This is a genomic window from Dongia sp., assembly GCF_041918875.1.
Lineage (GTDB): Bacteria > Pseudomonadota > Alphaproteobacteria > Dongiales > Dongiaceae > Dongia.
This window is the reverse complement of sequence record NZ_JAYRUV010000016.1, coordinates 57672-114562: the sequence shown is the minus strand read 5'-3', so window position 1 is coordinate 114562 and position 56891 is coordinate 57672. Positions and strand designations below refer to the sequence as shown.

Annotated in this window: 52 protein-coding genes (2 of these 52 cut by a window edge); 31 read left to right on the top strand and 21 right to left on the bottom strand. The window is 62.2% G+C overall.

The features are described from left to right. The 3 genes from ACE3TY_RS16915 to ACE3TY_RS16905 form a co-directional block, all read left to right on the top strand. Nucleotides 1-329, top strand: the 3' portion of a protein-coding gene (locus tag ACE3TY_RS16915) for a DNA polymerase III subunit chi (RefSeq protein ID WP_374655096.1). Its footprint begins 142 nt before the window's first position; the window shows 329 of its 471 coding nt (coding positions 143-471); the start codon falls outside the window, past its left edge; its stop codon occupies nucleotides 327-329. Nucleotides 330-412: 83 nt separating this feature from the next. Further along, a complete protein-coding gene (locus ACE3TY_RS16910; protein ID WP_374655094.1) occupies nucleotides 413-1168 on the top strand; it encodes a TadE/TadG family type IV pilus assembly protein in 756 nt (251 codons plus the stop codon). 2 nt (nucleotides 1169-1170) lie between these two features. After that, nucleotides 1171-1749, top strand: a complete 579-nt coding sequence (locus ACE3TY_RS16905) for a hypothetical protein (RefSeq protein WP_374655092.1) — start codon at nucleotides 1171-1173, stop codon at nucleotides 1747-1749. A gap of 76 nt (nucleotides 1750-1825) precedes the next feature. Here the strand turns inward: ACE3TY_RS16905 and ACE3TY_RS16900 are convergent, their stop codons facing one another. Together ACE3TY_RS16900 and ACE3TY_RS16895 are read right to left on the bottom strand one after the other, a co-directional pair. Next, the gene (locus ACE3TY_RS16900) at nucleotides 1826-3589 is read right to left on the bottom strand and encodes a pilus assembly protein TadG-related protein (protein WP_374655090.1); all 1764 of its coding nucleotides are present in this window, start codon (nucleotides 3587-3589) and stop codon (nucleotides 1826-1828) included. A 111-nt stretch (nucleotides 3590-3700) separates the two neighbouring features. Further along, nucleotides 3701-4309 carry a pilus assembly protein N-terminal domain-containing protein gene (locus tag ACE3TY_RS16895; protein WP_374655088.1) on the bottom strand — a complete coding sequence of 203 codons (609 nt, stop codon included), beginning with the start codon at nucleotides 4307-4309 and terminating at the stop codon, nucleotides 3701-3703. Nucleotides 4310-4493: 184 nt separating this feature from the next. Between ACE3TY_RS16895 and ACE3TY_RS16890 the strand changes: the two genes are divergently transcribed. Further along, nucleotides 4494-5336, top strand: coding sequence for a tetratricopeptide repeat protein (locus ACE3TY_RS16890; protein ID WP_374655086.1), 843 nt, complete (start codon nucleotides 4494-4496; stop codon nucleotides 5334-5336). A 20-nt stretch (nucleotides 5337-5356) separates the two neighbouring features. Here the strand turns inward: ACE3TY_RS16890 and ACE3TY_RS16885 are convergent, their stop codons facing one another. The 9 genes from ACE3TY_RS16885 to ACE3TY_RS16845 form a co-directional block, all read right to left on the bottom strand. After that, entirely contained in the window at nucleotides 5357-6322 is a 966-nt protein-coding gene (locus ACE3TY_RS16885; RefSeq protein WP_374655084.1) for a type II secretion system F family protein, read from the bottom strand. A gap of 7 nt (nucleotides 6323-6329) precedes the next feature. Beyond that, on the bottom strand, nucleotides 6330-7340 hold the full coding sequence (locus ACE3TY_RS16880) for a type II secretion system F family protein (protein ID WP_374655082.1): 1011 nt from the start codon (nucleotides 7338-7340) through the stop codon (nucleotides 6330-6332). Next, nucleotides 7333-8760 carry a CpaF family protein gene (locus tag ACE3TY_RS16875; protein WP_374655080.1) on the bottom strand — a complete coding sequence of 476 codons (1428 nt, stop codon included), beginning with the start codon at nucleotides 8758-8760 and terminating at the stop codon, nucleotides 7333-7335. Before ACE3TY_RS16875 ends, ACE3TY_RS16880 begins: the two co-directional genes overlap by 8 nt. Nucleotides 8761-8804: 44 nt before the next feature. Beyond that, nucleotides 8805-10007 (bottom strand): AAA family ATPase, encoded by a 1203-nt coding sequence (locus ACE3TY_RS16870; RefSeq protein ID WP_374655078.1) that lies wholly within the window; start codon nucleotides 10005-10007, stop codon nucleotides 8805-8807. Then, nucleotides 10008-10688 (bottom strand): CpaD family pilus assembly protein, encoded by a 681-nt coding sequence (locus ACE3TY_RS16865; protein ID WP_374655076.1) that lies wholly within the window; start codon nucleotides 10686-10688, stop codon nucleotides 10008-10010. A gap of 14 nt (nucleotides 10689-10702) precedes the next feature. After that, entirely contained in the window at nucleotides 10703-12151 is a 1449-nt protein-coding gene (locus ACE3TY_RS16860; RefSeq protein WP_374655074.1) for a type II and III secretion system protein family protein, read from the bottom strand. Between the two features lie 53 nt (nucleotides 12152-12204). Continuing rightward, on the bottom strand, nucleotides 12205-13158 hold the full coding sequence (cpaB, locus tag ACE3TY_RS16855; RefSeq protein WP_374655072.1) for a Flp pilus assembly protein CpaB: 954 nt from the start codon (nucleotides 13156-13158) through the stop codon (nucleotides 12205-12207). Between the two features lie 257 nt (nucleotides 13159-13415). Beyond that, nucleotides 13416-13916, bottom strand: a complete 501-nt coding sequence (locus tag ACE3TY_RS16850; protein WP_374655070.1) for a prepilin peptidase — start codon at nucleotides 13914-13916, stop codon at nucleotides 13416-13418. 184 nt (nucleotides 13917-14100) lie between these two features. Continuing rightward, nucleotides 14101-14295 carry a Flp family type IVb pilin gene (locus tag ACE3TY_RS16845; RefSeq protein ID WP_374655068.1) on the bottom strand — a complete coding sequence of 65 codons (195 nt, stop codon included), beginning with the start codon at nucleotides 14293-14295 and terminating at the stop codon, nucleotides 14101-14103. A 301-nt stretch (nucleotides 14296-14596) separates the two neighbouring features. Here ACE3TY_RS16845 and ACE3TY_RS16840 point away from each other — a divergent pair, with 301 nt between their 5' ends. Both ACE3TY_RS16840 and ACE3TY_RS16835 read left to right on the top strand, forming a co-directional pair. After that, nucleotides 14597-16450 carry a hypothetical protein gene (locus tag ACE3TY_RS16840; RefSeq protein WP_374655066.1) on the top strand — a complete coding sequence of 618 codons (1854 nt, stop codon included), beginning with the start codon at nucleotides 14597-14599 and terminating at the stop codon, nucleotides 16448-16450. A gap of 88 nt (nucleotides 16451-16538) precedes the next feature. Then, on the top strand, nucleotides 16539-17489 hold the full coding sequence (locus ACE3TY_RS16835; protein ID WP_374655064.1) for a diguanylate cyclase domain-containing protein: 951 nt from the start codon (nucleotides 16539-16541) through the stop codon (nucleotides 17487-17489). Nucleotides 17490-17517: 28 nt separating this feature from the next. Here ACE3TY_RS16835 and ACE3TY_RS16830 read toward each other — a convergent pair whose 3' ends face one another. Then, nucleotides 17518-18459, bottom strand: a complete 942-nt coding sequence (locus tag ACE3TY_RS16830) for a LysR substrate-binding domain-containing protein (RefSeq protein ID WP_374655062.1) — start codon at nucleotides 18457-18459, stop codon at nucleotides 17518-17520. A gap of 104 nt (nucleotides 18460-18563) precedes the next feature. On the opposite strand from ACE3TY_RS16830, the gene ACE3TY_RS16825 reads away from it, so the two are divergent. Genes ACE3TY_RS16825 through ACE3TY_RS16815 form a run of 3 tightly spaced genes read left to right on the top strand, consistent with a single transcriptional unit; the run spans nucleotide 18564 to nucleotide 24625 of the window. Next, nucleotides 18564-20117 carry a trimethylamine methyltransferase family protein gene (locus ACE3TY_RS16825; RefSeq protein ID WP_374655060.1) on the top strand — a complete coding sequence of 518 codons (1554 nt, stop codon included), beginning with the start codon at nucleotides 18564-18566 and terminating at the stop codon, nucleotides 20115-20117. A 14-nt stretch (nucleotides 20118-20131) separates the two neighbouring features. After that, on the top strand, nucleotides 20132-22546 hold the full coding sequence (locus tag ACE3TY_RS16820) for an FAD-dependent oxidoreductase (RefSeq protein ID WP_374655058.1): 2415 nt from the start codon (nucleotides 20132-20134) through the stop codon (nucleotides 22544-22546). Between the two features lie 39 nt (nucleotides 22547-22585). Then, nucleotides 22586-24625, top strand: coding sequence for an FAD-dependent oxidoreductase (locus tag ACE3TY_RS16815; RefSeq protein WP_374655056.1), 2040 nt, complete (start codon nucleotides 22586-22588; stop codon nucleotides 24623-24625). A 118-nt stretch (nucleotides 24626-24743) separates the two neighbouring features. On the opposite strand, the gene ACE3TY_RS16810 is transcribed toward ACE3TY_RS16815, so the two are convergent. Then, nucleotides 24744-25013 carry a hypothetical protein gene (locus ACE3TY_RS16810; RefSeq protein ID WP_374655054.1) on the bottom strand — a complete coding sequence of 90 codons (270 nt, stop codon included), beginning with the start codon at nucleotides 25011-25013 and terminating at the stop codon, nucleotides 24744-24746. Nucleotides 25014-25198: 185 nt separating this feature from the next. Next, a complete protein-coding gene (locus tag ACE3TY_RS16805) occupies nucleotides 25199-27601 on the bottom strand; it encodes an FAD-dependent oxidoreductase (protein WP_374655052.1) in 2403 nt (800 codons plus the stop codon). A gap of 208 nt (nucleotides 27602-27809) precedes the next feature. On the opposite strand from ACE3TY_RS16805, the gene ACE3TY_RS16800 reads away from it, so the two are divergent. Next, on the top strand, nucleotides 27810-28232 hold the full coding sequence (locus tag ACE3TY_RS16800; RefSeq protein ID WP_374655050.1) for a hypothetical protein: 423 nt from the start codon (nucleotides 27810-27812) through the stop codon (nucleotides 28230-28232). 63 nt (nucleotides 28233-28295) lie between these two features. Here the strand turns inward: ACE3TY_RS16800 and ACE3TY_RS16795 are convergent, their stop codons facing one another. Beyond that, complete coding sequence (locus ACE3TY_RS16795; protein ID WP_374655048.1) at nucleotides 28296-29366, bottom strand: alkene reductase; 1071 nt, start codon at nucleotides 29364-29366, stop codon at nucleotides 28296-28298. 189 nt (nucleotides 29367-29555) lie between these two features. Continuing rightward, entirely contained in the window at nucleotides 29556-30017 is a 462-nt protein-coding gene (locus ACE3TY_RS16790) for a hypothetical protein (protein ID WP_374655046.1), read from the bottom strand. A gap of 128 nt (nucleotides 30018-30145) precedes the next feature. On the opposite strand from ACE3TY_RS16790, the gene ACE3TY_RS16785 reads away from it, so the two are divergent. The 9 genes from ACE3TY_RS16785 (at nucleotide 30146) to ACE3TY_RS16745 (ending at nucleotide 37730) form a co-directional block, all read left to right on the top strand. Beyond that, a complete protein-coding gene (locus ACE3TY_RS16785) occupies nucleotides 30146-30499 on the top strand; it encodes a DMT family protein (protein WP_374655044.1) in 354 nt (117 codons plus the stop codon). Between the two features lie 65 nt (nucleotides 30500-30564). Beyond that, nucleotides 30565-30984 carry a cytidine deaminase gene (locus ACE3TY_RS16780; protein WP_374655042.1) on the top strand — a complete coding sequence of 140 codons (420 nt, stop codon included), beginning with the start codon at nucleotides 30565-30567 and terminating at the stop codon, nucleotides 30982-30984. Between the two features lie 94 nt (nucleotides 30985-31078). Beyond that, nucleotides 31079-32173 carry a COX15/CtaA family protein gene (locus ACE3TY_RS16775; RefSeq protein ID WP_374655040.1) on the top strand — a complete coding sequence of 365 codons (1095 nt, stop codon included), beginning with the start codon at nucleotides 31079-31081 and terminating at the stop codon, nucleotides 32171-32173. A gap of 4 nt (nucleotides 32174-32177) precedes the next feature. Next, the gene (locus ACE3TY_RS16770) at nucleotides 32178-33299 is read left to right on the top strand and encodes a GTP-binding protein (protein ID WP_374655038.1); all 1122 of its coding nucleotides are present in this window, start codon (nucleotides 32178-32180) and stop codon (nucleotides 33297-33299) included. A gap of 190 nt (nucleotides 33300-33489) precedes the next feature. Further along, on the top strand, nucleotides 33490-34653 hold the full coding sequence (locus ACE3TY_RS16765; RefSeq protein ID WP_374655037.1) for an ABC transporter substrate-binding protein: 1164 nt from the start codon (nucleotides 33490-33492) through the stop codon (nucleotides 34651-34653). Nucleotides 34654-34727: 74 nt separating this feature from the next. Then, the gene (locus tag ACE3TY_RS16760; protein ID WP_374655036.1) at nucleotides 34728-35753 is read left to right on the top strand and encodes an ABC transporter ATP-binding protein; all 1026 of its coding nucleotides are present in this window, start codon (nucleotides 34728-34730) and stop codon (nucleotides 35751-35753) included. A 13-nt stretch (nucleotides 35754-35766) separates the two neighbouring features. After that, nucleotides 35767-36699, top strand: coding sequence for an ABC transporter permease (locus ACE3TY_RS16755; protein ID WP_374655034.1), 933 nt, complete (start codon nucleotides 35767-35769; stop codon nucleotides 36697-36699). Next, nucleotides 36689-37519, top strand: a complete 831-nt coding sequence (locus tag ACE3TY_RS16750; protein ID WP_374655032.1) for an ABC transporter permease — start codon at nucleotides 36689-36691, stop codon at nucleotides 37517-37519. The genes ACE3TY_RS16755 and ACE3TY_RS16750 overlap by 11 nt, the downstream gene beginning before the upstream one ends. Then, a complete protein-coding gene (locus ACE3TY_RS16745; protein ID WP_374655030.1) occupies nucleotides 37494-37730 on the top strand; it encodes a cold-shock protein in 237 nt (78 codons plus the stop codon). The genes ACE3TY_RS16750 and ACE3TY_RS16745 overlap by 26 nt, the downstream gene beginning before the upstream one ends. Nucleotides 37731-37938: 208 nt before the next feature. On the opposite strand, the gene ACE3TY_RS16740 is transcribed toward ACE3TY_RS16745, so the two are convergent. Further along, nucleotides 37939-39633 (bottom strand): ABC transporter substrate-binding protein, encoded by a 1695-nt coding sequence (locus tag ACE3TY_RS16740; protein WP_374655028.1) that lies wholly within the window; start codon nucleotides 39631-39633, stop codon nucleotides 37939-37941. 347 nt (nucleotides 39634-39980) lie between these two features. Between ACE3TY_RS16740 and ribB the strand changes: the two genes are divergently transcribed. The 9 genes from ribB (at nucleotide 39981) to ACE3TY_RS16695 (ending at nucleotide 48946) form a co-directional block, all read left to right on the top strand. Continuing rightward, nucleotides 39981-41060: a 3,4-dihydroxy-2-butanone-4-phosphate synthase gene (gene ribB / locus ACE3TY_RS16735; RefSeq protein ID WP_374655026.1), complete on the top strand. Its 1080-nt coding sequence runs from the start codon at nucleotides 39981-39983 to the stop codon at nucleotides 41058-41060. A 2-nt stretch (nucleotides 41061-41062) separates the two neighbouring features. Next, a complete protein-coding gene (locus tag ACE3TY_RS16730) occupies nucleotides 41063-41839 on the top strand; it encodes an SDR family oxidoreductase (protein WP_374655024.1) in 777 nt (258 codons plus the stop codon). A gap of 133 nt (nucleotides 41840-41972) precedes the next feature. Then, nucleotides 41973-42380: a dihydroneopterin aldolase gene (locus ACE3TY_RS16725; RefSeq protein ID WP_374655022.1), complete on the top strand. Its 408-nt coding sequence runs from the start codon at nucleotides 41973-41975 to the stop codon at nucleotides 42378-42380. A 551-nt stretch (nucleotides 42381-42931) separates the two neighbouring features. Next, complete coding sequence (uvrC, locus tag ACE3TY_RS16720) at nucleotides 42932-44803, top strand: excinuclease ABC subunit UvrC (protein WP_374655139.1); 1872 nt, start codon at nucleotides 42932-42934, stop codon at nucleotides 44801-44803. A gap of 131 nt (nucleotides 44804-44934) precedes the next feature. After that, nucleotides 44935-45498, top strand: a complete 564-nt coding sequence (pgsA, locus tag ACE3TY_RS16715) for a CDP-diacylglycerol--glycerol-3-phosphate 3-phosphatidyltransferase (RefSeq protein WP_374655020.1) — start codon at nucleotides 44935-44937, stop codon at nucleotides 45496-45498. Continuing rightward, nucleotides 45499-46005 carry a molybdopterin-guanine dinucleotide biosynthesis protein B gene (gene mobB / locus ACE3TY_RS16710; RefSeq protein ID WP_374655018.1) on the top strand — a complete coding sequence of 169 codons (507 nt, stop codon included), beginning with the start codon at nucleotides 45499-45501 and terminating at the stop codon, nucleotides 46003-46005. After that, nucleotides 46002-47189, top strand: coding sequence for an MFS transporter (locus ACE3TY_RS16705; RefSeq protein WP_374655016.1), 1188 nt, complete (start codon nucleotides 46002-46004; stop codon nucleotides 47187-47189). The genes mobB and ACE3TY_RS16705 overlap by 4 nt, the downstream gene beginning before the upstream one ends. Nucleotides 47190-47244: 55 nt before the next feature. Continuing rightward, nucleotides 47245-48645, top strand: coding sequence for a class II fumarate hydratase (gene fumC, locus ACE3TY_RS16700; RefSeq protein ID WP_374655014.1), 1401 nt, complete (start codon nucleotides 47245-47247; stop codon nucleotides 48643-48645). 67 nt (nucleotides 48646-48712) lie between these two features. After that, nucleotides 48713-48946, top strand: coding sequence for a ribbon-helix-helix domain-containing protein (locus ACE3TY_RS16695; protein WP_374655012.1), 234 nt, complete (start codon nucleotides 48713-48715; stop codon nucleotides 48944-48946). Between the two features lie 7 nt (nucleotides 48947-48953). On the opposite strand, the gene ACE3TY_RS16690 is transcribed toward ACE3TY_RS16695, so the two are convergent. Next, the gene (locus ACE3TY_RS16690; RefSeq protein WP_374655010.1) at nucleotides 48954-53105 is read right to left on the bottom strand and encodes an AsmA family protein; all 4152 of its coding nucleotides are present in this window, start codon (nucleotides 53103-53105) and stop codon (nucleotides 48954-48956) included. Between the two features lie 129 nt (nucleotides 53106-53234). Between ACE3TY_RS16690 and ACE3TY_RS16685 the strand changes: the two genes are divergently transcribed. Beyond that, entirely contained in the window at nucleotides 53235-53438 is a 204-nt protein-coding gene (locus tag ACE3TY_RS16685) for a DUF4169 family protein (protein WP_374655008.1), read from the top strand. Here ACE3TY_RS16685 and ACE3TY_RS16680 read toward each other — a convergent pair. The 3 genes from ACE3TY_RS16680 to ACE3TY_RS16670 form a co-directional block, all read right to left on the bottom strand. Then, nucleotides 53429-54769, bottom strand: a complete 1341-nt coding sequence (locus tag ACE3TY_RS16680) for an MgtC/SapB family protein (RefSeq protein ID WP_374655006.1) — start codon at nucleotides 54767-54769, stop codon at nucleotides 53429-53431. The genes ACE3TY_RS16685 and ACE3TY_RS16680 overlap by 10 nt on opposite strands. Before the next feature lie 12 nt (nucleotides 54770-54781). Further along, nucleotides 54782-55501, bottom strand: a complete 720-nt coding sequence (locus tag ACE3TY_RS16675) for a COQ9 family protein (RefSeq protein ID WP_374655004.1) — start codon at nucleotides 55499-55501, stop codon at nucleotides 54782-54784. A gap of 110 nt (nucleotides 55502-55611) precedes the next feature. Then, on the bottom strand, nucleotides 55612-56169 hold the full coding sequence (locus ACE3TY_RS16670; protein ID WP_374655002.1) for a peptide deformylase: 558 nt from the start codon (nucleotides 56167-56169) through the stop codon (nucleotides 55612-55614). Between the two features lie 207 nt (nucleotides 56170-56376). Here ACE3TY_RS16670 and rpsU point away from each other — a divergent pair, with 207 nt between their 5' ends. Together rpsU and ACE3TY_RS16660 are read left to right on the top strand one after the other, a co-directional pair. Beyond that, nucleotides 56377-56580 (top strand): 30S ribosomal protein S21, encoded by a 204-nt coding sequence (gene rpsU, locus ACE3TY_RS16665; RefSeq protein ID WP_320499157.1) that lies wholly within the window; start codon nucleotides 56377-56379, stop codon nucleotides 56578-56580. A 304-nt stretch (nucleotides 56581-56884) separates the two neighbouring features. Next, nucleotides 56885-56891, top strand: partial view of a PAS domain-containing protein gene (locus ACE3TY_RS16660; RefSeq protein ID WP_374655000.1) — the beginning only. It continues 473 nt past the right edge of the window; 7 of the gene's 480 nt are visible here — the first part of the coding sequence; the start codon lies at nucleotides 56885-56887; its stop codon lies off the right edge, out of view.

The window sequence follows — 56891 nt, the reverse complement described above, 5'->3', positions numbered from 1 at the left end:
ATTTGTGGACATTCGATCCGGCAAGCTTCCTGCCTCATGGCTCGGCCCGCGACGGCAATGCGTCCGAGCAGCCGGTCTATCTGACGACCAGCCTGGAAAACCCGAACCGCGCGAAGTTCCTTCTGCTTTGCGACGGCGCGCCTGCCCCCACCTGCGATGACCTGGCCGCTCAGGGCTTCGACCTCGTATGCATCCTGTTCAATGGACAGGATGAGGAGGCGCTGACGGCGGCCCGCGCCACATGGCGCGACTACAAATCGGCACAGCAGCAGCTTGTTTACTACCAGCAAGACGAAGATGGCGGCTGGATCGAAAAAGCGCGGCAATAAGCGCGCAGTCAGCCGTTAAATTCTTACATTATCGTGCAGGGCGATGCGATCTGATGCCGTCGCCCCCTGGACTTCCGAGCCCGTTGGAATATCTTTATTTAACGAATGCGGGGCTATGCTCGCGCAGGCAATGTTGCCGCGTCGCCCGCTGGAAATTGCAATGCGCAGAGCAGTGGACTTTTGCGGAAAAAATGAAACGAATTAAATCTATTCGTCAGCGATTGACCGGCGGCCGGCGCCTCGATGATCGAGGCGTCGCCATCGTGGAATTCGCCATCATTGCCCCGGTCCTGTTTCTCATCACATTCGGTATCGTCGAGATCGGCCTGATGATGGCCACGCTGACGACGATCGAAGGCGGCCTCAAGCAAGCTTCGCGCTATGGCATAACGGGGCAGACTCCTTCCGATGCCACGCGCCAGGAAAAGATCAGGGCCATCCTCGAGCAACATACGATCGGCCTCGTCGATTTCAGCGAGGCCACGTTCACTGTAAAGACCTATCCCAGTTTTTCCGGTGTCGGCCAGCCGGAGCCGTTCGTCGACAGTGCCCCTGGCGATCCTGACGACCCGAATCCATGCCACAATGATCGGTATGACGATCCCTCTACCGGCTGCTTCGAGACGTTCACTGACCTCGATGCCGACGGAACATGGGACGAAGATATCGGCGAGGACGGCGCCGGCATGGGTGGCGAGGTCGTGTCCTATACGGTCGATATTCCATGGCGCATCATGACGCCGGTCTTCGATCGATTGTTCGGCGAGGGAGAGGACCGCGTTCTTCCGCTCCACGCGACGATCGTCGTGCGCAACGAACCGAATCTGTATCAGGAGTAGTTATGGGCGCAACTTCTTCTGCACCTCGCGCTCTTGCGCCGTTTCAATTTGACCGGGGTTCGATGGCTGTCGAGATGGCCTTGTTCCTGTTTTTCTTCTCGACCCTGTTTCTTGGCACTTTCGAGGTTCCTCGCTTCTTGTTGATCGGCCAGAAGATGGAACGAGCTTCGGCTTCGATGGCGGATTTGATCGCTCAGATAGATCCGTCTCTGGGCAACGAGCAGGCGAAAATCGACGATCTGTTCGAAGCTGCCAATGGGCTGATGGAGCCGTACGACCTCACCACCGAGGGTCGCGTTATCATCACTTCTCTATCCAATCCAACTGGAGACGCCGAGGAAATTGCTTGGCAACAAATGAGTCCGGGGGCGTTTTCCGCCGCTAGCAAGATTGGCGAACCGGGCGGTACTCCGGTCCTGCCGGGTGGCCTCGTTGTCCGAGAAGGAGAGAATATCATCGCCGCAGAAATTGTGTTTAAGTACACGCCCTTGTTCGGCTCGATGATATTCGAAGAGCGCACACTTTATTCACGCTCCTTCACGCGGCCTCGCTTCACAAATCTCACGGATATACCGGACTGAGCGATCTCTGGCCTCCCAAGCGAAGATGCGGCGCCGAACATAAGCTTGAACGGTGCCCATAAGGCACCCGTGAAGCTTATTTCGACAGCCTCAAGACTGACAGGCTCGCGGCAATCTTCTTGAATGCACTCTGCAATGCCGCGGCGTCGTTTGCCTGATAGTAGTAGGGAGCGTTCGGCTCGGTTGCGACCGACTGCAATAGGGTCTTCAGCGAGGCGCTTGGCTCATCATATTGGACAACATAGATTTTTACTCCTTTGGCCGGATCGAGTCCTTTGATATTTGCAGCCAGCTGCTTGAGACGATTATTCAGATTGTTATTCTCCGTGCCACTTATCTTGCCATGCTTGTTAGTCGTACCGGCGCCAGTGCCAGGCCCGAAGACGCCCTTGTAGGCATCGCCGTTTTCACCGGTAATTTCACCGTCGGTGAGAAACACAATGGCTTGAGTTCTCGTGAATGGTACCGACGCCTTGGCTTCGTTAAATGGCTCCCCCGACATCAAGACTTCCCAAGCCCAATAGAGACCTTGGGGAGCGTTGGTATTACCCTCTGGCTTTGAGCTGGGGGGGGCATAGAGGCCATCAATCGCGTTGATGACGAGTTGTTTTGACGTCGCATCTCGAACGCCCTGCAACGGCAGGATTCCGTGCGTAATGAGTCTGGTGCAATCGTTGTAGTTGGCGTCGCCCTGATTGGGATTGGCATTGACCCAATAGGATGGCGCCGGCCCGACGGACGTAGGCGGAGTCGGATCCGAGGGAGGATCATTCCAATAGGCCTGATAGCAGTTCTTGCTCCGGCTATTCCAGTTCGAGCCCTCTCCACTGCTGGGCCAGCTACCGCTTACCGGCTCCCCTTCCAGGGGTGGGATGGCTTCGAATGCCCGCCAATCCTTACCACCGAAATTGCCATAGCCCAGCTTTAGATCGCCGTCGTTGCTCTCATTGTTCGGAACCGCGGCGGCCGGGGGACTGGAAGTCGCCGCCCGATAATCATCGATATAGCGAGCATAAACGCCACCCGTCCATCCCGTCGGCGGCTTATCGAAGAAGCGCACCGGAGAGATATTGGTGACCCAAACGTGGTCTTGGGCAATCCCAGTCCTTGGATGAATGACATCTGTTGTCACCATGAGCTTTGTGGCCGCCGCCGGGTCGTAGACTGCGTTGTTGACGGCCGTGTTGTACCGAACATTGACCTTCGCGCTCCATGGCACCATACCGATGTTGAGCAACGAATAGTCGATACCGTTGATGATAACCGACTTTGGATTGGGATCTGCATAGAGGGTTTCGATGAGCGTCTTTGCGGCCGTTTCGGCAGCCTCGATCTTCGTACAAGGGCTGCACATCGAACCCGACATGTCGATCGAAATAACAACGTCGAGGCCATTGAGACCGCGCACTGCCGATGCTGCGGCGCCAACGGTGATCGTCTTGAAACCAAGGACAGACATCAGCGTCGAATCAATCGACGCCTTTGCATCGACGCTAACGGTATTGGTCGTCGCATCCTGCACGACATGAGGACCATCGAGAACTGCATCGAGTTGTTGGGCGGGGAAGTTCGCATTGAAGAACATGGTTATGTCGGCATCGACATTGTCGGTGCCCAGCGACTTGGCGCCGGCGAGCGCTGCGGCATCGAGGGCTTGCGAGAGGCGCGCTTTCAGCATGTAGCCGCGTGCCGTATCGACAGCCATGCCGGCACAGCCGATGAAGACGGTGAGCGCGATGCCAACCCAGATGGCAACCGACCCACGCTCATCGGCGCCGAACCGGCTCAGCATCGACTTCTGCGGCGCGACACCCGAGAGATCAAGAGACCGATACGTCATGGCTTCCTCTCACATTCCCGAAACCGGGTCTTCATCTGCGGACATGCACAAACACTTGCCCGAAAAGGCCTGCATTTTATCAATCCGAACTTTTAGAGACCTGGCGCGCCGTCAATAGGGCGCGACGATCGTCCCCGTCTGGCCGGCAACACCGCCAGCACCCTGCCCTGTCGCCCTGTTGGCGTCGCTGACGCCCTGTGCAGTCTGGCCCGCCGCGGCAGCCGCCGCTGCAGCCGGATCTCCGCTTCCTCCGTCCGCGCCGGCTCCGGCCGCCGCCGCGCTGCCGCCGCCACCGATCCCGCGCACGGAGGCATAGCGGATACCGCCGGGGCCAAGGACCTGGACGCAGCGCGTCAAGCAGTTCCAGGCGCGCTCCGTGATGACGTCGGCACCCGGCGAGATGATCGAGACATGGCGATCGTCTTCCGGCATGACCACGACCGGAGAATTGAACAGGACGGAATTGTCGGCACCCAGGATCATCATGTTGGTCTCGCCCGGCACCTTGCCGAAGACCACGATCTGGCCGGACCCTTCAAGCGTGACATCGATGACGCTGGGATCGCCGATCACGATGCTGCTGACGCCGGAGCCGAAGGACATGATCTGCGCCTTGCGCCAGGTGACCTGTACGGCATCTTCCGCCAGTGCCGATGAAACGGGTGCGCCAAGCACCGTCAATGACAGCGATGCATAAGTGGCCAAGACGATCGCGCGCATGGTGATCCCCGATCCATTGTCCGCACAAGCATTGTCCGCACAGGCCCGATCCGCTGAGCCTCGATCAAGTTGGCATCTTATCTCCAATCTTCTTAACGCTCAATTAAATTTCCTATGTAATACTATGATTTAGCTTGGATTTGTGCGAAACTGCGTGAAAGCGAAGAGCTTGCGGGGAACTCGTATGATGCAATTGAAAGCCGCCTCGGCGAAGCCGCTGCGGATTTGCGGCCGGCATTCGGCAATGTTGACCGCAACGTTAACCATTGTCGTCGGATTGGCCGGCGGCCTGGCAGCGTGCTCAGGCCTTCCCGGAACCGCCAGCGGCACCCCCGCCGAGACAGCCGCAAAAGCCGGTACGGCGGCGCAGCTGGACCCGCAGATAAAACTGGCGGCGTTGCGTGCCGAATCCCAGAACAACTATCTTGAGGCGGCCCAGCATTACCAATCCCTGCTGACGCGGGATCCCGAAAACCTCGACCTTGCCGTTTCCCTGGCGCGCAATCTGCGATTTGCCGGCAGTTCGCCTCAGGACATCGACATCTTGAACCAGCTGATTTTAAAACATGGCCGGTCGCCGAAATTGCTGACCGAACTGGGAAAGTCCTATATCGCCGGCGACAAGATGAACCTCGCCATCCCTTTGCTTCAGGAGGCGGCCGCGGTTCCCGGCGCCACGTGGGATACGTTCTCGGCACTGGGCGTCGCCTATGACTATCAGAACGATTTTCTCCGCGCGCGCGAGGCCTACACGCAGGCTCTCCTGCTCTCGCCGAGCAACCCTGAAATCCTCAACAATCTCGCGCTATCGCAAGCCCAGTCGGGCGATCTCGAAGGCGCTATCCAGACATTGGACATGGCCGTCGATCAGGCCAGCGCTTCACCCCAGGTGCGCCAGAATCTGGCGCTGATGCTGGCACTCAAGGGCGACACGGCCGGTGCGGAGCGCATGGCACGCAAGGATCTGCCGAAGGAACTGGCCGACGAAAACGCCGAGTATTATCGCTATCTCGCCAGCGGCGACTGATAGGCGCGATCGACCGGCTTCTATTTGAAAGTCGACGTCACCTTGATGACGATCGGCACGATGATGACGATGAACAAGACCGGCAGGAAGAACATGATCATTGGCACCGTCAGTTTTGCTGGCAGCGCCGCCGCCTTCTTCTCCGCCGCCATCATGCGTTCCTCGCGATTCTCCTGCGCGATGGTGCGCAGGCCCACGGCAATGGGCGTACCATACTTCTCCGCCTGAACCAGTGTCGTCGACAGCGATTTGAAATTCCGCATGCCCGTCCGCGTGGCCAGGTTCTCAAATGCCAGGCGTCGGTCACCCAGGAACGCGAGCTCGGCGGCCGTGATCCCGATTTCCTCCGCCAGCTCCGGTGCCGATTCAGCCATCTCTTCGGTGACCTTCTGGAACGCCGCCTCGATCGACATGCCCGCTTCGACGCAGATCACCATCAGGTCGAGCGTATCCGGAAAGGCACGGCGCAGCGCCGCCTGCCGCTTCTGGATCGAATTCCGCAGCCACAGATTTGGAAAGATATAGCCGAAGGCCGCGGCGGCGATGGCGATGGCCATATGCAGCTCCGTCGAACTCTTGGGCATTGCGAACGAGACATAGATGTAGCCGCCAACCAAAAGCATGATCGGCGCCGCGATGCGCGCGAAGATGAAACGAACCGGTGTCGACGGATGGCGCCAGCCCGCCTGCTGCAGTCTCAACCGCAGATCCTTGGCCTGAAGTAGATTCTCCATCTTGAAAAGGTTGATGATGACCCGCATCCAGCCTTCATGGCGTGCCGGCATCAGGCGCTTGCGCTGCTGGAACTGCTCCTGCTGCCTGATGCGAAGCTCCTCGCGCCTCACCGCGACCGATTTCAGGCGGTCGTTGAAGCTATCCCTCGTGATAAAGGGCAGAGCTACCGCCATCACCGATGCGAAGGCCGCAACGAAAGAAATCACAATGATGAGAGAGGGAAGATTAAGTCCCCATTCGATCTCCTGCATAGCGGCCTCAGATATCGAAATGGATCATCTGGCGCATCACCAGAGACCCGATGATCATCATGACGATGCCTATCCCGATCCAAAGATTGCCGGTCGAAGTCGTAAAAAGCAGGCTGATGATATGTGGCTGCAACACCGCCAGGGCGCCGCTGAGGATGAATGGCAGCGAACCGATGATGGCGGCCGAGGCCTTGGCTTCGCTCGACATCGCCGTCACCTTGTCGCGCATGCGTTTGCGCGAGCGCAGCACGTCGGAAAGCTTGGCCAGGGTCTCCGCCAGATTGCCGCCTGTCGATTGCTGGGTGATCAGAACGATCGTGAAGAAGCGTACTTCCGGGGTCGGCACGCGGTCGGACATGCGCTGCAGCACCTCCGCCATGGTCATGCCGAGCTTGATTCCTTCGTTGACCAACGTGAATTCGGGTCCGATCGGTGACGGCATTTCGCGGGCCACGATGTTCAAGCATTCGCCAACCGTAAGGCCGGAACGCACACCGCGCACGATGATGTCGATGGCATCGGCGAAATAGGCAGTGAACTTGTTCTTGCGCCGTTTCTTCAGGAAGTTCAGCACCAGTTTTGGCACCCCGAACATGCCGATCGGCAAGGCGACCAACCACAATATGGGCGGCGCGCCAAACAACCATGTAAGGAACACCAGGAAGAGACCGCTGCCGGCGGACATCATCATGAAGCGCTGCGGCGACATGGTAAGACCGGCATGGACAAGCGCCTCGCGCAGGCGTGCGCCGCGCCGCCGCTGGCTCAGTTCCTCGGCCTCCTTCAGCTTGGTGGCCACTTGTTTTTTGCGTCCGGCAAGCTGCTGGTCCTTGCTGCTCTTCGCCTCGCTGGTCGCATGCGATCCCGTGCCAATCACGGCGGCAATGCGTTTTTCCACGCGCACCCGGGGGGCGCGGACGACGGCAACGACGGCGACGACGATCAGGGTGACGGCGACGCCGGCCGCCAATGCAAGCAACAGGATCTGCGGCAGCATGCCGGCCATCTGGCTAGACACTGCTTTCCTCCATCACGTCCGCCAGTTCGCGTTCTTTGCCGAAATAGCGCACGCGCTCGTAAAAAGCCGGCCGCAAACCGGTGGAACGATGGCGCCCGATGATCCTCCCTTGCGCATCCTCACCCTGGATCTCGTAGATGAAAAGATCCTGCAAGGTCACCACGTCGCCTTCCATGCCCACGATCTCGCTGACATGGGTGATCTTGCGCGAACCGTCGCGCAGGCGCGACGCCTGAACGATGACATTGACGGCACCCGCGATCTGCTCGCGCACCGTCTTGGCCGGCAGGGTATAGCCGCCCATCGCAATCATGTTCTCGATACGCGAGATGCACTCTCGCGGATTGTTGGCGTGGATGGTACCCATCGACCCGTCATGGCCGGTGTTCATGGCCTGCAGCAGATCGAAAGCCTCGGGTCCGCGAACTTCGCCGACGATAATGCGCTCAGGGCGCATACGCAGGCAGTTGCGCACCAGGTCCCGCATGGTGACCTGGCCGACACCTTCAAGGTTCGGCGGCCTGGTTTCCAGGCGCACGACATGCGGCTGCTGCAGCTGAAGCTCGGCGGCATCTTCGCAGGTGATGATGCGCTCGTTGCGATCGATATAGTTGGTAAGGCAGTTCAGCAACGTCGTCTTGCCCGAACCGGTGCCGCCCGAGATGATTACGTTGAGCCGGCAATGACCGATAATCTCCAACAGCCTGCCGCCGGCCGGCGTGATGGTGCCGAACTTCACGAGCTTGTCGAGAGTCAGCCGGTCGCGCTTGAATTTCCGGATGGTGAGAGCCGGACCGTCGATGGCCAGCGGCGGCGCGATGACGTTCACGCGCGAGCCGTCTTGCAGACGGGCGTCGCAGATCGGGCTCGATTCGTCGACGCGGCGTCCAACCGCCTGCACGATGCGCTGACAGATATTCATCAGCTGCTGATTGTCGCGAAATTTGACATCGGTCAGTTGGATGATGCCGTTGGTTTCGATGTAGACCTTGTCATGGCCATTGACCATGATGTCGGCGATGTCGTCGCGCGCCAGCAGCGGTTCCAGCGGGCCTAGCCCGAGGATATCGTTGCAGATATCCGTGATCAGCGTCTGCTGCTCGACAGCCGAGAGCATCAGATTGCGCATGTTGATGATTTCGCCGACGATCTCACTGATCGCCTCGCGCACCGATTTGTGATCGAGCTTGGCAAATTCACCGAGATCGACGGTCGCCATCAGGTCATTGAAGACGCTGACTTTGACTTCGCTCAGCCGATTATCCATCTCGGCCGAGCGCGTGGTCGGCGCCATGTTGACGGCGCCGGCGGCCGGCGCCGACGTTGCGACGGGCAGGGCGGACGGTTTTTCGGCAGAGTCGAGCCGCGGCGAAGATTTGTCGCCCGACACTCCGATTGGCGTATTGCGCTTGCCGAACATGCCAGCTTCCCGGCCCAAAAAGTTACGTCAATATCGTCGCCGGCTCACTTCTGTTTTGCCGGCCGCTTCAGCCAACTCAAAAACTTCGGTGCCGACTGCGGCTGGGCGAGACCGCTCTTCCGACCGCCGAGTTGCTGCGCCAGATGCCGCAGCTGCTCATTGAGCTTGTGCGCCTTGGCACCCTCGCCCACCATCTGGCCGTTATTGGCAAGCTGCGCAAAGAGCGTCGGGTCGAAGCCCACGGTCAGGACAGGCGGCATTCCTAAAGTATCCTGGAAGTCCTTGCCCGACAATTGGTTCCGCTTGGCCACGTCGGCCTTGTTCAGGATGAAGCGATTGAGGGAATTGCCCCGTCGCCCTTTGAGCCAATCGAACAGCATCTTGGCATCGCGCAGGTTGGCCAGGTCGGGATTGGCCACCACGACGGTCTCGTCCGAAAGCAGCAGCACGCTGCTCACCCAACTGCTCCAATGGCGCGGCAAGTCGATGATGACGTATTGTGCCATGGACCGGCAGATGTCGATCAGGCGCTCCACCGCTTCCGGCGAAGGCTCGGACATATCCTTGAGCGAGCCGGCGGTGGACAGGATCGAGAAATGCGGGCTGTGTTCGGTAAGAAAGCGCTCGATCAGGACCGCGTCGATGCGATCGGCATCAACCAGGGCATCGGCAATCGCCTGCTTCGGGTCGAGGTTCAAGGCCAGCGCCATCGTGCCGAAATTGAAGTCGAGATCTATGCCGATGATTTCTTCCTGCGTCGCCTGAGCCATCGTCCAAGCGGCATTCACCGCCAGTGTCGAGCTGCCGACGCCGCCACGACTGCCGATGAACGAGATCACCTTCCCCTTGGGCGTGGCGCTGGCGTCCTTGACGCAGCTTGTGATCGCGGCGGCGATATCCGCGGTCGTTACTGGCCCGACCAGATATTCGCTCACACCCTGATTGATAAGCTGGCGGTAGGCCTGAACATCGTTGACGGTGCCGATGACAATGACCTTGCGCCCTGGCTCAACCACTTCAGCCAAGGCTTCCAGGCCTTTATGGATGTCCTCGGAGCTGCCGTTTTCCTCAACGAGGATGAATTGCGGGCTGGGATTGTCGACATAGTGCTTTGCCGCGCGCGACATGCCGCCGAAATGGATCGTAAGTTTCGACTTGGCGAACTCACGCTCGGCGGTCAGTCCCTGCAGTGCCGCTTCGGTATCCTTGGTTTGCGGAAACGCCTCGATGCTGAAGCGGTGAATCACTTAGAGGCCTCCGGTGGTCGTCAACGGCGAAATGGCCGGCGATTCTCCGGCTGCACCAACCTTCGCCCCGACAATATATTTGCCGACCACATTGTCCGCACGGGCGGCAAGCCGACCACTCGGCGCCGCGGCATCGACCAGATCTCGCGGATTGACCACCATGGCGGCGATGTTGCGCTGCGTAGCGCAGCCGAAATTATAGGTGTTTTCGTTCAGTGGCGTGAATTCCGGACGATCTTTCCAAATGCCGCATTCATCGGCAAGGGCTACGTAGATCGGAAACTCCATGACGGCGCGACCGTATTTCGCGGCCTCCGGTTCAGTCGCATAGGAAAGCTCGATGGCTTCGGCTGGGACGCCGTGCGCGGTCAGTATCTGGGTGACATCGGCGGCGAAGGCCTGAGCCAGCGGATCGGCGGTCGACGCCGCGCCGACGCGGATCGTGATCCCGCCAGCGGCCTTGTTCCCGAAGTCGCGCGAAAACTCGCCCACTGCCGGCATGTCGGCGGCATTGACGCGGCCGCCCGGTCCCGGCTCCAGAATCAGCAAGGCAGTGCGGGTCTCGACCTTAACCGGATGCTTAAGGCTGTAATCATAGTCCGACATATTTCCCTCACACGCGGCAAGGCTGGTGCCGGCGAGGCCAAGACACAAGATGGCAGCAAACAGATTTCGCGACATTGGACTGCCTCTCCCTAGCGAATGATGTATCCAACAGGCCCCTGCAGCTGCGGAACCTGTTCTTTGGCGGCACCATGCCGGTTTGTATAAATGTTCTGCAGCCGGCCGAGGAGATAAAGATCGAGATCGCCGGCTGGCGCAAAGCCATCGGTGGGCAATGACAGCACATTGGGATCGGTCGGCTGAACGATAAAGGCGCGGGCGACGATCACCAACTCTGTTTCCTGCTGCTGGAACGATGTCGATCGGAACAAAGTCCCCAGGATGGGAATGTTCATCAGCCCCGGGACGCCGCGCAGCGCGTCGGTGATTTCATTGTTGAGCAGGCCGGCCATCATGATGCTGCCGCCGCTCGGCAGCTCCACAGTGGACGTTGCCCGGCGCACGATGAAGCTGGGCAGCACGATATCGCCGATGGAAACGGATTCCGTGAAGTTGGCGGCACTTACCTCGGTCGCGATCTTGAGGCTGATACGGCCCCGGTCGAGAACGATCGGCAGGAAGGTGAGCGAGACGCCAAAAGGCTTGAAGGTGACAGTGATGACACCGTCATCGGTCGCCGTCGGGATCGGCACTTCGCCGCCGGCCAGCATGGTTGCGTACTCGCCCGACACGGCCACCAGGTTGGGCTCCGCCAGGTTGTTTGCCAGGCCATGCTGCTCGAGGATCTTCACCGTGGAATCAATGGCTCCTGGCCCGTCGATGAAGAGTGCGCCGGCTGGCGTTCCAGTTATGGCACTGCCCGTCACGAGATCGGAGAAAATGCCGCCGGCGACGCTCGCGGAAGCACCACCGGTAACACCGGAAATCACCAGGTCACCGATCGTCGTCGGGCTGATCAAATTTTCCAATCCGAGTTCCTTGAGGGCTGATTTCTGCACCTCGGCGACCGACACTTTGATGAGAACCTGCTGCTCGGCGCCGAGCCGCATCATATTGATGATCTGCGGATCGCTCGTCACAAACCGGCGGGCAATACTGGTAGCCTGGCGCGAGTTCAGGTCCGAACCGACCGTGCCGTTGAGAACCAGCGAGTCACCGGCCCCGGAAACCGTAATGCGGTCGTTGGGCAAGGCCGCCCGGATCGCGGCTTCGGCCGCTTTCGCATCCGGCTGAACCGAGATCTGGAAATTGTCGATCATCTTCCCGCCGGCATCGAGCAGGAACAGGTTCGTCGAACCAACCACCTTGCCGGCGACGAACAGCTTCGTCGGCGAGCGGATAATGACGTCGGCGATATCGGGGTTGCCGACAATGATGTCGCGCACGGGCTGCGACAGGTTTACTTCACGCGTATTGTTGACGGACAATTCGATCCGCTTGTCGAGCGGCACGATTTCGGTTGCCTGGCCCGTCGGCTGTGGAATCTCGGTCGGCAAGCCTTGCGCCGCGGCCTCCCGTGCGGCGGCGACCGCCAGACACAGGCACAATGCCGACGCGGCGAGACTGACTCGCGCTGCCATGGACCGTAACGAACATCCCTGTTTCATTTTCGCCCGATCGTCACACCTGGCCGTCACTGGCCAAGACTTTCCACAGTTACGGCACCGCCGCGGTTTATCCGGATTGTTTGCGCCACAGGACTGTTGCTGGGGGCCGGCTCATCCTCGGCCGTCGGCATTTGGAACAACTCATTGTCAAGCCCACCGCGCATCAGATCGTCGAGGAGCTTGCTGGTATTGCGGTCCGTGACGAAGATCGGCGCCTTGGCATCTGCATCGGCAGCCTCATCGTTACGCGCCCAGCTGCGCAATGTCAGGACGATCTGGCCGAGTTGCGAGGCGACCAGTATCTTCTGCGCCTGCTCCGATGTGACTTCCATCGTCACCGTCTGTGCGTTCATGCCCGGCCCGGCACCTTCGGGGCGCGCCAGGCTTTGATTGACGGCAATGACCTTGATGTCGCGCATGACGGCTTCGACGGCGACTTGGCTCAGCAGATCGCGGCCGACATCCTCGGGCACGCCGGCAAATTCGCGAACATTGGTGACCAGGAAGATATCGACATGGTCGTTGGGCAGGATGAGGCCCGCCGCACCCGTGCGCGGCGATACGTCGATCGTGACGGTGCGCATGCCCGGGGCAAGCACCGCCGAGGTGACGCCAGCGTCGCCCCGCTTGATGATGGCCGAAGCCGTTATCGGCTCGCCGGCCATGATCGATCGGCGTGCCATGGTATCGCGATAGCCGGCAAGCGGATCTTCACCGGCAGCGCTCTTGATGACGAAGCGCTCGCCGATGGCACCCTTGGGCCATTTCTCCCAGCGGAAATCGGTATCGACGAAGACTTCGCCCGGTGAAACGTCGCGCGCGGCGACCAGGACCTCCTCGACACCGGCGATGGCCGCTTCCTGCGCAATCTGCGCGGGTTGCTGCTGCTGGACCGAGGCCAGAAAGCGCGTAGCCAGGAACGCCGTCAGGACGGCCGCTCCGAGCGCCACGACGATCAGAATAATCACCAATGGCCGCATTTGGCCCCTCTTTCCCAGCCTAAAGACGCTCCCAAGGCCAGAACGATCCACGCGGGCGATTAATTTCGCCGCACATGATCCCCGTAAACCATTATTACCAATTTTTGGTTAAGATGCCAGCCGTTTTGCCCGAATATCTGTACCTCGTCGGGGGGATTCAGCTCTTTGAGTCAAAAAGTTGCAGGGCTTTCTGGAGAATTAACAGGAGCGCGAAGAAGCAATCGGTGCGAGACAGACGGAAAATGGTTAATACCGGCTCAGCTCCCGTACAATGCCATCAATTGCTGCCCCAGCTGACCGCGCCGGAGCCAGAAATCGAGTCCGGCCAAAGCGATAGCCACCCCGTACGGCAGATGCTGCTTTCCATTCAGCAACCCGTAGGCCACCCCAAGGCGACCTATCAGGAGCACGACCAAGCCAAGGATGCCCCCGAAAACAGTCGTCAGGATGAGGAACCGAGCAAGATCAAGGTTGAGACCGGTCCAGAGAGCCAGGCTACCCAACCATTTTGCATCGCCTCCGCCCATCAGATTGAAGCGGAAGGCCAATATGCCGATACCCATCATGATTGCGCCGGCCAGGAGATGCAGGGCCATGCCTGGCCAAAGGACTGTCGTCAGCAAGAGCCAGGGTAGGGCCAGCGCGGCCGTGGCAGCCGTCAGCCAGTTGGGCAGTCGAAAGGTTGCAATATCGAGGACCGCCCCGGCGATGAGCAGCCCCAGCAACAGAATTTCACATGTGGCGATCGCAACGAGCATGATCAGGAATTCGCGGCAGGCTGCAATTGGACGGATCGACTATACTTAAACCGTTATACTGGGATCGTTCGCAAACCGCGCTGTCTTGAGAAGGACCGCGGTATCGCAGCTGGGCGCAAAAACAAACGCGCTGGCCCTTTGGGGACCAGCGCGTTGTCTGAACTAGGCAATCGAACGGCGAGGTTTAGGAGCCGCTGTTCTCGGCCTTGTCGGCGGCGTTTTCCATCTGCGTGCCGATGACCTGGAACATACGGTTCAAACCGTTACCAGCCATCTGGGCGCCGACGAAGATCGCCAGGGCAACGAAAGCGGCGATGAGGCCATATTCGATGGCCGTCGCGCCGGATTCCGACTTAAGAAGATTGCGAACCTTGATCATGAGCTCATCTCCAACTTTTAGAGTCCGTTGCAACCACGACCGCGACTTTGTCGCCACGATCATTAATTTTCTTGGTGCTTCACACCGCGGCTAACCAAGACGCGAGCACTAATTATCATCATCCAATGCGACTCATAACTTCGCAAGCCGTTCGAAGATAGGCGTCCTACAATATTGTGTGCGTAACGGGTTAGTTCCGTAGCTTTTTGACTTCTTCCCTACCTACACCGTGACGCGGCAACCTTTTATTAATCATTACCGTCCGGAATTGCAGCCGCTCATTTGGGGAATCTTCCTGCCGATGCCATCAACCCACAATCGCCTGCGTCTGGGCGCCGACATAGCCGTCGTTGCCGCCGCCACCATCGTCCTTCACGTGGCGCTCGCCGAGCAGAGCGGCATCATTGCCAGTGGCGGATTGCGCGACACGGACGCCTATATGCGTCTCATCCGCGTCGAAGAACTCTGGCAGAGCGGCGATTGGTATCAGACCATCACATCCAGCCTGGGCGCGCCGGACGGACTGTCGCTTCATTGGACCCGTCCGCTCGATATCTTGATTCTGGCGCCCGCCATGGTTCTCAATCTGGCCGGTATGGCGATAGACCGCGCGATCTATTGGTCCGGCGTCGCGATATCGCCCATCATGCAGTTCCTCGCTTGCCTTGCCGCTGCCTCCGCAGCCAGACCGCTGTGGGAAAGGCACGGCGCCTGGCGCGTCGCCGCGCTGATGATGCTCTTCAACGGTGCCGCGGTGACCTATTCCGTGGCAGGGCGGCCCGACCATCACAGCCTCGTTCTACTCCTTACCGTACTTGCCATCGGCCAGACCATTGCCGCGACACTGGATCCATGGAACACGAGGCGCGCTTTTCGCGCCGGTGCCTGGGCTGCCGCCGCGATCTGGGTCAGTCCCGAAGCCATGGTTGGTGCGGCGCCGATCCTGGTGACGTTCGGCCTGCTCTGGCTGCTGGCGAAACCCGGCCCGGAAGGCCGGCAATGGCTCGTCGTCGGCCGATATTTCTGCCTTGGCATGGCAGCCATAACTCTATTGGCCATCACGATCGAGCAACCTCCGGAAAACTGGCTGAAAGCGGAGTACGACAAAGTCTCGATCCTGCACCTGCTCATCGCCTTGACGGTATGCCTCGACTTCCGGATTGCCGAAGCGATCGCATGGACCGGCTGGCGGCGCGTCATCGGCGCTGGCGGCGTTGCAATCCTGTCCGGCGCGGCACTGGCGCTGATTTTCCCGGGCTTCTACCTGGGCCCGCTCGGCGGTGTCACCGATCAGACGGTCCGGATCTTTCTGGATGACGTGAAGGAGATGAGCCCGCTCTGGCCTCTCAACCGCGAGGTGACGGACCAGTTCTTCGGCATCATCGGAAATTCGCTGGCGGCCCTGCCGGTCATCCCCTATTGCCTGTGGCAGTGGCGTGGCAGGGCGACCTATCCTGCCGCAGTCTTGCTCACTCTCACCTATCTGACGGCGCTTCTCGGTGCCTTGCTGCACCAAAGGCTTGCCGTGCCGCTCGCCGCCAGTGGCGCTGTCCTGGGATGCGGCCTCTTCGTCATGCTGGTCGATCTCGCCGCCCATCGCACGCTGGCGATGAAGGCCGTAGCACGTCTGATGGCGGCCTTCATCGTCGTCTTCGGCGGGCAATTGTGGCTGCTGATGAATGCAGGCGAGGAATCCGCCAAGACGAAAGCCAAGACGACAGACGCATGCGAACCCAAACCGGTCGCAGACTGGCTCAATGACACGAATCCTGGCGGCGGCGCGCCAAGAATGCCGGGAGTTCCGAGGCAGACACCGATCTTCATCACGGAATCGATAAACTATACGCCCGACCTGGCTTATCGGACCGGCTACCGCTTCGTCGGCGGCCCCTATCATCGCGGCATCGATGACATCGCCGATATGTATTACGTGGCAACCGGCGTCGACGACGACGCCGTGCAAGCAATTCTGGCGCGGCGGCAGGCTGACTACCTGCTCATCTGCATCATCGAAGTGCCCAAGGTGATCGGTGAATCCGCGCCGGATTCGTTGTATCATCGCCTCTTGAGGGGAGATGCCCCGGACTGGCTACAGCCGCTGCCTATGTCAGCGGAGGCCAGCCGCGAGTTTCGCCTGTTTGCGATAAAGCGCTAGAAAACCCAAGGCATTTTGACCTAGGAACGGCCAACTTTTAAGGGTACAACTGATACCCAAGGTTTTTAATGGTCGTTCTGGTGGTGACATGTCGGAAGATGAAGGCAAGATGCCGCGCGACAAAGACCTTATCCTTGTGGTCGACGATTCACCGACCAACCTTGCCATCATGAACGTCGTGCTGCGCGACGCTTATCAGGTCGTCACGGCCAATAACGGCGCCGACGCGCTCGATCTGGCGGCATCCGAGGAACCGGACCTCATCATCCTCGACATCATGATGCCGGGCATGGACGGCTATGAGATTTGCGATCGGCTGAAAGCCAATCCATATACGCGCGACATACCGGTCATGTTCGTGACCGCGATGGATCAGGAGCGCCAGGAAGCAAAAGGTCTGGCTCTCGGCGCCGTCGACTATATTGCCAAGCCAGTCAGCCCGCCCATCGTCATGGCGCGCGTGCGCAACCAGCTGGAGTTGAAGCGTCAACGCGATTTCCTGCGCCGCCTCTCCGCCATCGACGGCCTCACCGGCGTCGCGAACCGCCGCGCGTTCGAAGAGGATTTCGACCGCGAATGGCGCCGCGCCATCCGTCTCAAGACCAGCATCTGCGTCTTCCTGACCGATATCGACAATTTCAAAGCCTATAACGACGCCTATGGCTATCTGGCCGGCGACGATTGTCTGCGTATCCTGGCGCAGGCCATGTCGAAAGCCATGCTGCGCCCGGGCGACTTGCTGGCTCGCTATAGCGGCGAGGAATTCGTCGGCCTGATGCCCGATACCGACTCAAGCGGCGCCGCCATCGTCGGTGAAAGACTGCTCAATGCGACGCGAGCGCTCTCTTTGCCACACGCGCATTCGGCTACTGCGTCTATCGTCACGGTTTCGATCGGGGTAGCCGTCTGCCATCCCGGTCCCACCAGCGATCGCGCCGGACTGTTCAAGCTCGCCGGTGACGCGCTCTATGCCGCCAAGAAAGGCGGTCGCAACCAGTTGCGCGTTTTCGAGATGCCGGCCCCAGTATCCGCGATCTAGGAAAATCGCAATCCAGGGCCACTGCGACCTAGCGAGCCGCCGTTGCAGCAGGCCAGGCCGGCGCCGGAACAGGCGGGTTGCCGGCCAGCCAGTCACGCACGATTTCGGCCTCCGCCGCCAGCACGACGCCATGCGGCCAGACGATATGGAAGGCGAGCCCCGTGACCCATGCCCGCTCGATCGGATGCGTGAGGAGTCCGCGCACAACCAGGTGGTCAGTCTGATGCCGCCACCCCAGGGCGATCCCCTGCCCCTCCAAAGCCGCGCCGACGACCAGTGCGTAATCGTTGAGATGCAGCCCGCCTGCATCCGGCGCTGCCGAGACATTCATGGCCCGGAAGTAATCGGCCCAGCTCGGACGCGGCCGGAAAGGTTCGTCGAGATGGATAAGACGCTGCTTCTTCAAATCCGCCACAGCGCCGATCGGCCCGGCACGCTCCAGATAGGCTGGGCTGCAGATCGGAATGATCGCCTCATCGACCATCTTCATCGCATCGTAGCCGAGATAGCGTCCGTCGCCTCGGCGGATCGCCAGCGACACACCCTCGGCACCAAGATCGATATCCTTGTCGGTGGTCTGCAGCCTGAGATCGATGCCGGGATTATCCTGGCGAAACAGCGCCAGGCGCGGCAGCATCCACCAGGAAGCAAAAGCCGTCGAGCAGGATAGCGTGACATGCGTGCCGCTCTGGCTGCGCCGCAGCGTCTCCGTCGAACGGCGAATATGCTCGAGTGCCAGGGTCACGTCCTGATGGTATCGCCGGCCATCCTCGGTCAGCCGGACACGCTGATGCTCGCGCCGGAACAGGGCGATGCCAAGCGCCCTCTCCAACTGCTTCATGCCGTAACTGACCGCGGCCTGGGTCATGTTGAGTTCCCGCGCTGCCTTGGTGAAACTGGCCAAGCGCCCGGCCGCCTCGAAAATAACCAAGGCGTTCAAAGGGGGCAGTTGAGTGCGCAGTAAGTTCATAAGTGAAGTTTATCAACTTCGTTATTTTTTTCCAGGATTACATAACCCTTACAATAACTAGCATAATGCGTTCCGGTTTCCCCGACCCGATAAGGCCCACCGACATGAGCGAGCCCGAAGCCACTCCCGCCCCAGCCACCCGCCAGCGCAATCGCAGCCGAACGCGTCCGGCGATAGCGGCGCCTACTTTTCTCCGCCGTCAAATCCCGACCTACAGCTTCCTGCAACCAGATGGGCTCGACCGGCTTCATGCGCAGGCCGAACAGATCCTGGCTGAGATCGGCGTCGAATTTCGCGGTGACGACGAAGCGCTCGATTTGTGGCGCAAGGCCGGCGCCAAGGTCGACGGGGTGCGTGTGCGTTTCGAACCCGGCCACGTGACAGAGATCATCCAGAAGACAACACCCAAAACCTTCATCCAGCATGGCCGCGCCCAACTTGGCAGCGACCGGCAGCATGCGGTGGAAATCGGCGGCGACGCGGTCGTCTTCGCACCCGCTTACGGATCGCCCTTCGTCTATGACCGCGAGAAAGGCCGCCGCTACGGCTCGCTCGAGGATTTCAAGAACTTCGTCAAGATGACCTGGATGTCGCCCTGGCTGCATCATTCCGGCGGCACCATCTGCGAGCCGGTCGACGTGCCGGTGAACAAGCGCCATCTCGACATGGTCTATGCCCATATCAAGCATTCGGCAAAGCCCTTCATGGGGTCGGTGACGGCGCCGGAGCGCACCGAGGATTCGATCGAGATGTGCCGCATCCTGTTCGGCGCCGATTTCGTCGACAAGAACTGCGTCATCCTTGGCAATATCAACACCAACTCCCCGCTGATCTTCGATGGCGTCATGTCGATGGCCCTGCGCGCCTATGCCCGCGCCAATCAGGCGGCGGTGGTGGTGCCCTTCATCCTAGGGGGCGCCATGGGACCGGTGACAACGGCGGGCGCCATCGCCCAGGCCCATGCCGAAGCCATGGTCGGCGTGGCGCTCACGCAGTTGGAGCGGCCTGGCGCGCCGGTCATCTATGGCAATTTCCTGAGCTCGATGTCGCTGCGCTCCGGCGCCCCTACCTTCGGCATGCCGGAGCCAGCCATGGCGTACCTCGCCATCGGTCAGCTGGCGCAGCGCCTCGGCGTTCCCTTGCGCTGCGGCGGGTCGCTCACCGCATCCAAGGTCGCGGATTCGCAGGCAGCGCAGGAAAGTGCGGATTCCCTCTGGCCGGCTTTACTGGGCGGCGCCAACTTCATCCTTCATGCCGCCGGCTGGCTGGAAGGCGGCCTCGTCATGGGCTACGAGAAATTCGTGCTCGATTGCGACCATCTCGGCATGATGCACAAGCTGATGGCCGGCCTCACATTCGACGACAACACCCTCGCAATGGGCGCTTTCCGCGAGGTCGAGCCCGGCAAGCATTTCCTTGGCTGCGCGCACACGATGGCGAACTACACCACCGCCTTCTATGACGCCGACCTCGCCGACAATGATTCCTTCGAGCAATGGCGCGATGCTGGCTCGCGGCCGGCCGATGAGCGCGCCGAAAAGAAATGGCGCGCGCTGCTTGCCAGCCACACCGATCCCGCCCTCGATCCGGCGATCGACGAGGCGCTGCTCGACTTCATGAACCGCAAGAAGCAATCCATGGCCGATGCCTGGTACTGATAGGAACTGTTGATATGGAAACGCATGCAAAGGTCGTCATCATCGGCGGCGGCGTGGTTGGCTGCTCGATCCTCTTCCATCTTGCCAAATTCGGTTGGAAAGACGTCATCCTGCTGGAACGCAAGGAGCTGACCTCCGGCTCCTCCTGGCATGCGGCCGGGCAGATCCACACCATCTCGTCCGATCCCAACATCTCGCGCCTGCAGGGCTACACGATCAATCTCTACAAGGAGATCGAGGCGATTTCCGGCCAGTCAGTCGGCATGCATTCGACCGGCGGTTTCTATCTCGCCTCCAACCAGACTTGGTACGACTATTTGAAGCGCGAGCGTTCGAAGGCACGCTATATGGGCCTCGACCAGGAATTCATCAGTGTCGAGGAAGCGGCCCGCCGCCATCCGCTGATCGACCCCAGCCGCTATATCGCGGCACTTTGGGATCCGCTCGACGGCGATATCGACCCGTCGGGCGTCTGCTATGCCTACGCCAAGGCCGCCAAGGTGCATGGCGGCAAATTTTACACGCAGACGCCGGTGATCGAGACCAACCAGCGTGCCGACGGCAGCTGGGATGTCATCACGCCCAACGGCAACATCCATGCCGAGATGATCGTCAATGCCGGTGGCCTCTGGGCGCGAGAACTCGGGCATCTCGCCGGCATCCATCTCCCCGTGCAGCCGATGGAACATCATTACCTCATCACCGAAGCCATTCCGGAGATCGTCGAGCGTGGCGAGGCGCGCCTGCCGGCGGGCATCGATTACGAAGGCAATATGTATTTCCGCCAGGAGGGGCAGGGCATGCTGCTCGGCACCTATGAACCGCGCGCGACTGCCTGGTCGGTCAAGGGCACACCGAAGGATTTTGGCCATGAGCTGCTTGAGCCGAAACTCGACAATATCGCCGAGCGCCTGGAACTGGGTTTCCAGCGCATCCCGGCGCTGGGTCGCGCCGGCATCAAGAACGTCATCAACGGCCCGTTCACCTTCGGGCCCGATGGCAATCCGATGATCGGCCCGGTCCCCGGCATGCGCAACTACTGGGTTGCGGTCGGCGTCATGGCGGGCTTCTGCCAGGGTGGCGGTGTCGGCCTCTGCATGGCGGAATGGATGATCGACGGTGAACCCTCGATCGACGTCTGGGCGATGGACGTGGCGCGCTTCGGCAATTTCGCGACGCCGGAATGGGGTACCATCAAATCCTCGGAAAATTACGAACGCCGCTTCGTGATGACCTTCCCCAACGAGACGTTGCCCAAGGGGCGGCGGCAGAAGACGACGGCGCTCTATGACCGCCTGACCGCCAAGGGTGCGGTCTGGGGCCAGGGCTTTGGCCTGGAGCATGCGCTCTGGTTCGCCGACGGTCCGGCGGATGCCCATGAGCAGCCGACCTTCAACCGTTCCCGCGCTCACGCTTATGTCGCGCGCGAGGTAAAGGCCGTGCGCGAGGCCGTGGGTGCCATTGAAATCGCCAATTATGCCAAGCATGAATTCAAGGGGCCGGGCGCCCGCGCCTATCTCGACACGGTTTTGGCCGGCCGCTTGCCCAAGCAAGGTCGCCTCGCTTTGACGCCGATGCTGACGCCCAAGGGCAAGCTCTATGGCGACCTCACTGTCGCCTGCCTGGGTGACGAGCATTTCATGCTGTTCGGTTCCGGCGCCATGCAGGAGGCCCATCGCCGCTGGTTCGAGAAGCATCTGCCTGCGAGCGGCGTCTCCTATCGCAACATGACGGACGATCTGCACGGCATCGGCCTCTCCGGCCCGCGTTCGCGTGAATTGCTCAGCCGGCTGATGCGCGAGGACGTCACCAACGATGCTCTGAAATTCCGCGATATCCGTCGCACGTTCGTGGCCGGCGTCCCGGCGATCCTCGCCCGCGTCTCCTTCTCCGGCGAGCTCGGCTACGAGATCTATGTCGCCCCGCCCTATCAGTTGCGCCTCGCCGAAGCGATCGAAGAGGCCGGCAAGGATCTGAGCCTGCGCTGGTATGGCGCCCGGGCTCTCATGAGCCTGCGCCTGGAAAAGGCTTGGGGGGTGTGGACGCTCGACTTCCGCCCGGATTTCACCGCGGCCGAAAGCGGGCTCGATGCCTTCATAAATTGGAACAAGGATTTCATCGGCAAGGCCGCCGCCAGCGCCGAGCGTGCGTCCGGCCCCAAGAAGAAGCTCGTCACCCTCACCATTGCCACTAAGGACATGGACGTCTCCAACGACGAAGCCATCCTCGTCGGTGACAAGGCGGTGGGCTATGTCTCCTCCGGCGGCTATGCCCATCATGTCGGCAAATCGGTCGCCTTCGGCTATGTACCGGTAGAACTCGCCAAGGCCGGTGCCAAGGTGGATGTCGAGATCAACGGTGAGCGCTTCCCGGCGGAAATCCAGGGGGCACCGCTTTACGATCCCAATGGCGGTCGCATGCGGTCCTGACCTTCAGAAAAGAGCAACAAGCCACACATCGGAGTGCCCATGGCCGATCCTTTGCTGCAGCCCTATCGGCTCAAGAATCTGACGCTGAAGAACCGCATCTTCTCCACCTCGCACGAGCCGGCTTATTCCGAGGCCGGCCGGCCGGGCTTGCGCTACCAGCTCTATCATGAGGAGAAGGCCAAGGGCGGGGCTGCCATGACCATGATCGGCGGCTCCTCAGTCGTCGCCAAGGATTCGCCCCAGGCCTTCGGCAATCTCTATGTCCATGACGATGCCATCGTCGGCGACTTCAAGGCGCTGGCGAAGCGCGTCCATGCCTATGATTGCGCGGTGATGTGCCAGATCACGCATCTCGGTCGTCGCACATCCTGGCATCGGGAGCATTGGCTCCCGATCATCTCCGCCTCGCATGAGCGCGAGCCCGCCCATCGCGGCTTCCCGAAGACGATGGAGGATTTCGACATCGCCCGCACGGTGAAGGCCTATGGCGCCGCCGCCAGGCGCTGCCGCGACGGTGATCTCGACGGTGTCGAAATCGAAGCCTACGGCCATCTCTTCGATTCATTCCTGTCACCGCGCACCAACAGCCGCGAGGACAATTACGGCGGCAGCCTGGAGAATCGCATGCGTTTCGGCATGGAGGTCCTTGCCGAGATGCGCCGCCAGACCGATCCCGATTTCATCATCGGCGTACGCATGGCTGTCGATGAGGCGGTCGAGGATGGTTTCGGCTTCGATGAAGGCGTTGAAATCGCCAAACGCCTGCATAAGGCCGGCCTTGTCGATTTCCTCAACGTCATCGTCGGCACGATCGATACCGACGAATCCCTTTCGCACATCATTCCGCTGATGGGCACGCCCGCCGGCCCGAACTTCGCCAAGGTGAAGGCCGCGCGCAAATTACTTCCCGGCCTGCCCATCTTTCACGCCGCCCGCGTCAACGATCTTGCCACCGCGCGCCATTGGGTCAACGACGATGCCGTCGACATGATCGGCATGACCCGCGCCCATATGGCGGACCCGCATATCGTCGCCAAGATGATGCGCGGGCAAGAAGAACGCATCCGCCCCTGTGTCGGCGCGGGCTATTGCATCGACCGCATCTATCAGGGCGGCGAAGCCTTGTGCCTGCACAATCCGGCGACCGGCCGCGAAGAGACGATGCCGCATGTGATCGCGCCCAGCACCGGTCCGAAGAAGAAGATCGTCATCGTCGGCGCCGGTCCGGCCGGATTGGAGGCCGCACGCGTCTCCGCGCTACGCGGCCATCGGGTCGCCGTGTTCGAGGCGACGGACCGTGTCGGCGGCCAGGTGGCGCTCGCCGCCAAGGTGGCGCGTCGCAAGGAGCTGATCGGCATCACCGACTGGCTCTATGCCGAAGCGCAACTTGCCGGCGCCATCTTTCGCTTCAACACCTATGCGGAAGCCGCCGACATCGAGGCCGAACAACCCGATATCGTCATCGTCGCCACTGGCGGCACGCCCAATACAGCGCCGTTCAAGGACGGCTCCGACCTTGCCATCTCGACCTGGGACGTGCTTTCCGGACAGGTGGCCCTCTCCGACGACATCATTCTCTATGACGACGAAGCCGGTCACGAAGCGCTCTCGACCGCCGAATTTCTGGCCGGCAAGGGTATCAAATTCGAGCTGATCACGCCGGAACGCCTGATCGGCGCGGAGGTGGGTGGGCTCAACTATCCGGCCTATTACAAGGCGCTCTATGCCACCGGCGCCAAGCTCACCATCAACCAGCGCATGACCAGGATCGCCAAGGAAGGCAATCAGCTGGTGGCGACCTTGTTCAATCCCTACGACAAATCCACCTCCGAACGCCGCGCGCAGCAGATCATTGCCGTGCACGGCAACCTGCCGGCGGATGCGGTCTATTTCGACCTCAAGGAACGGAGCCTCAATCGCGGCGAGATCGACATCGACGCCTTCATTGATGGCCGCCCGCAGAATTTGAAGACGAATGCGAACGGCACATTCCAGCTCTTTCGCATCGGCGATGCGGTCTCCGCCAGGAACATCCACGCCGCGATCTATGACGGGCTGAGACTGTGCCAGGTGTTTTAGCAAGTCCCCTCACCCCAGCCCCTCTCCCCACTTCGTGGGGCGAGGGGCTATAGGACAGGCACGATCGAAACTCCCTCGCCCCGCTTGCGGGGAGAGGGTCGGGGCGAGGGGCGCTTGGTTACGCCGCCGGCTTCACGCCCAGCGTATTGAGCGCCTTGGTGAGGTCCTTCACACCGTCCGCTGCCTTGGCGGCGTGGCACATTTTCTCGCCGGCCATGGCGTCCTTCTCGGCCGTGGTGAAGTTCGCGTTCCCCTTATGGGTCTTCGCCACCTCGTTCCACTGGCTGATCAGCGCCGTGCATTTCTGGGTCGGCGTCGAAGCGGCCATCGCCGCGCCGGAAGCGAGAATTGTGGCGGCCAGGGCGCCAAGCAGCAAACTGGTTTTCATGATGATTCTCCCAATCTTGATGACCGTCGAGCGTGGGTCGGCCGTCTTCCGGGCGGTCTAGGCCGGCGCCCGTGGGAAGGAGATTGGTCGTCCGCCGTAACGGGCCGATGTCAAAGCTTCGTGAAAAATGAAACGGCGCGTGTCGCCACGCACCGCTGTCACTTTTCGTTACAATATTCAGCGCGTCAACTGCGCAGGCGTGTCGAGTTGGGGTCGAACGGTGCTTCCTTGAGGCGCGATGCCGCGACGCGCCTGCCCATCACCTCGATTTCGAAATTGTCGCCGCGCGTCGGCAGATAGGCCAGCGCCAGCTGCTTGCCCGTCGAATGGCCGAAATAGCCCGACGTGACCCGCGCCACCGCCTTGCCGTCCGCGAAGATCGGTTCGGCACCCATGACGTCGATTTCCTGGCTCGCGACTTCGAGCAGCGATATCTTGCGGGTAAGCGGCTCCTTGAACTGCTTTTCGGCGGCATCCCGGCCGACGAAGTCGCCCTTGTCGAAACGCACGAAGCGGCCCCAATCGGCTTCGGCCGCATTGTAGTCGGCGGTGAAGTCGCGGCCCCAGGAACCATAGCCCTTTTCCATGCGCATGGAATGAAGCGCGCGCACGCCGAACAGCTTCATTCCATGTTCAGTGCCGGCAGCACGCAGGCGCTCGAAGACATGGACGAGGTTGTGGGGGGCGACATAGATTTCGTAACCCAGCTCACCGGTAAAGCTCGCGCGGATGACCAGGGCGTCGGCGAGACCCACATGGATCTGCCGCGCTGCCAAGAATGGGAATGCTGCGTGGCTGAGGTCTGTATTGGTGAGCTGCTGCAGCACCGCCCGCGCCTTGGGTCCGGTCAGCGACAGGCCGGAATAGTCGGTGGTTACATTGCGGATCGAAACCCGTTCGCCCTTCGCATTGGCATTCAGCCAGCGTGTGTAATAGGTCTCGGCAGCCCCCGAGCCGATCATCAGGAAGCGGTCTTCCCGCGTCCGCGTCACGGTGAGATCGCCAAAGATGCGACCATTGGGCGACAGCATCGGGCACAGGACGGTGCGACCCGGGGCCGGTAGCTTGTTGCTGACGATGCGGTCCAGGAATTTCGCCGCATCGGCGCCGGAGACCTCGATCTTGCCATAGCTCGACGTTTCCCAGATGCCGACATGCTCGCGCACCGCCTTCACTTCCGCCGCCACATGCGGGAAGGCGTTGGAACGGCGATAGGTAGGCTCTTCCCTTGGCTCGACGCCCTTGGGTGCGAACCACAGCGGATATTCCCAGCCGAAGGACGCACCGAACAAGGCACCCTCGCCCTTCAGCGACGGATAGATCGACGAGGTCTTCAGCGGCCGCGCCGCCGGCAGTTCCTCGTTCGGGAAGGTCATGGTGAAGCGGCGACGATAATTCTCCATCGTCTTCTCGATGGTGGAGGCGCGGTTATTGTGCGGGCCGAAGCGCGCCACATCCATGGCGAACACATCCAAGCCCGGCTCGCCGTCGATGATCCAGTTGGCGACCACCATGCCGACGCCGCCACCCTGGCTGAAGCCCGCCATGACGCCGCAGGCGGCAAAGTAGTTCGTCAGACCGGGAACCGGTCCAACCAGGGGATTGCCATCGGGGGCGAACACCATCGGCCCGTTGATGGTGCGCTTGATGCCGCCCTTCTCCAGGCAGGGAAAGCGCGTCATGGCGAATTCAAGGGCCGACCAGATGCGATCGACATCCTCTGGCAAGAGCTCGTGGCCGAAATCCTGCGGTGTGCCTTTGAGCGCCCAATGCCGGCAATCATGCTCATAGGTGCCGATGAGCAGCCCCTTCTGCTCCTGCCGCAGATAGCTCTCCCCCTCGAAATCGATCGTCATCGGGATCTCATGATCCAACGCCTCGACCTCGGGGATGGCATTGGTGACGATATACTCATGTTCCATCGGCAGGATGGGGAGATCGACACCGGCCAGGCGCCCCACCTCGCGCGCCCACAGGCCGCCGGCATTCACCACATATTCGGCCTCGATCGTGCCTTCCTTGGTAACGACCAGCCAATGGCCGTTGGGCTTCTGTTTGAGTTCGAGCACCGGGTTGCGCAGCGAGATCGTGGCGCCCTTGTTCTTGGCGGCCTTGGCATAGGCATGCGTGACGCTGGAGGGATCGACATGGCCGTCGGCCGGATCGAACATCGCCTTGGTGAATTTCGATGTATCGACCAGCGGGTTGATCTTCTTCACTTCCTCCATGCTGACTTCATGGAGGCCGATGCCGAGATAATGCGCCTTGGCGAGTTCCGTCTTGAAATATTCAGCGCGCGCTTGCGTCCCCGCGAGATAGAGGCAGCCCACCCGATGCACGCCGCATGACTGGCCCGATTCCCGCTCCAGCTCCTCATAGAGCTTCACGGTATAGGCCTGCAGGTGCGACATGTTCGGATCGCCATTGATCGTGTGCATGCCGCCAGCCGCATGCCAGGTCGATCCGGAGGTGAGTTCCGAGCGCTCGACCAGCATGACGTCGGTCCAGCCGCGCTTGGCGAGATGGTAAAGCACGCTCACACCCACCACGCCGCCCCCAATGACGACCACGCGCGCCTGCGATTTCATGATGCCGGACCTCTTGAAATTCAGTTCGTAAGGATAGGCATTAACTAGCTAGCGCCGTGGGAGCGGTGAAGCCTGGAAAACTCATAAATCCGGTGAGTTTTCCTGCGAAGGCGGTGTGGCTTTGCCTTGTCGCGAAAACTGTTGAAATCACTCTCGTATTAGTTATATAGAACAATTAGCGTACAGGCAGATCATTTTGGGGGAGTGAATGTCGACAGCCGCAAACATCGCCGTTGCGATTGCCGTACTGGTCACCGCAACCTATTTTGGTATCGCCCGCGACCATACAGGGCAGCGCGTAAAGCGACTGAACTACCTGTTCGCGGTGCTCTTCATAATGCTCGCCATGTGGATCGGGACGATTGTCGTGTCACTGGTCTTGGCAACGTCAATTGAGATAACGGAGGAAAACTTCGAACAAACAATCTTAATTATGCAGATTGTTATCAATTTTCTGATCGGAATACCCGGCCTTACCGCCCTGTATCGGATTGTTTCAATGCGATGTCGGGATGCCGGCTATCCTCCGAGGCTTGCCTATCTTGGGGCCATTCCACTGCTACAGCTTTTTTACTTCATTTGGCTGCTTTTTCCCGCGTCCAAAGCGGAGCCCGTCGTCACTAGTGTCTAGAATCGAAAGCCCCACAGTTTGAACCTGCGGGGCTTTGTCTCATGCGGCCAGAAACTGCGCCGTTCAGGCGTCGACCAGATCGCTCTCCAACGCTGGATAATCGGTATAACCCCTGGCGCCGCCGCCATAGAAGGTGTTGCTGTCCCATTCGTTGAGCTTGGCATGCCGGGCAAAGCGCTTGGGCAGGTCGGGATTGGCGATGAAGAGTTTGCCGAAGGCCACCGCATCGGCATTGCCGCTGGCCAGGATCGCCTCGGCGCTTTCCTGGGTGAAGCCTTCGTTGGCGATATAGGCACCGCCGAACGCTTTCTTCAGCGACGGGCCCAGACTGTCGGGGCCGACCTTCTCGCGCGCCGCGATGAAGGCTAGACCGCGCTTGCCAAGCTGCTCGGCGACATAGCCGAAGGTCGCCGCCGGGTTGGAATCGCTCATGTCATGGGAATCGCGGCGCGGGGCGAGGTGCATGCCGACGCGGCCCGGGCTCCACACTTTCAAGACCGCATCGGTCGCCTCCAGCATCAGCCGAGCGCGGTTTTCGATTGGACCGCCATATTCATCGGTGCGCTTGTTGGTGCCGTCCTGCAGGAACTGGTCCAGCAGATAGCCGTTGGCGCCATGCAATTCGACGCCGTCGAAGCCGGCCTTCTTGGCATTCTCCGCACCCTTGGCATAGGCCGCGACGATGCCCGGAATCTCGTCGAGTTCGAGTGCTCGCGGTGTCACATAGGGCCGCTGCGGCCGCACCAGGCTGACATGGCCGGCCAGTGCGATGGCGCTGGGCGCCACCGGCAATTCGCCATCGAGGAAGACGGGATCGGAAACGCGGCCCACATGCCACAGTTGCAGGACGATGCGGCCGCCGGCATCGTGGACGGCCTTCGTGACATTGCGCCAGCCTTCGACCTGCGCATCCGACCAGATACCGGGCGTGTCGGCATAGCCGACACCTTGCGGCGTCACCGAGGTCGCCTCAGTCAGGATGAGACCGGCAGAGGCGCGCTGGACATAGTACTCGCGCATCAGGTCGTTGGGCGTCCGGGTTCCGCCAGCGCGCGAACGCGTCAAGGGCGCGAGGACAATTCGGTTGGGCAGGCGCAATTCGCCGACGGTGACGGGATCGAGAAGCTTGGCCATGTGAAGCCTATCTGTGATTTGCAGGAAACGGTTTGATATGCGAGCGGGAGTTGCGATTGATTCAAACCCCGTTAACAAAGCTAGGAAGCGCGTTTGCGCTGCACAATGCGCACCGGCGCGAGGGCTGCCCTGCTTTGTGTGCAAACCCTCAATTCACACAAGGTTAGTGGTCAACTTTTGAGCACTGGTTCACTCATAAATAAGGGTGACGATCCTGCCATCCGCCGCGCTGACCGAGGCGACTCCCGGTCCGTCGCCGATTTCTTCGACGAAAATGACCGTGCCGCGGCTGCGGTCGGAACACAGGAACCGACCGGACGCCGTGAACTGCGATCCACTGCGCGATTGCAGGGTTGTCGTATAGACGCAGACCAAGCCCACGGGCATTTCGGCATCACTATGCCCGCGGAACGTCCGGCCGCAGCTGGATTGTCCTTCGAAGTGCCGGTCCGTCGTGAAATCGAGGCTGCCGGTACAATCCGCCGTGTCGCGATCCGCCAGCCCTTCGAACAATGCGTCACGGTTCACCTCGCGGTCATCGATCGCGCCATTCTCGGGTTGCGCCGTGCAAGCTGTTATCGACAGCAAAGCCGCAACCGCAACAGCCCGCGCGATCGATGACACCCGCTGAAAGCCTGTCTGGACTAGCATCGCTGGATTGATCCTGCCAAAACTTGCGCACGCCTCTTCCTTTTAGCTGCCTTTCCGTGAATGGGAATTGATTTCGCTCAAGCCAAAGCCTGCTAAAAGGATCCGTCGCTATCACCAAGGAAACCATCATGCCGTCCTTCCTGACGCCGCAGCTGACCCCGATCGTGCTGCTTGCAATCTCCAATGTCTTCATGACTTTCGCCTGGTACGGCCACCTCAAGTTCACCTCGAAGCCGCTCTGGCTCGTGGTGCTGGCCTCCTGGGGCATCGCCCTGATCGAATATTGCTTCGCCATTCCGGCCAATCGCGTCGGCCACACGGTCTATTCGGCGGCCGAATTGAAGACCATGCAGGAAATCATCACCCTGATCGTCTTCTGCGCCTTCTCTTGGGCCTATCTTGGCGAAGCGATCCGCTGGAACCATGCCGTCGGCTTCGTCCTCATTGCCGCAGCCGGCTTCTTCGTCTTCCATAAATGGTGAGTGGCGATTGCCGCGACGCCGGGCTTGCGGCATCATGTTCCGACGACGCTTGGAGAGGATCGATTTTGCCGCCATTATCTCGGGCCGACCAGGAACTGCTGAGCGCGGCCACGGATTTCATCCGCAGCCGCTATCTCGAAAACCGGCATCACATCGGGGCGGCGGTACGCGGCGCCTCCGGCCGGATTTATCTCGGCCTCCATCTCGACACTTATGTCGGCCGCTGCTCGGTATGCGCCGAAGCCGTGGCACTGGGCAGCGCGCTATCGGCCGGCGAGACGGAGATCGACGCCATTGTTTCGGTGCGCCATCCGCGCCCGAAGGAACTTCACGCCGAACCCAGGGTCGTCTCCCCCTGCGGCATCTGCAGGGAAATGCTCACCGATTTCGCCCCCCGCAGCGAGGTGATCATCGCGCGGGGTGAAGGCCTTACCCGGGTGCCGGTAAGTCAGCTGCTGCCGGAAAAGTACCGCCGGGCACCCTGAATACTCCGGGGAAACGGGCCAAGAGCCCCGTCGGATGGGTCTTTTCTTTTGCGGAAGTGGGACTATGCTCCGGCCCGCCCGAAGGTTGAGCATCATGAGCCAAGTTCTGACCCAGACAGTCCCACATGAGACCGCCGCTGCCGGCGTGTCCACCCGCCATGCCGCCCGTCGCGCCGTGGGCCTCTGGTTGCTTGGCTGCTGCTTCATGATTGCCGTGATGGTGCTGCTGGGCGGCGTCACGCGCCTGACCGATTCCGGCCTTTCCATCATGGAATGGAAGCCCATCATGGGTGCCCTGCCTCCGCTCAGCGACGCGGAATGGCACCAGATCTTCGCCCTTTACCAGCAGATCGCGGAATACAAGCACGTCAATGCCGGCATGACCCTGGAAGCCTTCAAGGGTATTTTCTGGTGGGAATATCTACACAGGCTCTGGGGCCGGCTGATTGCCGTGGCCTTCCTGCTGCCGCTGATCTGGTTCCTCGTCCGTGGCCGCCTCACCCGGGCGGAGGCGCCGCGCCTCATCGCCCTTTTCGCGCTTGGCGGACTGCAGGGCTTTGCCGGCTGGTTCATGGTGGCAAGCGGCTTCCAGGACAGGGTCGATGTCAGCCAATACCGCCTCGTCATCCATCTGATGCTGGCGCTCGCCATCTTCGCCCTGATGCTGTGGTATGCACTCGACTATCTCGATGCGGCACCGCTGCAGGGCGGCCGAGACGCTGCCGGCGATCTCGCGCGCCATGCCAAATGGATGAACATCCTCATCGCTTTCCAGGTGGCACTTGGCGGCCTCGTCGCCGGGACGGATGCCGGTTATGTCTATAACGACTTCCCGATGATGAACGGGCATTGGCTCTCGCCCGATCTGTTCCTCACTTCGCCCTGGTATCTGAATTTCACCGAGAACCTTGCCATGGTGCAGTTCCAGCACCGGCTCGTCTCCGGCTTCGTCGCGATTGCGGTCATCAGCCTGCTGGTACGCCTGCGCCGGCGCGAGATCGACCGGACTTTGAAACGCCGCGCCGTCAGCCTGCCTTTCGCACTGGCGGCGCAAGCCTTCCTCGGCATGGCGACGCTCATCCTCGTTGTGCCGATTTCTCTGGCGGTCCTGCATCAGCTCGGTGCCTTCGCCCTGTTGGGTTGCGGCCTGATGGTGCAGCACGGCCTCAACCGCCTGGCGAAATCCTGACATCATGGCCGAGGCAGAAGTCATGGAACCGCCGGTCGAGCGCCTCCCTGTTTCGGTCATCACCGGCTTCCTCGGCAGCGGCAAGACGACACTGCTGAAGTATCTGCTCGCTCATCCGGAGATGGGCGAAACCGCCGTCATCATCAACGAATTCGGCGAAGTGGGTCTCGATCACCTGCTGGTCGAAAAGGCCGAGGACGATACGGTTCTGCTCGAATCCGGCTGCCTTTGCTGCACGATCCGCGGTGATCTCATCGACGCCATGCGGCGCCTCTACAAACGCCGCGCCAAGGGCGAGGTGCCGCCATTCAAGCGCGTCGTCATCGAAACGACGGGTCTTGCCGATCCCGCGCCGATCCTCCACACCTTGATGCAGGACCCCGTACTGACTGCCGTCTATCGCCTGGACGGCGTCGTCGCCACGGTCGATGCCGTGAACGGCGAGACGCAGATGGACCGGCAGGTGGAATCCGTGAAGCAGGCCGCCGTCGCCGACCGCCTGCTGCTCACCAAGAGCGACCTCAGCGATGCAGAAAGGCTCGCCGATCTCGAGGGAAGGCTGCGCCGCCTCAATCCGGCGGCGCCGATCCAGCGCGTCATGCATGGCGAAGTCTCGCCGGCCTCGCTCTTCAATGCGGGCCTCTATAATCCCGAGAGCAAGAGCCTCGACGTGCAGCGCTGGCTGCGCGAGGAGGCCTATGCCGACGCCCGACAGCACGATCATGACCACGATCATGGTCACGGCCATAGCCACGATCATCATGCCCATGCGCATCACGACCATGCAAGCGGGCTGGACGTCAACCGGCACGACGCGCATATCCGCGCCTTCTGCATGACCCGCGACGAGCCGGTCGATTGGCAGAAGTTCTGCGCCTGGATCGACATGCTGACGGCGACACGTGGCGCCGATCTTCTGCGCATCAAAGGTGTGCTCAATATCGCCGGCGAAACGCGGCCCGTGGCCATCCATGGCGTGCAGCACCTGTTCCATCCGCCGGTGCTGCTGCCGGCCTGGCCCGGTGCCGACCGCCGCTCCAAGCTGGTCTTCATCACCCGCGATCTCGACCAGGCGACCCTCACCGAATCCATGAAAGCTTTTCTGGACGAGGAAAACCTCGCCTGACAGCCCCGTTTCCGCGGCTGCACATGATCGGAATTGTCCAATAACGCCATGGAGTAACGGCGAGCCGCCGTTTTTCGGTTTTGCAATTCCCGGAACATTGCTAGTTTTCGCGTGGATCGAGGGGAAAAGGGCGCCCTGCCGTTGCCGCGTGCCCAATCTCATCTGTCGCCAACAAAGGGAGGGGTAAAAGATGTCCTTGAAATTGAAACTGGCCGGAACGAGCGTGGCTGCCGCCCTCGTCCTCGGCACCTTCGCCGCCCAGGCCGAGCCGCTGCAGAGCATCGGCGAGGGCGAAGGCGAAGTCGCCATCGTCGCATGGCCGGGCTATATCGAGCGCGGCGAGACGGACAAGAATTACGACTGGGTCACGGGCTTTGAAAAAGAAACGGGCTGCAAGGTCACCGTGAAGACCGCCGGCAGCTCCGACGAAATGGTGTCGCTGATGAATGGCGGCGGCTTCGACCTCGTGACCGCATCGGGCGACGCGTCGCTGCGCCTCATCAAGGGCGGCACGGTGCAGGAAGTCAATCTCGGCCTCATCCCCGAATATGGCAAGGTCGATCCGCGCCTGCAGAACGCCCCCTGGCATACGGTCGACGGCAAGCATTACGGCGTGCCATGGCAATGGGGCCCGAACGTGCTCCTCTATAATGCCGGCGTCTTCGAGAATGCGCCGCAGAGCTGGGGTGTCGTGTTCGAGGAGCAGAATCTGCCCGATGGCAAATCGAACAAGGGCCGCGTCCAGGCCTATTACGGCACCATCTATCTGGCCGATGCGGCGCTCTATCTGATGGTCAACAAGCCCGAACTCGGCATCAAGGATCCTTATGAGCTCAACCAGGCGCAATTCGACGCCGCGGTCGGGCTGCTGCGCGGTCAGCGCCAACTGGTCAACAAATACTGGTCGGATGCAGCGGCGCAGGTGGACGATTTCACCAACGAAGGCATCGTCGCCTCGACCAGCTGGGCCTATCAGGTCAACACGCTGCGCGCCGGCGGCAAAGTGTCGGTCGGTTCCGTCGTGCCGAAGGAAGGCGCCACGGGGTGGGCCGATACGACGATGATGGCGACCAGCGCGCCGCACCCGAACTGCGCCTATAAGTGGCTCAACCATTCGCTCAGCAACAACGCCCAGGCCGGCACCGGTTCCTGGTTCGGCAGCGTGCCCGCCGTGCCCTCATCCTGCGCCGACGCGATCCTGACCGAAGGCGGCTGCGTCGCCAACGGTTCGCAGCTCTTCGCCCGCATCCATTTCTGGAAGACGCCGGTGAAGGATTGCGCCAGCCAGAACGGCGAATGCGTGCCGTATAAGGATTGGGTGGCCGCCGTGCAGTCCGTGCAAAGCGGACAGTAATCTTTCGATATTTCCCGTTGGGGCGGATCAGCGATGATCCGCCCCAATTCTATATCAGCATGACGGATATGATCATGAGTTCAGGTATTGCCGCGGTTTCCTTCAACAACGTGTCCCGCCATTTCGGTGCGGTGAAGGCGGTCGATGCCGTGAGTTTCGATATCAAGGATGGCGAATTCTTCGCCATGCTGGGGCCGTCCGGTTCTGGAAAGACCACCTGCCTGCGTCTCATTGCCGGCTTCGAGCAGCCGACCGGCGGCCATGTCATCGTCCATGGTGCCGACATGAACGGCGTTCCGCCCTATGACCGCGACGTCAACACGGTGTTCCAGGATTACGCGCTCTTCCCGCATATGAGCGTGCTCGACAACGTCGCCTATGGCCTCATGATCCGCAAGGTGCCCACCGCGCAGCGCCGCAAACAGGCCGACGAGATGCTGGAGATGGTGGCGCTCGGCGGCTTCGGCGACCGTAAGCCCTCGCAACTCTCGGGCGGCCAGCGCCAGCGCGTGGCCCTTGCTCGCGCGCTCGTCAATCATCCCAAGGTGCTGCTGCTCGACGAGCCCTTGGGCGCCCTCGACCTAAAACTGCGCGAACAGATGCAGGTGGAGCTCAAGTCGATCCAGCGCCGTGTCGGCATCACCTTCGTCTACGTGACCCACGACCAAGGCGAAGCGCTCTCCATGAGCGATCGCGTGGCGGTGTTCAACCAGGGCAAGATCGAGCAACTGGCAAATCCCGCCGAGCTTTACGAAAATCCCGCCACCACTTTCGTCGCGGGCTTCGTCGGCATCTCCAACCTGCTGGAAGGTGCCGCGGCAAAGGCGGTGAGCGGCAGCGACGGCGCCTGTTCGATCCGACCTGAGAAGATCCATCTCGACCGCCCTGGCACGCCCATTCCCGGCAATGCCATAGGTATCGCCGGCCGCGTCAGCGCCATTCTTTATCTCGGCGCCAACACGCGCTACGACGTGGCGCTGGAGAGCGGCGCCGAGATTACCGTTGCCGTCCAGAACCGCGATGCCCATATCGAGCCCAAGGAAGGCGAGACCGTGCAACTCTGGTGGGAAGCGCGTCATCTGATGCGTTTTGCCCGCTGAAGGTATCGCCGACATGACCGCCGCCACTCGTCCCCGCTCGCTCGGCAACAGCCTCTCGACATTCCTTTACCGGCAGCCACGGCTGGTGCTCGCGCTGCTGCTGGTGCCGCCACTGCTGTGGCTAGGCATCATCTATCTGGGTTCGCTCTTCACGCTGCTGGCGCAGAGCTTCTTCTCGATCGACGACTTCACCGCGCAGATCGTCTATGAGCCGACGCTGGATACCTATGCGCGCCTCTTCACGGCCACAAACCTCAGTATCATTTTCCGTACGCTGATGATGGCGGCGGTGGTGACGCTGATCTCCGGTATCATCGCCTTCCCGCTCGCCTATTATATCGCCCGCTTTGCCAGCGGGCGCATGAAGGCGCTCTTCTATGTCGCCGTGATGCTGCCGCTCTGGTCCAATTACCTGGTGCGCGTCTATTCCTGGAAGCTGATCCTGGCCAAGGAAGGCGCCATTCACTGGACTTTCAATGCGCTGGGGCTGGGCCCCGTGCTCGATTGGATCCTGACCCTGCCGGTGGTCGAAGGTTCGTCGCTCTCGACCTCCTATATCGGCACGACCTTGACATTCGTCTATATCTGGCTGCCTTTCATGGTCCTGCCGGTCCAGGCGGCTCTCGAGCGCGTGCCACGCTCGCTCCTCGAAGCGTCGAGCGATCTGGGGGCGAGGCCCAATGAAACCTTCCGCAAGGTGATCTTCCCGCTCGCCATCCCCGGCATTGCCGCGGGCTCGATCTTCACCTTCTCGCTGACGCTCGGCGACTATATCATCCCGCAACTGATCGGCTCGTCGCGCCCCTTCATCGGCCAGGCGGTCTACCAGTTCCAGGGCACTGCCGGCGACATTCCCATGGCCGCCGCCTTCGCCATGGTGCCGATCGCCATCATGGCCGTCTACCTCGCCATCGCCAAACGCCTGGGAGCTTTCGATGCCCTCTAAGACGCAAAGCGCCCGCGCCAAGGGCGATGCCGGCCTGGGTCTCAAGGCCGCTGCCTGGTTCGGCGTGCTCTATCTCAACCTGCCGATTCTCTTCATCGTGCTCTACGGCTTCACCACCGACGATGCGAGCTATACGTTCCCGCCGCCGGGACTCACCACCGAATGGTTCGCCGTCACTTGGGCGCGGGCCGACTTCTGGGACGCATTATGGCTTTCGGTCGAAGTCGCCTTCGCCTCCATGGCCATCGCCATCGTGCTGGGTACGTTGGCCGCCGCCGCCATGTACCGCTTCAGATTCTTCGGCAAGGAAGCGGTGACCCTGCTGATCCTGCTGCCGATAGCTCTTCCTGGCATCGTCACCGGCATCAGCCTGCGGTCGGCTTTTGCACTGGGCGATGTGCCGTTCAGCTATTTCACCATCGTGCTGGGCCACGCCACCTTCTGCATCGTGGTCGTCTACAACAACGCCATCGCACGCCTGCGACGCTCGTCGCCGGCCCTCGTCGAAGCCTCGATGGACCTCGGCGCGGATACATTCCAGACCTTCCGGCACGTCGTTCTGCCGAACCTTGCCACGGCACTTTTGGCAGGCGGCATGCTGGCATTCGCCCTTTCCTTCGACGAAATCATCGTCACCACCTTCACGGCGGGCCAGCAGGAAACCCTGCCGATCTGGATGTTCGGCGAACTCAGCCGACCGCGCCAGCGCCCCGTGACCAATGTGGCGGCGATCATCGTCATGATCATCACCTTCATCCCCATCCTCGCCGCCTACTACCTGACCCGAGACACAGATGACGTCGCCGGCAGCGGGAAGTAATTCAACCACCGGGACGGTACTCTGGTTCAAGGGCGCCAAGGGTTATGGCTTCGTAAAGCCGGATGACGGAGGGGCCGATGTCTTCGTCCATGTGGCAGAACTCGACGCCTCGGGCCTGCGCGATCTCGCCGAAGGCCAACGCATCCGCTTCCGCCGCGACACCCACGGCGACGGGCGATTCTTTGCGGTGGGGATAGAGCTGATCGGGTGAAAGCCCCCTCTCCCTAACCCTCCCCCACGTTGGGGGGAGGGAATCCCAGCCAGTCTGTCGCCATCGTCTCAGCGAACTCGGTGAACTCCCTCCCCCCAACGTGGGGGAGGGTCGGGGAGAGGGGGTAGCCGCAAGGCCAATCTCATCCCCCCAACAAAAAACGGCCCGGGTTTCCCCGGGCCGTTCTTCATTTCGACTATGGCGGGGCTTACTTGTCCCACCACATCTTTTCGCAGAAGTAATATTCCGTCGGATGCGCTTCGTAGCCTTTGAGCTGCTTATCGAACGGCTGATAGCTCTGGCGCCACAGCGGCTGGACGATCGGGCCCTCTTCCTGCATCAGGGTCTCGATCTCCTTGATCACTTCCTTGCGCGCGTTGATGTCGACGAGGCCTTCCGCCTTGGTCAGCAATTCGTCGAACTTGGGGTTCTTGAAATTGCTTTCGTTCCATGGCACGCCGGTCCGGTAGGCAAGCCCCAGCACCATGATGCCGAGCGGCCGGTGCGTCCACACGGTGAAGCCGAACGGCACCTTGGTCCAGACGTCCCAGTACTGGGCCGAGGGCAGGACGGTGAGCTTCACGCGGATGCCGGCTTCCGCCCATTGCTGGACCATCGCCTGGCAGGCCGTCGGTTCCCAATCGGGGTCCTTCTTGGCATGGAGTTCGACATCGATACCGTCCGGATAGCCGGCATCTGCCAAGAGCTTCTTGGCGCCCTCGATATCCCGCGGCATCGGCATGTCGACGAATTCCGGGTGCACCGGCGACACATGGTGATGCTGCGCCGGGGTGCCGAGTTCGCCATAGGCGATCTTGGACACAGCCGCGCAATCGATGGCAAGACGCATCGCCTTGCGCACGCGGGGATCGTCGAACGGCTTCTCGTCGCAATGCATGCGGGCGACTGCGGTCTGCGCCGTGTTGATCTTGTGGAGTTCCACATGCGGCAGCTTCTGGATACTGGGATAGACCTTGATATCCGCATCGTAGAGGCCGTCCACCTGCTTCGAGGCCAAAGCCGCGAGTTTGGTCGCCGGATCGTCGCCAAGGTCGATGAAATGGACCTCGTCGAGGTAGGGGCCTTCGCCCCAATATTCCTTGCGCGCCTTGAGGACGACCTTCTTGCCGACCTCGACCTCGGCCGGTTCGAAAGCGCCGGTGCCGATGGAGCCGACACCCCACTTCCCTTCATCCTTCGGATGCAGGATGAGGGCCGGATAATGGAACAGGTTTTCCGGCACGGCGAGGGTCGAGACCTGGCCGTTCAAGCGGATCGTGTAATCGTCGACCTTCTCGATGGCGTTGGCGTCCCACAATTCGGTGGTCTTCTTCGGATTGCCGGCCTCGTCCTTCTCGCCGGTCTCGACTTCCTTCAGCATGAAGCCCTGGAACAGGCCCAGCACCGACGAACCGACATTGGGGTCGACCCAGCGCTTGATGTTCCAGATGACATGCTCGGCATTGAGCCCATCGCCGTTGGACCATTTGATGTCCTTGCGGAGCTTCAAAGTCCAGGTCTTCAGATCCTCGCTGGGTTCCCATGCCTCCAAGAGGATCGGCACCGTGATGCCGTCGCCCTGCGTCCGGGTCAGGTAATCGTTGGCCTGGCGTACGATGTTCGAGTCATAGACCCACGAAAACGTCGCCGGATTGTCCACCGCCGGAACGCGGGCGCCGATGCGCAGGACGCCGCCCTTCTTGGGTTCCTGCGCGCGCGCGGCGCCAATGAGGTCGCCGCCCATCACCTTGCCGGCGACGGCATAGGCAGTGGCGGCCGACATGCCGAGCAACGTCGCGGTGCGCAAGAAATCGCGGCGGCCGATCTGCCGCTTCTCCAGCTGCTCGACCAGCACCGGAATCTCCGGATGATAGCCGCGGCCTTTGCCAGATCTAAAAGTCATTTAAAACCTCCCTGCTGGTAAAACGTCCCTGTGAAGCACACGTCCTTGCGACGCATGCCGTTCGCATCAACCGCCGTTATTATCCGGAACGCCCACCCTGGTTCGGTCCGCTTGGTCTTGATGGCGGTATCCCGTTAATCTTAGTTTCATCCAGTCTCGACCGAAAATCATTCCATCGTCAATCGTCCATGCAAAAATCGCATCATGACCTGACCCAGGCTCATCCCCGGCGTATTGACGAGAATGGACTGCTTTTGGTTCGTTAAGGGCGCCCCCGCACTTGCAGCGCCGCCTGGGACAGGCTATTGCCCGATTATTCGCAAAATCCCGCGCCAAGAGGCCCTCACGTGACCACCAAGCTCGATAGGATCGAAGACGCCATCGCCGATATCGCCGCCGGCCGCCCCGTAATCGTGGTCGACGACGAAGACCGGGAGAATGAAGGCGATCTCATCATGGCGGCCTCCAAAGCCACACCGGAGTATGTCGCCTTCTTCATCCGGCACACCAGCGGCATCCTGTGTACCCCGCTGACCCGGTCGGACGCGCGCCGGCTGCATCTTACGCCCATGGTGGCGGACAATATTGCGCCGCACGCGACGGCGTTCACCGTCTCCATCGATTATGCCAAGGATCTCACCACCGGCATCTCGGCGCAGGAACGCTGCGCCTGTATCCGCGCGCTGGCCAATCCGAATGTCGCGGCCGAGGATTTCGTGCGCCCCGGCCACATCTTCCCGCTGATCGCGCGTGAAGGCGGCGTCCTCATCCGCTCCGGCCATACCGAGGCCGCGGTCGACATGTCGCGCCTGGCGGGCCTGGCGCCGGTCGGCCTCATCGCCGAACTCGTCAATGATGACGGCAGCGTGAAACGACTGCCCGACATTCTGGCCTTCGCCAAGGAACACAAGCTGCTGGTCGTCTCGATCGACGATCTCATCGCCTACCGCCAGCAGCGCGAATCCCTCATCACCCGCACCTCGGAGGGACAGGTCAGCACCGCGATCGGCAGCGCCCAGGCCGTCGTCTATTCGACCGCGTTCGACGCGGCGCATCATATTGCCGTGATTTATGGCGACATCGCCGACGGGCGCGATATTCTCATCCGCCTGCAGCAGGAAGACGCCGTGACCGACGTCTTCGATCCCGACCGCAGTGCCGTGAAAAGGGCTCTCAGCCAGATCGAACAGGCCGGCCGCGGTATCATCATCTACCTGCGCGAAGGTGCTGTCGGCGTAACGCCTTCGGCCCCCAATGCCGGCGGCAGCGAGGCCTCGCGGCTCGAACAATGGCGCGAGGTAGGCCTGGGGGCGCAGATCCTGAAAGACCTGAATGTGAAGTCGATCCGCGTCATCGCCACCAAGGAGCGGCAATATATGGGCCTGTCCGGCTTCGGCGTCGAAATTCTCGGCACGGAGCGTCTTTGAAGATGAGCGTGGCGCAGCACGTTCCCCGCATTGCTTTCGTCACCGGCGGCGCCAGGCGCCTGGGGCGCGCCACCGCCCTGAAACTGGCCGGCGACGGCTGGGATGTCGCCATCCACTGCCATCGTTCGCTGGACGCGGCCCAGGCCACCGCCGCCGATATCCGCGCGCTTGGCCGGCGCTGCATCGTGCTGCAGGCCGATCTCGGCGATGAAGGGATGGTCGAACGGCTGATCCCCGCGATCTGCAGCGATCTCGGTGCTCCGACCTGCCTCGTCAACAATGCCTCCGTCTTCGAGATGGACAAGATAGAGACGGTGACGCGGGACAGCTGGGACCGGCACATGGAGACCAATCTGCGTGCGCCCTTCGTGCTGTCGCAGGCCCTCGCCCGCCATCTGCCGGAGGGCGCGCAAGGCAATATCGTCAACATGCTCGACCAGCGCGTCTGGAAGCTGACGCCCTATTTCATGTCCTACACGGTCGCCAAGATGGGGCTGTGGACGCTGACGCGCACCATGGCGCTGGCGCTGGCGCCGAGGATCCGGGTCAATGCCGTCGGTCCCGGTCCAACTTTGCCGAGCCCCCGGCAGACGCCGGAGCATTTCGCCGCCCAATCGGCCGCCATGCCGCTGGGTCACGGTGCCACGCCCGAAGAAATCGCCGACACAATCCTCTATATCTTGTCGGCTTCCGCCATGACGGGACAAATGATTGCGCTGGACGGCGGCGAGCATCTGGGCTGGCAGGTGCCCAATAAGGGCTTCCAGCCGAAAGAATAGCCAGGCCGGACCCAAACCTCTATAATATGCGTTACACCTGCGGGCCCCAGGGTGCGGCCCTCCATTTCACCCCGACACCCCAGAGAGCGGTGATCGGTGCGGTGATCCAAGGCAAGTCGGAGGTCCCGGGACCATGAATCCATTGGAAAAAATCACGCCTTTGCCGAACGCGGCGCCGGTCCGCACCATGCGCGTCTTCATCCGCGACCTGGTCCTGCCCTGCAGCATCGGCATCCATCAGCACGAGCGCCTGGCCCAGCAGCGCGTCCAGATCAATGTCGAGCTGACCTGTGTCGAGCATCCGGCCATCAATGACGATGTCGACAATGTCGTCTGCTACGCGACGGTCGTCATGGGCATCAAGGCGGTCACCGCGGACGGGCATATCAACCTGGTCGAAACCCTGGCGGACCGCATTGCCGACGTCTGCCTCAGCGACCGCCGGGTATTGTCCGCCAAGGTCCGGATCGACAAATTGGACGTCTTCAAGGAAGCGTTCAGCGTTGGCGTCGAGATCGAACGGAACCGGGCGGATCGGTAAGCTGTTTTTCCCGATTCGGTCATCGAAAATTCCTGACCGATTTACCAAAAGTTAAGCCTTTCAGGACTCTATCGGCCGATTCCTGAGCCAAGTTGTTCACATCGGGATTGCCGAGTCCGAACGGGCCAGGAGAGTCAAGACCGATTCCCATTCATGACCGAGTTGTTGCAAGTCTATTCTTATAAATTCATACGGAACAGCAGCTTAGTTATTTTGCCTGTTTTTTGTGCAGATGGGACTTAAGCCTGATTCCCGGACGCGTCGGAGAAAGCTCCCGGCGATATCGACAGACTTATCCACAAAAATGGTGGATATCCCCGAAGTTACCGAAGCCGCCGCGGCGTGATAGTTTTTGCCCATCCGAAAGGGTGGCGGAAACGGGTGCCGGAAAGGGTCGAAACGGGGCCCGGAAGCGACCCGTTTGAGCTATCCATGATTCCTTTTGCGACAAGCCGATGCGCATGATTGACGATCCAGAACATCCACAAGGCGACGAGACCGATCTCGACGAACTCGAGACGCCGGACGACGTAGCCCAGCGCCCCAAGGGGATGAGCCGCCTGGCCCACGGCGCCTCGATCATCAGGGCCAAGGTCCGCACCCTGCCCAGTGCGCCCGGCTGCTACCGGATGATCTCGGCCGGCGGCGAGGTACTTTATGTCGGCAAGGCCAAGGACCTGAAGAAACGGGTCACCTCCTATACCCTGCCCAATCGGCAGGCAAACCGCATCCAGCGCATGATCGCCGAGACGGCGACCATGGAATTCATGACGACCCATACCGAGGTCGAGGCGCTGCTGCTGGAAGCCAACCTGATCAAGCGCTACCGCCCGCGCTTCAACGTGCTGCTGCGCGACGATAAGAGCTTTCCCTACATCCTCATCACCGCCGATCATGCGGCGCCGCAGATCACCAAGCATCGCGGCGCGCGCAACAGGCCGGGTCAGTATTTCGGCCCCTTTGCTTCCGCCGGAGCCGTCAACCGCACCATCGTCGCCTTGCAGCGCGCCTTCCTGCTGCGGCCCTGTTCGGATTCGATCTTCGCCAGCCGTACGCGGCCGTGCCTCCAGTACCAGATCAAGCGCTGCTCGGCGCCCTGCGTCGGCCGCATCTCGCCCGAGGATTATGCCGCCCTGGTCGAGGAAGCACGCGACTTCCTCACCGGCAAGAGCGACAAGGTGAAGCAACGCCTGGCCGCCGAAATGCAGTCGGCCTCCGACGCGCTCGAATTCGAACGCGCCGCTAAGCTGCGCGACCGCCTGCAGGCCTTCGCCCTGATCCAGAGCCGCCAGGACATCTATCTCGAAGGCGTCGAGGAGGCCGACATCATCGCCGCCTATCATGAAAGCGGCCATACCTGCATTCAGGTCTTTTTCTTTCGGAACCACGGCAATTACGGGAACCGGGCTTACTTCCCGGCCCATGACAAGACGACCGAGCCGCCGGAGATTCTGGCGGCCTTCATGGCCCAGTTCTACGAGAACAAAACGCCGCCACGCCTGATCCTGGTCAACGAGATGCCGGCGGAGATCGAGTTGCTGACCGAAGCGCTCACCTTGCGCGCCGGCGCCAAGGTCGAGATTCTCGAGCCCAAGCGCGGCGATAAGAGGAAGCCCGTCGAACACGCGCTCGCCAACGCCAAGGAGGCGCTCGCCCGGCGCATGGCGGAAAGCGCCTCCCAGGCCAAGCTGATGACCGGCATGGCCGAGATCTTCGACCTGGAAACGCCGCCCAAACGCATCGAGGTCTACGACAACAGCCATATCTCCGGCACCAACGCCTATGGCTGCATGATCGTGGCCGGGCCGGACGGCTTCATGAAGAACCAGTACCGGAAGTTCGGCATCAAGCCCGCCAATATCGAAGCCGGCGAAGCGCCGATCGAACCCGGCGACGATTACGCCATGATGCGCCAGGTGCTGACGCGCCGCTTCACGCGCGCGCTCAAGGAAGATCCCGACGACACGCATGCGACCTGGCCCGACCTCGTCCTCATCGACGGCGGCCAGGGGCAGCTCAGCGTGACGCTCGAAGTCTTCGCCGAACTCGGCATCGACGATGTCGCCGTGGCATCGATCGCCAAGGGCCCGGACCGCAATGCAGGACGCGAGCGCTTCTTCATGCCGGGGCGCGAACCCTTCGGCCTCGACCCCAAGCATCCCGTGCTCTATTACCTGCAGCGCCTGCGCGACGAGGCGCACCGTTTCGCCATCGGCACGCATCGGGCGAAGCGTTCGGCCGATATCGCCAAATCGCCGCTCGATGAGGTGGCCGGCATCGGCGCCAAGCGTAAGAAAGCGCTGCTGATGCATTTCGGCTCGGCCCGGGCAGTGGCGCAGGCCGGTCTTACCGACCTCGCCACGGTGCCTGGGATTTCCGAAACGGTAGCCAAGGTCATTTATGACCATTTCCACCCCAATTGAGAGGCTCGGATCACCTTTTCGCGATGCAGCGAAAGGGCGCACCCGCCCCCTGTGACAGGGGAAGGCGTTCCTGCTATCGTCCGGCCCGAAACCTCAAGCCATTCTCCGTCCAATCCGCCCGAAAGCCGTCTATGCCGAACATCGCCAACATCCTGACCCTGTCGCGGATTGCCGCCATCCCTCTCATCACCGCCCTGCTCTTCTTCGAACAGCCGGTCTTCCGTTGGACGGCGCTGGGGCTCTATGCCGTCGCCTGCATCACGGACTTCTTCGACGGCTATATCGCCCGGCGCATGGATCAGGTTTCGGCGCTGGGCCGCTTCCTCGATCCCATTGCCGACAAGCTGGTCGTTGGCGCGATCCTGATGGCGATGACCGCGACCCAGCAGATCGACGGCTGGTCCGTGCTGCCGGCCCTCATCATCATGTGCCGCGAGATCATGGTTTCGGGCCTCCGGGAATATCTGGCGACGCTGAAGATCGGCGTGCCGGTTTCGATGCTCGCCAAATGGAAGACGACCGTGCAGATGGTGGCACTGGGCTTCCTGATCGTCGGCACGGCCGGCCCGGACTGGCTGCCGGTGATGCTCATCGGCGACGCGCTGCTGTGGATCGCCGCGGTGCTGACCGTCATGACCGGCTACGATTATCTGCGCGTCGGCATCAAGCATATGGCTGACGGGCAGTCGATCTAGATGCGCATCCTGGGCATTGCCGGCTGGAGCGGCGCCGGCAAGACGACATTGCTGGCCAAGCTCATTCCCGAACTCACGCGCCGCGGCCTGCGCATTTCCACCATGAAGCACGCGCATCACGTCTTCGACGTCGACAAGCCGGGCAAGGACTCCTACGTCCATCGCGAGGCGGGCGCCACAGAAGTCATGGTCTCGTCGGGCAAGCGCTGGGCCCTGATGCACGAACTGCGCGACGATGCCGAGCCGGATATTGCGGAACTCGTCCGCCATATGAGCCCGGTCGATCTGCTGCTGATCGAAGGCTTCAAGCAGGAGCCGCACGACAAGATCGAGATTTATCGCAGCGCCAACGGCAAGCCGCTGCTCTCGGCCACGGACCCTTCCTATGTGGCTATCTTAAGCGACGGACCGGTTGCGGATAGCAAGCTTCCGGTGATCGATCTCAACGACATTCCGGCGATCGCCGATTTCGTGCTGGCGCATTGCCGCCTGCAGGCCGGGGTGTGACCTCGGCGCTGCGCCTGGGCCTCGCCATGTGCGCGGCGCTGCTCGTGAACATGGCGGGCTTCAGCGTCTTTGCGGCCCTTCTGCCCACCCTGCAGGCGGCCTGGCACCTCACCAATACCGAAGCCGGCATCATCGAGGGCGCGTTCCTGGTCGGCTATCTGGCAAGCGTGCCCTTCCTCGTCGCCATGACCGACCGGCGCGATGCCCGCTACATCTATCTCATCAGCACGCTGGCGGCGGTGATCGGCAATCTGGGCACGGCCTTGCTAGGCGACGGCATCGTCAGCGGCAGCATCACGCGCTTCCTGGCCGGGATGGGCCTTGCAGGCACCTTCATGCCGGGCCTCAAACTGCTGACCGAACGCGTGAGCGGCATCGCCGGCAACCGGGCCATCGCGTTCTACATGGCGACCTTCAGCCTTGGCGCCAGCCTCTCGACGATACTTGCCGGCATGATCGGCCATCGCTTCGGCTGGCAAGCGACGTTCCATGCCGCCGCGTTCCTCGGCCTCCTCGCCATTCCGCTGGTGTTCGCCAACACGGAACCGCGGCCCGCCGGCGCGATGCAGCATCATTCCCTGTGGCGGCGCCTGTGGCTGGCCTGGCGCAACGAGAATGCGCGCGGCTATTCGCTGGCCTACGGCCTTCACATGTGGGAACTCTACGGCTTCCGCTCCTGGCTCATCGCCTTCCTGGTCATGGCCTCGACCGGCAGCCTTGCCGCCTCGGCCGATACCGGCCTCACCAATTGGGGCGGCCTGGTGCTGGCGCTGGGGTTGCCGGCCAGCGTCATCGGCAACGAGATCGCCCTGCGCATCGGCCGGCGGCGCTGGCTCTGCTTCATCATGCCGGCCTCCGCCCTTCTCAGCCTGGCGATCGGCTGGAGCGCCGCCTGGCCCTTCGCCGCCATGCTCTGCCTTCTTGCCCTCTATACGGTCACGGTCAGCGCCGACAGCGCCACGCTCACCGCCGGCGCCGTCGAGAGCGCCCCGCCAGAGGCAAAGGGCGCCACCATGGCGCTGCACACGCTGCTGGGCTTCGCCGGCGCCTCCCTGGGACCACTTGCCGCAGGCGGCATCCTGGACCTCTTCGGCGCCGATACGCGTCTCGGCTGGACCGTCGCCTTCTCGGCCATGGGAATCGTGGCCGGCTTCGGCCCGATCTTCCTTCGGCGCCCTTCCTAAGCGTTCCGAAAATCGCTAGAAGGGGCCATCCAACCTTCCCACCAGGAGACCGAAGATGGCGAAGAAGCCGGCCACCCGCAGCGAGACCGATTCCATGGGCCAGATCGATGTGCCCGCGGACAAATTGTGGGGCGCCCAGACCCAGCGGTCCCTGCAGAATTTCAAGATCGGCGGCCAGCGCATGCCGGCCGGTGTCATCCGCGCCTTCGGCACGCTGAAGCAGGCGGCGGCCCTGGCCAACATGAAGCTCGGCAAGCTCGACAGGAAGCTCGGCAAGGCGATCGTTGTGGCGGCGGGCGAAGTGGCGGACGGCGCCCTCGACGATCATTTCCCGCTGGTCGTCTGGCAGACTGGCTCCGGCACCCAGACCAACATGAACGTCAATGAAGTGCTGGCCAACCGCGCCAACGAACTTCTGGGCGGCAAGCGCGGCGACAAGAAGCCGATCCATCCCAACGACCAGGTCAATTACGGCCAATCGTCGAACGACAGCTTCCCGACCGCCATGCATATCGCCGCCGTTCAGCAGATCGCCGACGATGTCGTCCCCGCCCTCGACCACCTGGCCGACGCGCTGGAGAAGAAGGCCAAGGAATTTTCGAAGGTCGTCAAGATCGGCCGCACCCATCTCCAGGATGCGACGCCGGTGACGCTGGGGCAGGAATTCTCAGGATATGCCGCGCAGGTGCGCTTCGGCATCGACCGTATCATGGCGACGGCCCCCCGCCTCCTCTCCGTGCCGCAGGGCGGGACCGCCGTCGGCACCGGCCTCAACGCCGCCAAGGGCTTCGACAAAGCCTTCGCCGCCGAGCTTGCCAAGCTGACCGGGCAGAAGTTCACCACCGCCGCCAACAAGTTCGAAGGCATGGCGGCGCATGATGCCTTCGTCGAAATCTCCGGCGCCTATAACGTCATCGCCACCTCGCTGATGAAGATCGCCAACGACATCCGCCTGCTGGGCTCGGGCCCGCGTTCGGGCCTCGCCGAGATCAACCTGCCGGAGAACGAGCCCGGCTCCTCGATCATGCCGGGCAAGGTCAACCCGACCCAGGCCGAGGCGATGACCATGGTCTGCGCGCAGGTGATGGGCAACAATGTGGCCGTCACCGTCTCCGGCTCCAACGGCCATCTCGAGCTCAACGTCTTCAAGCCGGTGATCATCCACAATGTCCTGCAATCGGGCCAGCTGATCGCCGATGCGGCGATAAGCTTCACCGACAATTGCGTCGCCGGCATCACGCCAAACCTCGCGCGCATTAAACAGTCGCTGGAACAATCGCTGATGCTGGTCACCGCGCTCAACACCCATATCGGCTACGACAATGCCGCGAAGGTCGCGAAGAAGGCGCATAAGGAAGGCACCAGCCTCAAGGAAGCAGCCCTTGCCCTGGGCCTCCTCACCGCCGACCAGTTCGACAAATGGGTCCGCCCGCAGGACATGCTCGGGCCCAAGTGAGGGCCGAGACCGGCATCCCCCCTCACCCCAACCCCTCTCCCCGCAAGCGGGGCGAGGGGCCGTCGCCATGACCTCCCCCACCGCCCTCAAGAAGCGCTCCGTCAACATCGCCGGGCATAGCACTTCGGTGACGCTGGAGCAGGCTTTCTGGGATGCGCTGAAAGATATCGCCCAAGGACGGCAAAGCTCCGTCGCCGCGATCGTCGCCGAAATAGACCAGGCGCGCGGGGATGATCCCGGCGCGCCCAATCTTTCCAGTGCCATTCGCGTCTTCGTGCTCGGCGCGTCGAAGGCCGGCTGACCGCCAACTATTGTGGCGCGACCGCGCCCGGCTCGGCTTCGCTGGCCGGCGGCAGCAGCTCCTCGGCCGGTACTTCTTCAGCCGGGACTTCTTCGGCGGGCGCCGGTTCAGCGGGTAGGGGTTCTGCCGGCAGCGCACCCGGCTCGACCGCGGGCGGCGCTTCGGCCGGTGCTGTATCTGCCGGCGCTGCATCTGCCGGTGCCGCATCTCCGGGTGCTGCGGCGCCGGGCTCTGCGGCGGGGGCCGTTTCGGCAGGCGCCGCTTCCGGCGTCGGTGCCACGGCGCCCGGTTCCGCCTCGGCAGGGGCCGTCTCAGCCGGCGCCGCCGTGTCCTTTTTCTTCTTCTTGCCGCCGAGCAGATCGCCCACACCCGGCACGACCTGGTCGAGCAGGCCGCCAGCCGGCGGCGTGGCCGCACCCGGTTCGCTGCCGGTGGCATCCGTGCCTGTGGGGGCGGCACCGCCCAGACCCGGGATCGCACCGATGCCGGGCAGGTTGAGACCTGGCACCAGGCTGCCCGCGGCACCCGCGGCACCCGCCGCGCCATTGCCGCTGAAGGACGGCGTCGGCCCGTTCACCGGCCCGGTCAGATTGATGCTCATGAAGGCCTGTTCCGCCTGCTGGCCGAAGAGGTCGACCAGCATGTTGAGCGCCCAGGCGCCGAGATCGACCTGGCCCTTGGCCGTGCCGCGCGCCTTCGGATTGGTGAAGGCGAAGTCCTGCGTGTCGAGCACGCCCTTGCTGATGTCGAACGTGCCGGAGAGTTCGTTGTCGATACCGGTATAGGAACTCAAGACGCCGTTGATGCTCTCGGCCACGCCTTTCACCTGCTTCACCTTCTGGCCCAGCACGCCGAGGAGTGCCGAGCCCACCGTCTGCTCGACCTTGCCGATGATCATCATCGTGCCGCCCAGATCGCCCTTGCCGGTCAGCGAGCGAACGATCGCCGCCTGGCTCTCGCCGGCACCGGTGAGATCGAGGTTGAGCGAGATCGGACCCTTCAACTGATTGCCGGCGATGCCGCCGCCCAGCAGCTGGCCCAGCTGGATCTTGTCGACCGCCACCTTGGCCGCCACCTGCGGCGTCGTGCGCGCATCGACCTGCGTGCCGGAAAGATTGAATGCGCCGCCATAGATGTTGCCGGTCAGCGTGTCGATGTTGAGCACGCCGTCCTTCACGGTGAGCTTGGCGACGATATTGTCGATGCGCTGGTCGGGCATGATCAGCGAATTGGCCTTGAAGTCGATATCGGCGTCCTGGCCCTTAAGGGCCGAGAGGTCGAGCGGCTCATTGGACCAGGGCGAGCCGTTGCCGGAGGTGGCGGGCGCCGACGCCTTCTTCGCGCCGCCGCCGCTGCCCATGAACGGCACCAGATTGACCGTGCCGCCGGCGAGGTTGGCCTTGATCATCGGCTTGGCCCCGGTGGCGTCGTAATCCGCCTCGCCGGCGAGGCTTGAATCGCCCCATTTGAAATCGAGACCGGAAACGGCCGCCTTCTTGGTGGTGCCGCTGGCCTGGGCTTGCAAGGCGAGCGGGCCGGCCTTGGTGCCGGAGCTCGGCATGTCGGCCAGCGCCAGAAGCTGGGTGAATTCCGGATGGCTTGCCTGCAGGCTGAGGTCGAAGGCCATCGGTTCGGCCTTGGCCTTGATGTTGCCGGCGAGCTTTGCCGTGGCACCCGCCGCCTGCAGCCCCAGATCGAGGTTGAGGTCGTCGGCGCCGCCCTTCAACGAGCCCTTGGCGGCGAGCGTCCCCATCGCCTGCGCCTTCGGGCCGGCCAGGCCCGCAAGCTGCAGCAAGGGGGCCGGCCGGTCGGCGCGCAGATCGAGCGTGGTGTTGACCGAAGGCGTGCCGGAGATGCCGACGATCTTGCCGGACAGCTTGCCAGCCCCTCCGATGCCCCCAAGCGTGAGGTCGACGTCATAGGCCAGATCGTCCGTGCCGCTCTGCGCCGTGCCCTTGAAGCTGACGGCCCCCAGATTGTCGGCCGCCTTGGTCTGCGTCGGGTCGCCGCCGCCGCCCAAGCTCACCAGCGGCGCCAGCTTGTCTATCTTGATATCGAAGGTCGAGTTGACACGCGGAATGCCCCCCGCGAGCAATCCTGCCGCCCCGCCCTTGGCTGTGCCGTCGAGGCCGATGCCGGTCATTTTCACGGCGACGTCATAGGAGACTTCGTCGCCACCGCCGGCAGCCTTGCCTTTGAGCGACAACGCACCGAGCTTGCCCGACGGTTCCGCCCCCGCCATCTGCGCCAGCTTGCCCGCATCCTTGGCGGTCACGTCGAAATCGAGATCGAAGCGCGGATTGCCCTTGAGTTCGACGATCTGCCCCTTGACCGCGCCCTTGCCGCCCATCAGATCGCCCACCGACAGATCCTCGATGGTGAGCACGCCGCTGGCCAGGCCGATCAACGCATGAAGCTTCTTGATCTGCTGCTCGTTGAGCGTCAGCGCACCGGCCCTGAATTCGATATTGGCATCGAGATCGCCCAGCGGCGCCAGGGCCTTCAGGGGATTGCCATCTTGATCGGCCGGCTTGCTGCTCGCCGCGGCCGATGCCTCCGCCGTCTTCTTCGGCAGATAGCCGTCGAGATTCATCTGGTCGACCGAGAGGCCGACGCCGAAGGCCATGCGCTGGCGCTGCTTGCCGTCCGGCAGCGCCACGGTAACGCCGCCGGCGATCTTGGTGGCGTCGAGCTTGGCGGCCAGATCGGAGAGGGCGACCTGCGTCGGCGTGAAGGTGACGCGGCTGTTGAGCGCGAAGGCACGCAGCCGGTCGCCCGGCACGCTATCCACCGCGCCTTTGGCGAAGGCATCGATCAAGGCACGCAGGTTGCCGGCATTGAGGTCGAGCCCGCCGGCAAAGGCCGGCTGCCCGTTCTGCGCCTGCAAGGTGCCGCCCAGCTTCACCTTGGCGGCGCCCGGCAATTGCGCCGAAAGCTCGCTGAGATTGAGCTTGGCATCGGCCAGTGCCGCCACCAGCTTCACCTGGTCGATGGCATTGCCCTGATAGACTATCTGGTCAACCGCCACAGTCGCATTGGCATTGATCCCAGCCGGCAAGGCGAAGGTGCCGGGGGCCGCCGGTTCGGTGCTCGCGGCCGGCGCGCTCTCGGCACCCGCCGCAGCCTTCGCCGGCATCAGCTTGTCGAGATCGAGCCGCCCCATGGCGAGGTTGGCCTCGACCGTCGTAACCTCACCCATCCTGGCGGCGACCGAGCCGTTGGCGCTCATATCGCCGAGGCTCGCGCTGAAGTTCCGGAGGTCGGCTGCCGTCTTGCCGGCGACGATTTCGCCGTCCAGCGCGAAACCCTGCGCCAGCGGCCCTTCTTCCGCCTTGCCGCCGGAAAGCACGGCGATGAGCTTGGCGACGGAATCGCCCTTGCCGGTGAGCTTGCCGGTGACGATCGGCTGGTCCGCCGTCTCGGCGGCCTTGAGGTCGGCATTGCCGGAAAAGCCGATCGTGGCCCCCGCATCCTCGATCTTCAGCGTGACATTGACCGGCATCGGTTGCGCCGGGTCGAGCCGGCCGACATCGACATCGAAACCGAGCGGCATGCCCATCGCGGTGACGCCGCCGGTGGCATTGAACGGTCCCTGCAGGCTGGCCAGCGACAAATCGACATTGAGGTTTTCGATGCGCTGCTCGCCGGCCGTGGCGAGATCGCGATAGACCAGCGTGCCGTCGGTGATGCTGGCGCCTTCGACCGAAAGATCGAAACTGCCGCCGCCGCCCTCGGTGCCGGTGGCCGGTGCGGTCGCCGCCGCGTCGGCAGCGGGTGCCAGTTCCCAATTGCCTTTGCCGTCCGGCAGCTTCTCCAGGATGATGGTCGGCTTCACCAGCTCGATGCTCTTGATCTCCGCCTTGCCGGAGAGCAGCGGCATCAGCGCCACCTTGACCTTCACCTTGTCGATTTCGGCCATGTTGGCGGCCGAGCCTTCGGCGGCATTGCCGAACTTGATGCCGTCGACCGAAACCGACGGAATGGGCAACAGCGACAGCGAAATGTCGCCGTCGATGACGAGATCGCGTCCCGTCGCTTCCTTCGCCTTCTCGGCGATCAATCCCTTATAACTGTTGAGGTCGATGAAGAAGGGGGCGACCAGAGCCAAGACGATGATGACGGCAAGGATGCCGCCACCGATCTTCAGCGCTTTCTTCATGACGACTTTCTCCCGGTCTCGATCCCGCCCGCTTGAATGCGAGCCAAGTTGCGCCCATTATCGCCTTACGCAGGAAGGCGGGGCAAGGTTCCCGTGAACCGGCGCAGATGACAGTTCCGTGAGGCTGAAATGGCCGAAATCGTCAACCTGAACCAGTTCAGGAAAGCCAAGTCGCGCGAATCGGGCGATCGGCAGGCAGCCGAGAACCGTGTCCGATTCGGCCGCAGCAAGCAGGAAAGGGAAAACGACCGGCGCGCGGCGGAGCGGCGCGAAAAACTGCTCGCCGGCAAGGAACTCGATTCCGCGAAGGCGGAGGAAGACGATCAGAAGTAGGATTGCACGATTGCGGTAGCGGCGGCGACGGCGACCATGCCGGACATGGCGCCGACACTCCAGCGCGCGAAGCTGCCGCCGGCACGTGCCGCGATGAACCCCTTGACGCAGGCGTTGGATCCAACCGCCAGCAGAATGGCGATCTCCGCCCCGATCAGTTCTTCGCCGCCGAGTTTGGCTTGCTTGGCCACCGACAGCGTGATGGCATCGACATCGGCCAGGCCCGCAATCAGCGACAGCACGTAAAGGCCCGCCTCGCCGAAGCGATCGCTAAGGAAGCGTTCCAGGAACAGGACCACCGTCAGCAGCACGGCGAACTTGACTGCTTCGGACAGTTCAAACGGGTTCGATACCGCGACCTCTTCCCTCAGCACCGGCGTCTTGCGGGTGTTGTACCAGATGAAGGCAACCACCAGACCGGCCATCGCGGCGGCCAGACCCAGCGGCCAGGCCAGCGCCAGCGCCAGGTTGGGCGCCAGGATCGCCGCCAGGATCAGCACGCGCACGGCCATCACCACATTGGCCAGGACCGTGCCGGCGGCGAAAATCCTTCCCTGCGTCGGCGCGGCTTGGGCCAGACGCGCAAAGGACACGGTCGTCGCCGTCGAGGATACCATGCCGCCGAACAATCCGGTGGCGAGCACGCCGGTCGCGGCACCCAGGGCGCGAATGGAAAAATAGCCGACGAAGGACATGGCCGAAATCAGCACGACCATCAGCCAGGTATTGCGCGGATTGAATATTTCGTAGGGGCCGTAGCCCTTGTCCGGCAGGACGGGCAGCACGACCAGCGAGATGACGAGGAAGCGCACCGTCGCTTTCAGCTCCTCTTGCGTCAGCTTGCCGACCAGGGCATGGATCGTGGCCTTCAGATAGAGCAGCGCCAGCACGATCACGGCGCTGGCCACCGCCAGTTCGATGGCCCCCGTCGCCGCCAGCACACCCAGCAGCGCCGTCACCAATGCGGCGACCAAGGTCGTCATGTCTTCGGCCAGCGTCAGGGTTCCACCCTTGCCGGCAGCGCGGCGGTCATTGACCAGCAGGATGGCCAACGACAGGATCGTGGCCGGCACCAGCCAATTGCCGACGGCACTCTGCAGGGCGCCGGCAAGGCCGCCCAGCAATCCCATCAGGCCGAAGGTGCGGATGCCGACGCGGTCGCGCTCCTCGCCGTCCTGCCGGCGCCATTCCCGCTCCAGCCCGATGAGCAGGCCGATCGCCAGCGCCACCAGCAACTCGGTGGCCAGATGCAGATCGAGATGCGTGAAGTCGAAATCCACCATCGCGGCACCGGCCGGCCCCATGGCTTCGCTCGCGGCGTCCGCTTCCATGCCGATGTCTCGTCAGGCCCGGCGGCGGCGCGGTCGCATGCCCAGCGGCAGGGATTCGCCGCCCAGCGGGTTGCCATCCTTCGGCACAAGCTTCAGCGGGTTGGGCAGGCGGCCGAAAAGTGCCCGCAGCTGGCTCTTGAGCTGCGGTATCTTCATTACCTCTTCGATGCGCCGCTCGAGAAAAGCCCAGCTCGCGGCATGGTCCTCGCTCTTGTCGTTCAGCCAGTAAAGGAGCGTCGCCGAATAGACGCCGGCTAGAATCGCGCGCTTGGTATAGAAGCTGAAATCGGTCGATTTATCGCCGACGGCAAACCAGATGGCATCGACCGTGCCGTAGAGCAGTTTCGGCCCCAGCGCGCCGTTCTCCGGCAGCAATAGGAAGGACAGGCCGGCACGGATCGCCTCGCGCTGCGCGCCGGCCAGTTCCAGGCGCAGGCGCACGGCCCTGGCGATACGCTCGCGCATTCGCAACGCGCCAGCGCCTTCGCGCGCCAACTGATCGACCATGGCCCGGTCGTGCCGTCGATGATTGCAGGCAAGGATCTCGGCCATGCCACCGGGAAAGGCATTGAGCGCGCGCGCGAAGTCGATTCCGCAATCCGCCGCGCCGGCCTTGAAGGCAGCGTCGCTCCAGCCGTCGAATTGAACATGCGGCATGACGGCATCCACCAGCCGGTCGCGATCCGCCTGCCAATCGTAGCCGCCACTCCGGGCCGTGCCTGTCTCGGTCACGTCGATACTCCCGTCGAAGAACAGATTCGGCCGACATGCCGTCGGCAAGGATTTCGACTATTCTGCCATGCCGCCCGGGGGATAGCCACCTTCTGCGGCCCGCCAGCGCGTCAGTCTTCCGCTTCGCGATTCTCGAAGCGGCGCAATTCCTCGACGAAGCCCAGGCTCGACATGTCGCGCATGCGCATCGGGTAGAGCAGGCCATCGAGATGGTCGCATTCATGCTGCACCACCCGCGCATGAAACCCGCTCGCCACCCGCTCGATCAACGACCCGTCCGGCGCCAGCGCCCGGTAGCGGATCTCCTTATATCGCGGCACCATGCCGGCAAGGCCCGGAACCGACAGGCAGGCCTCGATTCCCTCCACCATCTCGTCCGACAGCGGCGCGATTCCGGGATTGATGAGGGCCGTCAGGGGGATGCCGGGGGGTGTTTCGCCGTCATTTCCATCCTCGGCGGAGAGGCGCGCGCCGGGAACGCGGAAAATGACCACGCGCAACGGCACATGGACCTGGGGGGCGGCGAGGCCGGCCCCGCCGATATCGGCCAGCGTATCCACCATATCATTGATAAGCTTGTGGATTTCCGGCGCGGTCGGATCGGCGACGGGCTCGGCGATACGCTTCAGGACCGGGTGGCCCATGCGGGCGATCTTCAGAATGGCCATTGGTCAGCTTCCTTCCTGGCCTTGGAATATGGCTGCCGGACAGGGGTTTAGGAAGGGTCCAGAACGGGCCGGAATCGCCCCTCCGGGGCTTCACAAGCAGCAAGGGCTGTGGTAGAGCATGCCCCGAGCCGGGCTTCCCTTTGGCAGCCCGATAGTCGTTTTTGTTTTTTCTGCTACTCCAATCGGCGAAAGGAGCCGTGGTAAACCGTGCAAGTTCTCGTCCGTGACAACAATGTCGATCAGGCCCTGCGCGCGCTCAAAAAGAAGATGCAGCGCGAAGGGATTTTCCGGGAAATGAAGATGCGTCGCAACTATGAGAAGCCGTCCGAGCGCAAGGCGCGCGAACAGGCCGAGGCGGTGCGTCGCTACCGGAAGCTGATGCGCAAGCGCATGGAGCGCGAGGGCTTCTAGCCCCGCCTGCCGGCCGTCCTCACCGGGCGGCCCAAGATCGACGAGAGAACGCATGATATCGCCCCGCTGGCTCCGCCGGCGGGGCGATGCCTTTTGCCCCCCACACCACGCCAAATTCCGGTCCAAAAACCTCCTCTTGCCGTAACTCTTTGCCGAAGCTATATGTTCTTGTTTTGTTTCACGTGAAACATTTCCTGCATCCAGCCATTTGTCCGGGTGCAAGAAACGCGCGTATTTGTCAGGATGGCGCGCAAGCCGATGGAAGGTCGGTCTGCCGAGGGGAACGGGAGGCGGGGGACGGGGCATGGAGC

Excerpts from the sequence above, each read along its gene's own strand:
- ACE3TY_RS16765 (WP_374655037.1), top strand. The coding sequence starts at position 33,490 with ATGTCCTTGAAATTGAAACTGGCCGGAACGAGCGTGGCTGCCGCCCTC.
- ACE3TY_RS16865 (WP_374655076.1), bottom strand. The coding sequence starts at position 10,688 with ATGTCGCGAAATCTGTTTGCTGCCATCTTGTGTCTTGGCCTCGCCGGC.
- ACE3TY_RS16850 (WP_374655070.1), bottom strand. The coding sequence starts at position 13,916 with ATGCTCGTTGCGATCGCCACATGTGAAATTCTGTTGCTGGGGCTGCTC.
- ACE3TY_RS16805 (WP_374655052.1), bottom strand. The coding sequence starts at position 27,601 with ATGAAATCGCAGGCGCGCGTGGTCGTCATTGGGGGCGGCGTGGTGGGT.
- ACE3TY_RS16905 (WP_374655092.1), top strand. The coding sequence starts at position 1,171 with ATGGGCGCAACTTCTTCTGCACCTCGCGCTCTTGCGCCGTTTCAATTT.
- ACE3TY_RS16860 (WP_374655074.1), bottom strand. The coding sequence starts at position 12,151 with ATGGCAGCGCGAGTCAGTCTCGCCGCGTCGGCATTGTGCCTGTGTCTG.
- ACE3TY_RS16875 (WP_374655080.1), bottom strand. The coding sequence starts at position 8,760 with ATGTTCGGCAAGCGCAATACGCCAATCGGAGTGTCGGGCGACAAATCT.
- ACE3TY_RS16840 (WP_374655066.1), top strand. The coding sequence starts at position 14,597 with ATGCCATCAACCCACAATCGCCTGCGTCTGGGCGCCGACATAGCCGTC.
- ACE3TY_RS16750 (WP_374655032.1), top strand. The coding sequence starts at position 36,689 with ATGCCCTCTAAGACGCAAAGCGCCCGCGCCAAGGGCGATGCCGGCCTG.
- ACE3TY_RS16820 (WP_374655058.1), top strand. The coding sequence starts at position 20,132 with ATGGAAACGCATGCAAAGGTCGTCATCATCGGCGGCGGCGTGGTTGGC.
- ACE3TY_RS16790 (WP_374655046.1), bottom strand. The coding sequence starts at position 30,017 with ATGCTAGTCCAGACAGGCTTTCAGCGGGTGTCATCGATCGCGCGGGCT.
- mobB (WP_374655018.1), top strand. The coding sequence starts at position 45,499 with ATGCGCATCCTGGGCATTGCCGGCTGGAGCGGCGCCGGCAAGACGACA.
- ACE3TY_RS16770 (WP_374655038.1), top strand. The coding sequence starts at position 32,178 with ATGGCCGAGGCAGAAGTCATGGAACCGCCGGTCGAGCGCCTCCCTGTT.
- ACE3TY_RS16725 (WP_374655022.1), top strand. The coding sequence starts at position 41,973 with ATGAATCCATTGGAAAAAATCACGCCTTTGCCGAACGCGGCGCCGGTC.
- ACE3TY_RS16800 (WP_374655050.1), top strand. The coding sequence starts at position 27,810 with ATGTCGACAGCCGCAAACATCGCCGTTGCGATTGCCGTACTGGTCACC.
- fumC (WP_374655014.1), top strand. The coding sequence starts at position 47,245 with ATGGCGAAGAAGCCGGCCACCCGCAGCGAGACCGATTCCATGGGCCAG.
- ACE3TY_RS16760 (WP_374655036.1), top strand. The coding sequence starts at position 34,728 with ATGAGTTCAGGTATTGCCGCGGTTTCCTTCAACAACGTGTCCCGCCAT.
- ACE3TY_RS16745 (WP_374655030.1), top strand. The coding sequence starts at position 37,494 with ATGACGTCGCCGGCAGCGGGAAGTAATTCAACCACCGGGACGGTACTC.
- pgsA (WP_374655020.1), top strand. The coding sequence starts at position 44,935 with ATGCCGAACATCGCCAACATCCTGACCCTGTCGCGGATTGCCGCCATC.
- ACE3TY_RS16895 (WP_374655088.1), bottom strand. The coding sequence starts at position 4,309 with ATGCGCGCGATCGTCTTGGCCACTTATGCATCGCTGTCATTGACGGTG.
- uvrC (WP_374655139.1), top strand. The coding sequence starts at position 42,932 with ATGAGCCGCCTGGCCCACGGCGCCTCGATCATCAGGGCCAAGGTCCGC.
- ACE3TY_RS16685 (WP_374655008.1), top strand. The coding sequence starts at position 53,235 with ATGGCCGAAATCGTCAACCTGAACCAGTTCAGGAAAGCCAAGTCGCGC.
- ACE3TY_RS16835 (WP_374655064.1), top strand. The coding sequence starts at position 16,539 with ATGTCGGAAGATGAAGGCAAGATGCCGCGCGACAAAGACCTTATCCTT.
- ACE3TY_RS16695 (WP_374655012.1), top strand. The coding sequence starts at position 48,713 with ATGACCTCCCCCACCGCCCTCAAGAAGCGCTCCGTCAACATCGCCGGG.
- ACE3TY_RS16795 (WP_374655048.1), bottom strand. The coding sequence starts at position 29,366 with ATGGCCAAGCTTCTCGATCCCGTCACCGTCGGCGAATTGCGCCTGCCC.
- ACE3TY_RS16900 (WP_374655090.1), bottom strand. The coding sequence starts at position 3,589 with ATGACGTATCGGTCTCTTGATCTCTCGGGTGTCGCGCCGCAGAAGTCG.
- ACE3TY_RS16775 (WP_374655040.1), top strand. The coding sequence starts at position 31,079 with ATGAGCCAAGTTCTGACCCAGACAGTCCCACATGAGACCGCCGCTGCC.
- ACE3TY_RS16730 (WP_374655024.1), top strand. The coding sequence starts at position 41,063 with ATGAGCGTGGCGCAGCACGTTCCCCGCATTGCTTTCGTCACCGGCGGC.
- ACE3TY_RS16885 (WP_374655084.1), bottom strand. The coding sequence starts at position 6,322 with ATGCAGGAGATCGAATGGGGACTTAATCTTCCCTCTCTCATCATTGTG.
- ACE3TY_RS16830 (WP_374655062.1), bottom strand. The coding sequence starts at position 18,459 with ATGAACTTACTGCGCACTCAACTGCCCCCTTTGAACGCCTTGGTTATT.
- ACE3TY_RS16680 (WP_374655006.1), bottom strand. The coding sequence starts at position 54,769 with ATGGAAGCGGACGCCGCGAGCGAAGCCATGGGGCCGGCCGGTGCCGCG.
- ACE3TY_RS16815 (WP_374655056.1), top strand. The coding sequence starts at position 22,586 with ATGGCCGATCCTTTGCTGCAGCCCTATCGGCTCAAGAATCTGACGCTG.
- ACE3TY_RS16825 (WP_374655060.1), top strand. The coding sequence starts at position 18,564 with ATGAGCGAGCCCGAAGCCACTCCCGCCCCAGCCACCCGCCAGCGCAAT.
- ACE3TY_RS16690 (WP_374655010.1), bottom strand. The coding sequence starts at position 53,105 with ATGAAGAAAGCGCTGAAGATCGGTGGCGGCATCCTTGCCGTCATCATC.
- ACE3TY_RS16810 (WP_374655054.1), bottom strand. The coding sequence starts at position 25,013 with ATGAAAACCAGTTTGCTGCTTGGCGCCCTGGCCGCCACAATTCTCGCT.
- ACE3TY_RS16845 (WP_374655068.1), bottom strand. The coding sequence starts at position 14,295 with ATGATCAAGGTTCGCAATCTTCTTAAGTCGGAATCCGGCGCGACGGCC.
- ACE3TY_RS16670 (WP_374655002.1), bottom strand. The coding sequence starts at position 56,169 with ATGGCCATTCTGAAGATCGCCCGCATGGGCCACCCGGTCCTGAAGCGT.
- ACE3TY_RS16890 (WP_374655086.1), top strand. The coding sequence starts at position 4,494 with ATGATGCAATTGAAAGCCGCCTCGGCGAAGCCGCTGCGGATTTGCGGC.
- ACE3TY_RS16755 (WP_374655034.1), top strand. The coding sequence starts at position 35,767 with ATGACCGCCGCCACTCGTCCCCGCTCGCTCGGCAACAGCCTCTCGACA.
- ACE3TY_RS16785 (WP_374655044.1), top strand. The coding sequence starts at position 30,146 with ATGCCGTCCTTCCTGACGCCGCAGCTGACCCCGATCGTGCTGCTTGCA.
- ACE3TY_RS16740 (WP_374655028.1), bottom strand. The coding sequence starts at position 39,633 with ATGACTTTTAGATCTGGCAAAGGCCGCGGCTATCATCCGGAGATTCCG.
- cpaB (WP_374655072.1), bottom strand. The coding sequence starts at position 13,158 with ATGCGGCCATTGGTGATTATTCTGATCGTCGTGGCGCTCGGAGCGGCC.